Raw genomic sequence first — 42954 nt, 5'->3', positions numbered from 1 at the left:
GATAGAACTGACGAAGTCAGTAACATATATACGGCAAGGCGAAGCTGACGTGGTTTGAAGAGATTTTCGAAGAGTATTAACTCTCACCTATTTATGCAAAGGAATCTTATGGAAGTTTATTTTTCAGGAACCATTGAACGGATTATTTTTGAAAATCCCAGCAATTTTTATCGTATCCTCCTCCTAGAAATCGACGATACAGACGCAGAGGATTTTGATGATTTTGAAATTATTGTCACCGGCACCATGGCTGATGTGATTGAGGGCGAAGACTACACTTTTTGGGGGCAAATTGTCCAGCACTCCAAGTATGGGGAACAACTGCAAATCAACCGTTATGAACGTGCAAAACCAACTAGCAAGGGCTTGGTCAAGTACTTTTCAAGTAGCCATTTCAAGGGAATTGGTCTCAAGACAGCTCAGAAAATAGTGGACACCTATGGCGACAATACCATTGACGAAATTTTGCAACACCCAGAAAAGTTAGAAGGCATCGCAGGACTATCTGCCAAAAATCGCGAGGCTTTCGTCTCCACTCTCCGTCTCAACTACGGAACGGAGATGGTTTTGGCCAAACTAGCCAACTACGGCATTCCCAACAAACTAGCCTTTCAGATTCAAGACTTTTACAAGGAAGAAACCCTTGATGTGGTTGAAAATTATCCCTATCAACTGGTTGAGGATATCAAGGGGTTGGGATTTACTATTGCTGACCAACTAGCTGAGGAACTAGGCATCGAAAGTCAGGCTCCTGAACGCTTCCGTGCAGGACTAGTTCATAGTCTTTTTCAGGCCTGTATGGAAACAGGGGACACCTATGTTGAAGCTCGGGATTTGCTAGAACAAACCCTTACTCTCCTTGAATCTTCTCGCCCCGTAGAACTGGATCCCAGTCAAGTTGCCCAAGAACTCTCCTACCTGATTGAAGAAGACAAGGTTCAGCAGATTGATACAAAAATTTTTGACAACAGCCTCTTTTTCGCTGAGGAAGGCATCCGCAGTCACTTGGTTCGTATCCTTGAAAAAGGAAAACAGAAGAGTCATGATTTAGAAACCATTCAAAAACATATCGCTACTGTCGAAGAAGATCTGGAGATTGAATATGATAACATTCAAAAACAGGCTATCTGTGATGCTATCCAGAACAAGGTCTTTATTCTGACAGGCGGTCCAGGTACTGGTAAGACAACGGTTATCAATGGGATCATCGCTGTTTATGCCCTCTTAGAAGGACTTGACCTCAGGAAAAAAAGCAATTTACCGATTCTTCTTGCTGCTCCAACTGGTCGAGCCGCTAGGCGCATGAATGAATTAACAGGCTTGCCTAGCGCTACTATACACCGCCACTTAGGAATGACAGGTGACGATGATACCAGTCATCTGGAAGATTATCTGGATGCTGACTTTATCATCGTGGATGAATTTTCTATGGTGGATACTTGGCTGGCCAATCAACTCTTCTCCAACATCTCTTCTAACAGTAAAATCCTCATCGTGGGCGACAGCGACCAGTTGCCTTCTGTCAGTCCTGGACAAGTTCTAGCTGATCTGCTTCATATTCCCTTGATTCCTCAGACTCGCTTGGAAAAAATTTACCGGCAAAGCGAAGAATCAACCATCGTCACCCTAGCTAGTCAAATTCGACAGGGCATCTTGCCAGCTGATTTCACTCAGAAAAAAGCTGACCGTTCCTACTTTGAAATCGCTAGTGGCCATATTCCTGCCACCATTGAAAAGATCTTAGGCGCTGCCCTCAGAAGTGGTATTCCTGCCCGTGATATCCAAGTTCTGGCTCCCATGTACCGAGGGACGGCAGGGATTGATGCTATCAATCAGCTCATGCAAGACCTGCTCAATCCACCACAAAAAGACCAACTCAGTTTTGAAGCTCCCCAGTGTCACTATCGTAAAGGAGATAAGGTCATTCACTTGGTCAACGATGCTGAAATCAATGTTTTTAATGGAGATTTAGGAGCCATCACAGACCTGATTCCGGGTAAATACACCGAGTCGAAACAAGACGAGATTGTCATTGATTTTGACGGCAACGAGGTCTCTTACCCACGTAACGAATGGTACAAGATTCGCTTGGCCTATGCCATGAGTATCCATAAGTCTCAGGGAAGTGAGTTCCCTGTTGTTATCCTACCTATCACCAGTGCTAGCAGGCGTATGCTGGAGCGTAATCTCATCTATACAGCCATTACACGCGCCAAAAGCAAGCTTATCTTACTAGGCGAATTACAGGCCTTTGACTATGCTACCCAACATATCGGAACTGCCCGAAAAACCTATCTGATTGAACGCTTCAGTGATTTATTGGAGAATGTTGAAGAAAAGCAACCAGCTATCTCCGAAACAGCCACATCAAACGCCTCTGAACAATCCTACATCCTGACAGAAGAAAACTGGGACAGTATCCCAGCCATGATTGGGATTACAGACGCAGACCTCAAAGAGATTTTTGGAAAATAGTGCACAAGAAAACCCACCAATTCAGGTGGGATTTTTGTTTATTAAGATTATTTAACTGTTGCTGTGCTTGTGATCAATTCAACAGCTTTTTTAATTGTGATGTCGTGTTTTAACATATCAGCTGAAAGCAAGCTTTGTACTTGAGCAACTTCCATGTTGTAGTCTGCAGCCAATTGCTCGATTTCTTTTTGGATTTCTTCTTCTGAAGCATCAAATCCTTCAGCTTTGGCAACTGCTTCGATAACAAGGTTAGTCTTAGTACGTGACTCAGCTTCTGCTTGGTATTGATTGTGAAGGTCTTCTTGAGTAGTTCCAGTGATTTGGAAGTACATGTCAGGGTTGATACCTTGACGTTGCAAGTTTCCAAGGAATTCGTTTACTGAGCGGTGAACTTCTTCGTGAATCATTTCTTCTGGAAGTTCTACGATTTCAGCGTTTTCTACAGCTTTATCAATTGCTGCACCTTCTACTGCATCTTTGTAAGCTTCTTCTTTAGCAGCAGCCAATTCATTACGGTATTTTTCTTTCAATTCAGCAAGTGTTTCAACTTCTTCGTCGATGTCTTTTGCAAGCTCATCGTCAAGAGCTGGAACTTCTTTAGCTTTTACTTCGTGGATAGTTGTCACGAATTTAGCTTCTTTACCTGCAAGGTCTTCTGCTTGGTAGTCTTCTGGGAATGTTACAACGACATCAACAGTTTCACCAGCTGAGTGACCTACCAATTGATCTTCGAAACCAGGGATGAATTGACCTGAACCAAGTCCAAGTGAGAAGTTTTCACCTTTTCCGCCATCAAATTCAACACCGTCGATAGAACCAACGAAGTCGATGACAACAGTGTCGCCGTTTTCAGCAGCAGCTTCTTTGATAACCAATTCAGCCAAGTTATTGCGTTCGCGTTCGATACGCTCTTCAACGTCAGCGTCAGTTACTTCTTTTTCAACATCTACTGATACTTCAAGGTTTTTGTAGTCACCCAATTTTACTTCAGGTTTTGTAACGACTTCAGCAGTGATAACCCAGTCTTGACCTTTTTCCATTGAAGTTACGTCAATTTTTGGTTGAGCAACGACTTCAAGACCAGCTTCTTTTACAGCTGCTTCATAAGCATTTGGCAAAAGAGCGTTCATAACATCTTGGTAAAGTGACTCTTCACCAAATTTTTTATCGAAGATAGGACGTGGAAGGTGACCTTTACGGAAACCTGGAACATTAAGAGATTTCTTCACTGAGTTGAAGACACGATCCAATTCTGGTTTGATTTGGTCTTGAGAGATAGTGAAAGTCAAGACACCACGGTTTGTTTCTTTGTTTTCAAATGATACAGACATTCTGTCATTTCTCCTTAAAATTTTTTAAATACAGTCTATTATAACATAAACGAGCGACTTTTTTCAAGTAACGAATGCGCTTTTCAATGATGGGGGAGGTACTTGCTCACTTCTTTGATACTAAATTAAGTCATTTCTCCAACACTATTTTTACATAACTATTAAAACTCCTCATGCCCTACCAAATGATGCTGAAAGGCATAGACCGCTGCCTGGGTACGATCGCTGACTTCAAGTTTGGCTAGGATATTGGACACATGGGTCTTGACCGTCTTGAGAGAGATAAAAAGTTCATCAGCGATGCGCTGATTTTCGTAGCCCTTGGCGATGAGTTGGAGAACATCTCGCTCACGCGCAGTCAGGTCCTCATGTAGTTCTATATGATTGCGATGGTATTCGACCTTCTTGCTGACCTCTTGTTCAATAGCCAGCTCGCCAGCAGCCACCTTACGGACGGCATGGAGCAGTTCGTCTGCACTAGAAGTCTTGAGCATATAGCCTTTGGCACCAGCATTCAAAACCGGCATGATTTTTTCATTGTCCAAGTAAGAAGTCACAATCAAAATCTTGGCTTCAGGCCATTCTTTGAGGATGGCCAAAGTCGCGTCAATTCCATTCATTTCAGGCATGACGATATCCATGACAATAACATCTGGACGCAATTTCAAGGCTAAGTCAATACCCTGAAACCCGTTGGACGCTTCCCCTATAACTTCTACATCATCTTGGAGGTCAAAGTAGCTTTTCAAGCCCAATCGGACCATTTCATGGTCATCTACCAGTAAAATTTTCATCTTTACTCCTTTATCATTCCTTATCTAACAAGGGAATACGGATATCAACTGCCAGCCCTTGCTTTGGAGCTGTCAAGAGTTGAACCGTTCCCGCCATATCTTCAACCCGCTCCTTGATATTGCGTAGTCCATAACTCAAGTCATCTAAACTCCCTAACTGAAAACCAATTCCATTGTCCACCACCTTCAGCTGCAATTCAAGATCCGTCTGATAGAGGTAGACATCCAGACAAGAGGCCTGGGCATGACGGAGGGTATTGCTGATCAACTCTTGCAGGATGCGGAAGATATGCTCCTCGATTTTCTTAGGCAATTTCGTCACATTTTGCTTGAAACTAACCTTGAGATCACTCTTGTCCTCAAGCTCTTTTAAGAGGATTTGAATCCCTTCAACCAGACTCTTCTGCTCTAGTTCAACAGGCCGCAAATGCAAGAGCAAGACCCGCAAATCCTTCTGGGCAGTTTCTAAAATAGCTGTGACACTCTGCAACTGGGTCTGCATCTTTTCTCTATCCAATTTCAAAGCCTGCTGACTGATACCTGACAAAATCATGTGGGCCGCAAACAACTCCTGACTGACTGTATCGTGCAAATCCCTAGCAATCCGCTTTCTTTCCTTCTCAATGATTTCCTCTTCCTGAGCAAGACTGTGATTTTCAGCTTTTTGAAGAGCTTCTGTCAAAAGATTAAGTTTGCCAGACAAGGACTTGAAACTGGCATCCAAATCTGGATCTGCAACCTGAACCACTTCTTGTCCTGCTAATAAACGCTTGAGATTAGTCTGCATTTTTCTTAGAGAAAGCTCTTCGACACCTCGCCAAAACAGGGCTAAGAGACAGGTCATGGACATGCTGAACACCAACAACAAAAAGACAAATTTTTCTGTTTTTTCGACATCGTGCAAGAAAATAGACCAGTCAAAGTCAAGGATTTCCATCAAGCTGTGGGAGAAAAATAAGACAAACAGGAAGGAGGTAATGACAATGATTATATAAGCTTGTTTTTTCATCCTCTGACCACCTCCACATCCCCAATCATAGTGGTCAAGAAAATCTTTACACTCTTGTTACTCTTGAGATAGTCTTTCGTTTCCTGATGATAGTGTTCATTGCGAAGGGCTCGCTTGGGCTGATTGAAAAAATTCAAATCCCCATATAGACAATTAACACTGAGACTGACTTCTACATCTACAGGCACAATGATTTTGGTCGTTCCTACCATCTTTCTGAGGATAATGACATTGTCATGATTGGTTAGGATGACCCTCTCAAGATGAATGGTGTCCTTGCCCATGAGACGAAAGAGATTGATATCATCAAACTGGCAAGTTTGATAACTTGAAAAATGATGGAGATTCCCAAACCAACGATTTTTCTCCTTCTTAACCGTTACCACCTCTTCAAAAACCAAATTTGTCTGCTCTTTTTCCTGGTTCATCATCGGATAAAGAAGAAAGAGGCTATAGATGACCGCAACAAAAATAGCTAGAATCACAAAAGGATTGAGCATGACGATGAAAAAGAAGAGAATGGTTGCCACCACTAAAAGAAGGTTATTGCCCTCTTTACCAGTGTAATAGCGAATCAAAAGCAAAAAGAGGAATAAAAGTAGCAAAAAACGCGAAAAATGCTCTGACACCATCAAAATCAGAGCTCCTGTCAAAAGACAGGCTTCGATAAATAAAAAGATTTTAAATTTTCTCATACATGTATCCTCTCCCTTCTATTTTATCACAATTCAAAAAAGTCACCTCGGTCTGAAGATGGAAAAAAGGCGGTGGTTACGCCTTTTTCATCTGATCATTTGCTTCTTTTAATTTTCCATAAAGAAGATAGTCTACGTTTTGCAGATCGGCTATGGTGGCACAATTAAGGGCACACATGATCAAGCGTAGATCTGCTTTCCAGCCTTGGATAATGCCGATCACTTCTTCAACTGAATAGGTTTCAACCAATTCCAGAACTGTTCGAGACAGGCCTACAGCCTTGGTACCAAAGACCAAGCACTTAATCATATCCAGCGGATTGCGAACGCCTCCACTGACCAAGAGTTCGACCTTGTCTTTCCAGTCTTGGGCATTGAGAAGGGCTTGCATGGTAGACTGGCCCCATTGATTGAGGTAGTCACGTTGGCCACTGCGACGGTTTTCAATATAGGCAAAGCTGGTACCACCACGACCTGATAGATCAACAGTTCGAACACCCAGTTCATAGGCTCTTTCGATGGTCTTGGCATCCATCCCAAAGCCAACTTCCTTTAAAATGATTGGAACGGGGATGCGCTCACTGTAATCTGCTAGATGCGATTGCCAGCTTCTGAACTTCCTTTCTCCCTCCGGCATGAGTAATTCCTGCATAACATTGACATGCACCTGCAGGATAAGAGGATTCATTTCTTCTACAGTCTGAAGGCCTAACTCGACAGGCTTGTCCAATCCAATATTGGTTCCAAGAAGGAGATTTGGATGGCTATACTTAACAGAAAAAGAGTCATCTGCTGAATCTTTGAGGGCTGCGCTATAAGAACCTGTCACAAACAAAATCCCACAGACATCTGCCACCTGAGCTAGCTTTTGATTGATTTCTTTACCTTTTTCACTCCCACCCGTCATGGCATTGATATAGAAAGGAAAATCCCACTTTCGTCCAGCAAACTCTGTCGACAGATCGATTTCATCCAGGTCGTAAAGAGGCAAGGAAGAATGAATCAACTCCACCTCATCAAAGCTGTTGTAGGAACTTTTCTGCTCAAGGGCATAGCGGATGTGCTCATCCTTACGATTTGTCGTCATGTCCCATCCTTTCTTGGTATAAGAGCTCAATCCCCAGATCGGCCCAACGGTTTTTTAGGGTTTCAGTTGATTGCTCATCAAAACTCAAGGCAATACCACAATCACCACCACCAGCGCCGCTACTCTTGGCAACAGCCTGCAAATCTTGACTGGCCTCTTTCAACTGTCTAAGCGAAGGCGTGTAAATATCTGCGCTCAAGCCTTCTAAAAGCTTGCTTGCCACTTCTACTTGCTCGATAATTTTTTCAACTTTCCCCTGCTTCAAGGCTTCTACCAAAGAAACCACCGTTTCTTTTGAGGAACTTAAAAATTTCTGATTGATATTTTGCTTGATTTGCTGAACCATGTGACTCGATACAGCCACTTCCTTGGTCCATCCCACTAGGAAATCACATTCTAATGCAGGTTGTACGTGTGAGATTGAAAAGCTCCAATCACGCTCTAAAACTGTCGCTAAGTTTTCTTCTTCCAACCAAGCAGCCACCTTCTGGCGATCAAATGACTGGTAAAGAACCAATTCCTCTGCCACAATACAGGCAATGTCCCCCATAGAACCATTGTCTCCGCGCTTGAGCAAGACAGCACTGGCCAGCTTGAACAAGAGATCCTGATCAACCGAAAGCTTATACAGAGCTAGCAGAGCCTTGATGACCAAAACAACGACGCTACCGCTAGAACCCAGACCAAACTTTTTCCCTTCTCGTTCCATTTTTCCACGGATTTCTAGAGAAAAAGGTCGCAAGGTCTGCCCACGATAAACGAGGAAATCTTGCACTAAAGCAATCGTTTCTTGAATCAAGCTATAGTCAGGATTTGGCGTCAAGTCCACTGCAAAATCAAACATATCCGAGTAGATACGGTAACTATCAGAAAAAGCAATCTCGCCCTTCATATAGATAGGAATGGCCTTTATCAAGGCCAACTGCCCTGGCTCTAAAATAGCATATTCACCTGCCCAATAGAGTTTTCCGCAAGTTTTAACAGCAATCATCTTGACTCAAATCCTTTGTTTTTGACACAATCAAGCGATAACGTTGACCGAAGATTTCTGATAAATGCTCCAAGTCTTTCTCCTGACAAAGGACCTTGACATTGGGACCAGCATCCATAGTAAAGTAGCAGGCTTCCCCTTGCTCGCGAAGCTGACGGACAAAGTCCATAGCCTCATAAGAAGCATCCGTCAGATAAGAAAAGGCTGGTGATGCTGTTTTGGTCGTAGCGTGCATAGCTAGGGCATTTTCCTCCGTTAACTCCCCAACCTTGGGAAAGTCATTTTCCTTGAGATAAACCAGCATATCCTGATAATCCTTCTCAGACTGACGCACCCAGTCATCAAAGGTCGTCGATGTTTCCACACAAAGTTTCATCCCGTCACGGCTAGAAATTGGTTTTTTCTTGTCTTCTAGCACCAACATCATCATAGCTAGCTTCAAGTCTGTCTCTACCGGGTAAATCTCTCCGCTATCCTTGTCCCAGGCTCCTAGCGGTCCATAAAAACTCCGAGAAGAAGAGCCTGAGGCAAACTTCGCTTCCTGCGCCAACTGACTTCTATCCAATCCAAGCTTGAAATAAGCATTACAAGCCTTGACCAGGGCGGACAAACCACTAGAACTTGAGGACAGACCCGCCGCGGTAGGCATATTGTTCTGAGTATCTATACGGACAAAGCCCCCACCTTCTGGACGGTAACGGTCAATAATCTTGCTCATCTTGGCATGCTCCGCCTCATTTTGTAGCTGACCATTGATATAAAAGGCATCAGCCTTTACATTGGCTGGTAAAGGCGACAAGGTCGTCTCCGTATACATATTTTCCAAAGTCAAAGAAATACTGCTAGTAGCAGGCACCATCTCTTTTTCTTTTTTCTTTCCCCAATATTTGATAATAGCAATATTTGCGTAGGAACATACTGTTACAGGCTCTCTATCCATGTCTGAACAGCTCCTTTCTCTTCTAATCTTTCTGCTAGTTCTTGTGCGTGTGTCAAATTGTCTGCCAAGGCTATGATACAACCTCCTAGCCCACCACCGCTCATCTTAGCCCCCAGAGCACCATGACTAAGAGCTGTTTCAACCAAAGAGTCTGCCTCAGGGCTACTAACACCAATTTCTTTCAAATGTAAATGCGCTTGACTGAGGATTTGTCCCAGTCTTTCAGCATCTTTTCGTGAAATCGCATCCTCTGCCTGCTGGGTCAATTCTCCCAAGGCATACAAAAACGGTAGAGCATCCTTGCCCTTACTTTGAACCACTTGGATGGCTTCACGAGTGTGACCATAAACACCGGTATCGGCAATCACCAAATAGGCGGATAGAGCCATCTCAAGCTCTGTAAATCCTACATTCTTGATAAAGCGAATAGGTTGGTCACTGAGACAGGTCTTGGCATCCAAACCACTTGGATTCATATGGGCAATCATCTCAGCCCGATTGACCAAGATTTCCAATACATCATGAGGCAGGTCGGCTTGATAGTAGTCAAAAACCGCACGAATGGCCGCTATGCTGATAGCTGCTGACGAACCCATTCCCCGTTTTTCAGGAATAGCCGAGTCAATCTCACAGCAAACGCAGGCTTCTTTGATATCCAAATACTCCAGAGAAGCATAAACTGCCATGGACAAGGTATCCTCCTCATAGAGGCGCCAAGGACTTTCAGCAGGGACCACCTTACAAGTCACCTCCACCTCCAAAAGAGGCAGGGAAATGGCAGGATAACCGTAAACGACCGCATGCTCCCCTATTAAAATAATCTTACTATGTGCCTGACCGACACCATTTTTTTTTGTCATTTTTTCCTTTTACTAGACGAAAAAGTCGTCTCATTTTTTTCATACAAGTATTGCTTCTCTCCTATCTATTTTATTATATTTTCACAAAAAAAGCGATTGTTTCCATTCACAATCGCTTTTCCCATTATAAGGATATATTTACATCGTTTTATTATTTAAACGATTTTTAGCATATCCTATTCTTCTCGTTTTTTAGAAAATACCGTCAAAGCACCTAGGAGAGATAAGCCACCTAGAGCTACCAACCATTCATCTTGTTGACTACCTGTCTGAGGTAGTTCATCCCACTTGTGCACTTCAGTACTTCCTTGATTCCAATCTTCTGAAGAAATTGAGGTAGGAGTTGGTGTTGGTTGCGGTTCTGGTTTTGGTTCCGGCTTAGGCTCCGGTTTTGGTTCCGGTTTTGGCTCTGGTTTTGGCTCCGGCTTAGGCTCCGGCTTAGGCTCTGGCTTAGGCTCTGGTTTCGGTTCTGGCTTAGGCTCTGGCTTTGGTTCAGGCTTAGGCTCTGGTTTTGGCTCCGGCTTAGGCTCTGGCTTAGGCTCTGGTTTCGGTTCTGGCTTAGGAGTCGGTGCGTTAGCCACGAATACCCATGTTCCTACAAACTCTACATCTGCTTTATTTACTGCTTTACTTTCTGCATCGTAACTCTTGAATACCCATTTCCCATCATTTTCTGTATCAACATACTCTGTTTTTGTTGGTTGAATTGTTGTTACATTTGATTTATCTACATAACGGTTTTGGTCTGTTGGTTTATAGTCTTCGATTGCTTCTGGCAATGTCTTACCTGGTGTCCCACTTTCAAATTTATAGGTTACACCATATTTATTAGCTTCGAATACCCATGTTCCTACAAACTCTACATCTGCTTTATTTACTGCTTTACTTTCTGCATCGTAACTTTTGAATACCCATTTCCCATCGTTTTCTGCATCTATATACTCTGTAGTTGTCGGTTGTGTTGGTGTTACATTCACTTCATTTTCGTAAGTAGCTGTATCTTTTGGCTTATAGTTTTCGATTACTGCTGGTAATACTTTTCCCTCTGTTCCACTTTGGAATCGGTAGAATACATTATAAAATGTAACATAACCTAGTTCTAAAACGTTAGCTTCTACTTTGTTAATAGGTAAATTTGTAGCTGAATCCAGGCTTAACCAGCCACTACCGATTCTACCTGCACTTGGATGAACATTACCCTCAACAGAACCTGTTACTTTTAGTACTGTATTTCCATTTGTATCTGCTAACTCTTTGGCTTTATCTTGATTAATACGAACAACCATCTGATTGATTTCTTCATCACTCTTATTAGGGAATAAAGCTTTAAGTTCTGTTGATGTAAGAGATCGAAGTGTCATATTGCGCAGAATTGTTTCAGCAATAGACTTACCTTCATCCGGTTTTACTACACTCTCAGCTATACGCTCATTTCGTTCATTTTCCGATCTATTACTATCATATCCGTTTAAAGATCTAAGAATCATTCTAAATGTTATATTATGGTTACCTTTAGTTTCAACACCAAATGTGACTCTAGGGTCCGTATTACTAACGATTGAATTAAAGCTATCTTTTGTATTTCCTAAGGATGCCCCTTCTTTTGAATACACATTTAGGATTTCCTTCGTTCCATCTTCCTTAATTCCAAGAGCATACAATGGTCTCCATGAGTAACCATTAAACTCTGCATATAATTTTTCCGGAACTACTAAATCTTTGTCTAAATTCACATTTAAGTCTACATAGGTGTAAGTTTTTTTCTTTTCATCTAATTTAAAGTTATTATCCTTGTATGTGTTTGATAAAACAGGGCCTACATATCCTACATGAGGATTTCTATACACAGTCATCGCTGTAGTGTTATCCATTTCAAACTCAGCTTTTAAAACCACTTCATTAACCTTAGTAGTATCATTATTTTCCGGATTCACTTTGTCAATGATTTTTCGAACGTTCCCATCTATTTCTTCCCTATGTAGTTTAGTATTTGGCAATACATCTTCTGATTTAACATTCGTATCAATATGAACCTTATTATCGTTAATTTTAAATTTATTCATTCCACCTATAATAGCAAATCCCATAGAAAATTTATCAGCAGGGAAAGGCTCATCTTGATCATTTAAACTGGCATATACACCGTATAGCCTGGAATCAGCTTTCAATCCATCTGGAAAGGCTGTGGCTAAAGTGTCTTCTGGGGAGAACAGTCTTGCTCCGTCCGCAATTTTCCCATTTACTGGCGGCATATCAGACCAACCAAGAAAAGTTTTTGCAGCGCCACGGAAAAGACCTGGATTAGATAAGGGACTCCCTAATTTATCTGTAGCATTCTTATATGTATTTTCAGTATCTTTTTTTTCGTGTGATTCACTTGTCCATTGACCAATAAGACTTACTTTACCATCATAATTTGCTGGTTCTGTTGCTCTTTCAAGCCCTCTAGGTTTTTCCTCATTATTTCTTGCTCCATCGCTACCCTCTGGCTTAATATCTGTTGGTACAGCTCTATCACTACCTAGCGTTGTAGCAGACACATCATTTCCATTTCTTACTTCCGCTGCACGAGGTACTCCTTGAAGAGAGTTTCCATTACTCTCAGTTGATGCAGCTGTATTTGTATTTGTATCTATATTTGTATTTGTATTTTCTATTTCTGTGTCACCAGTATTAGCACCAGAAGTGCCTAGTGTGCTTGTTGTACTTGCTGAACCTGGTGTACTTGGTGGGGCTGGTGTGCCTGATACTGGTTCGCCTGCTCCTGGTCCATCCGCTTGAACAGTCGCCACACCAGTTGCAAAAAACAACACCGAAGCCACTGCCACACTGGCTACTCCCAAATGATGTTTTCTAATAGAATAGCGTAAAACTTTTTTCCCGTTTTCTTCACATTTTCTTGACTTAAAGTTCATTTTCAACCTCATTTCTTTTTACAAATGGGTACTTATACCCCCCCCCCCTTAAATATTTAAGTATTTAAAGAAGGTTCGATTTTTAAGCCTAAAATTGTAATTGTTATGGTGCTTTCAAAAAAACACTTGATATTACACTAACATTATATACCTTTTTCTAAAACATGTCATGTAAAACTGGGCAAAAACTCAATTTTGTTAAAAATAAGTAAATAAGTAAATCTTTCCACAATAAACCGCATATTATCAAGGTTTTGCCAATTTTTTGACGCCTGATAATATGCGGTTTTCTGATTTTAAAAACTTTTTATCCAGTATCACTTCGTGAAGCTGCACTCTTACTTAAAATTTATCTCAAATTACAAAATACTATCATTATTTATCGAATCCATTCGCCATTATAATTGACAGAATAGCCATCTACAGTGGTATTCACTGCTAAAGCACCTGAGCTATAAGCATAGTACCATTTACTACCGACCTGGAACCAACCAGTGACCATAGCTCCTGATGAACGGAGATAGTACCACTTGTTACCGAGGTATTGCCAGCCAATTTTCATATCGCCATTCTCAGCATCTAAATAGTACCAAGTTGAGCCTTCCTGATACCAACCAGTTGCCATAGCTCCTGATGAGCGAAGATAGTACCACTTATTACCAAGATATTGCCAACCAGTTTGCATTGCAGCACTTGTTGAATCCAGATAGTACCAAGTTGAATTATCATTGATCCAGCCACGCACTAGCTCCCCAACCGTCAAACTGTCGATACGAGCATCGAAGCTACCATCCTCCTGTAAATAATACCAATGCCCTTCGTCAGAAATCCAACCAGTTTTTAAAGTGTGATAGCTACGCTGATCTTCAAAATAATAGACTCGTTTCTCTGCTGGACTATCATATTGTTCCCCATGATGTTTGTTGGTATTTGTAGCAGTTTTTGCTTCTAAAACTTGCTTACCAACAAATTCTTGTAGTACACCATCTTGACCAAAGTAAAACCAATCTGGTCTAAAAGCAATATCTTGCCTTAGAGAAGAACCAATCGTAACCCCTTCGTGTGGAGCAGGTATATATTGCCAGCCGACAACCATCTCTCCAGATAAAGGATCAAAATAATAGTACTTACCATTAATCACTCGCCAATCCGTTTCTTTGATGTCCCCCTTCTTGTAGTAGGTTCTACCATTTTCTTTGACAAATTGCCAACCTTCTGAATCAGCATCATCCGCCAATACTGCACTTGTCGCTAGCAAACCAAAGAAAAAGACTGCTAATGCGATTGACATCAATTTTTTTATTATTTTCATTAGACCTATCCTCCATAACTGATTGTAGCAAAGACCCGACTGCATGTCAATATATAGAAATCTTTCAAAAAAAGCAGTTACATAACTGCAACTGCTTTTCTATTCTTGCATGGTGTAACCGACACCACGAACGGTTTTAATATAGCTTTTCTGACCTTTTACATCAAGCTTGCTACGTAGATAACGGATATAGACATCCACGATATTGGTTTCGGTCGCACTTTCATACTTCCAAACACTTTCCAACAATTGCTCACGAGTCAAGACCTTCTTGCTTCCCATGAGAGTAGCCAGAAGGTCATACTCACGACGGGTCAGAGCAATCATCTCCTCGCCACGATAAACGGTATGATGCTCTACATCCATACGCAGATTGCGGTAAGAGGTTGGAACCTTCATCTGACTACAGTGTTGGTCGATGAAGTCCCGACCTCGGAAAATCGCTGAAATACGAGCTACCAGATTCTCAATAATAACTGGCTTATAGATGTAAGAAACGGCAAAGCGTTGGATTGTCTCAATCTGATCTTGCAAATCTTCACGATGGTCCAAGACCATGATGACTGAAGCTGGCTTAGTCCGACTCAGCTTATCTGCAAAATCCTGGGCTGTCATATCCCCCAGATGAGCATTCAATAAAATCAAGTCATAGTCTGTCTGAAGAGCCATGGAGAGGGCTTTTTGCCCCTCCTCAACCTGATCAACTCGGTATTGCTCTTTTTGGAGTTCCAAACTTAAAAAATGAGCTAGATTTCGTTCTTTCTCAAGTAATAAAATCCGTTTCCCCATGGCAGACCTACTTATTTTTCGTCATACCAAGAGTAGTGGAAGGTTCCTTCTTTGTCTTTACGTTGGTAAGTGTGGGCACCAAAGTAATCACGTTGTGCTTGGATCAAGTTAGCTGGAAGGTCAGCTGAACGGTAGCTATCAAAGTAAGTAATCGCTGCTGAGAAAGTTGGCACTGGCACACCAGCTTGAACAGCAAGAGCTACGATATCACGCACTGCTTGTTGGTACTTAGCAGTAACATCCAAGAAGTACTCATCCAAAAGAAGGTTAGCAAGGTCTGCATCACGGTTGTAGGCATCTGTAATCTTTTGCAAGAAACGAGAACGGATAATACAACCATCACGCCAGATAGAGGCGATGTCTGCAAATGGCAAGTTCCAGTTGTTTTCTTTAGAAGCTACACGCAATTGAGCAAAACCTTGTGCATATGAAATGATTTTTGAGAAGTAAAGGGCTTGACGGATCTTTTCAATCAACTCAGCCTTGTCTCCTTCAAATTTGAAGGCAGCTGGTTTTGGAAGAACCTTGCTTGCATGTACACGTTCTTCTTTGTAAGTAGAGATGTAACGTGCAAATACTGACTCAGTGATGAGTGACAATGGCACACCAAGGTCAAGTGACGATTGGCTAGTCCATTTACCAGTTCCCTTGTTACCTGCAGCATCAAGGATGTAGTCTACGATTGGTCCATCTTGACCTTCATCGTCTTTACGGCTCAAGATATCAGCTGTGATTTCGATCAAGTAGCTGTCCAATTCACCCTTGTTCCACTCAGTAAAGATTTCAGCCATATCTTCTGCAGAAAGTCCTAGCAAGTGTTGCATCAAGTCATAGCTTTCTGCGATCAATTGCATATCACCATACTCGATACCATTGTGAACCATTTTCACATAGTGACCAGCTCCGTCAGGACCGATGTAAGTCACACATGGTTTGCCATCTTCTGGTGCTTTAGCTGAGATTTCTTCAAGAACATCCGCAACCAATTCATAGGCTTCTTTTTGTCCACCAGGCATGATAGAAGGACCTTCAAGGGCACCTTTTTCACCACCAGAAACCCCAGTACCGATAAAGTTGATACCTGAGTTTGCCAATTCTTCACTACGACGGATTGTATCTTTGTAGAAAGTGTTTCCGCCATCAATCAAGATATCACCCTTGTCAAGGTGTGGAAGAAGGGCTTGGATAGTAGCATCTGTACCAGGTCCAGCTTGAACCATCAGCATGATACGACGAGGTTTTTCGATTGAGTTTACAAAACTTTCAACATCATAGCTTGGTACAAAGTTCTTTTCAGGATGGCAAGCAATTACATCTTCAGTTTTTTCTTTACTACGGTTGTAAATAGCAACTGTGTAACCACGAGATTCAATATTAAGGGCAAGGTTACGACCCATTACGGCCATACCTACGACACCAAAGTTAGCTTTTGTCATTTGACACTCCTCTTGTTTGATTTGTTTTATTTTATCATTTTTACTTTTGAAAAGAAAGAATTTTGTAACGACTGCTTAGTAGTCCAAGTCATCCGCATGACCAGCGCCATTTCCGACAAAGTAGCCTGTCTTACAGTTAAGGGTAAAGAGATAGGTTCCATCTGGCTTGTAGAGGTTGTAATAACCATTGCCATTAACGATATTGACACGTTCAAGGATATATTGGTCTCCAGTGATATAGCCACGTGAACGTGAAGTCGCTAGAATTTGTTCCAAGACACCATCCGCGAAATCCCAGGCAGAGTTGTTACTATCATCAATAGCAGACTGGTTATAGGCAACACGACTGGCACTTCTTTGAACAGCAACCCCCGCACTTGATAGACCCATATTGACTTCACTGCGAGTACTTCTAGTTTCATTTGATCCCGTATTTGAACTACTTGGGCTTGTCTCACTAGTCGTATTTGAGCTTGCTTGACTGGAGCTTGAGCTACTAGTTTGACTTGAACTTGAACTCGAAGCACTTGTTTGCTGGCTCTTACCAAGGCTGATAGCCTTATCTAGCACTTTATCAAGCTCCGTATTTCCAGTTTTAATATCTGTAAATTTAGCATCCGATTTGGCTTTGGCATTGGTATCCAAGACACCATCCACAATAGCTGGTTTTTCAAATTGTGCATTGACATCTTGAATGGCCTTAATTTGCGTTGCTAGACTATCATATTTAGATTTGGCAAGCGTATGTTCACGACTACCTTCCAGCTTATCAAGTAAGGTCTTGAGTTGACTTAGTTTATCAAACTGGCTATTTTTCAAAGCCGTTTTATTGCTGTCTGTGTAGAAGGCGTCATAAAGTGTATTAAAATCATCCACATCCGATTGATTGGCTGTAGTTGATTGAGAAGTTTCAATTTCCTTGGTCGAGCGATTCACTTGACGATAGACATAATAAGCACTGACACAGATAACTACTGATACAAGCGCCAAAACGGTCAAAACAAAGCCTTTTTTGCTTTTCTTTTCTGAGTCTTCTTGTTCCAGACGAGAAAGACTCTGCTCCTCTTCCACTTCTTCAGTCATTTCTGTTGGATTTTCATCCTCTAGCAATAGAGGATCCAAGTCTTGCTCCTCATCGTCCAGAGGCAAGGGTGGTAAGATGTCTTCAGAAGATGGAACTTCCTCCGAAGAAGCTTCTGACTCTTCTACAGCCTCACGCACTTCTTGGATTAAATCATCCAGACTCTGAGTTTCAACTAGCTCCTCTTTTTTGTATTGACGAGTCGCAAACTTATCCGCCTCAATTTCATCTCTGTGTTGCTTAACATACTTGTCCAAAATGGAATCCTCAGGCAAGACTCCTGCTTCCACTTCTTCATTTTTACGAATAGCTTGACCAACTGTTAGCTCTTTTGCTTCATCAAAATCAAATTGCGGTTCTTGACCTTCTTTTTTATGACGATTTCGTCTTTTTTTACTCATGAGTATCCCTTTCTATTTTACCTCTTGCCGTTTGACACGCTGACCAAAATATTGATACAGATCCACTTTCAAGGTTCCGTTGTATAACTTACGCTTCTTATCTGCTTGGCTACCATACTTGCTTTCAAAGGCTTCATCACTAGTCAGGATAAATTTGCTCCAAGTTTTCAGTGGTGCAAATACTTGCCCCATCTCAGCATAGAGCTTGGTCACCCCTGCATCATCTGACAAGCGTTCACCATAAGGCGGATTGGAAATAATCACACCATTGATTTTATCGGAACGCAAATCCTGCACGCGCATCTGCTTAAAAGTAATGTCTCCTGCAACACCAGCTGCCTGGGCATTAGCCTTAGCAATTTCTACCATGCGAGCATCAATATCACAGCCCATGATATCCAGTTCCAGCTCACGATCCACTTTTTGAGCCGCCTCTGTGCGAACATCTTGAATCAAGCGATCGCTAACCCAGTTCCATTCCTCAAATGCAAAAGAGCGACGCAGACCTGGAGCCATCTTTCTAGCAATCATGACCGCCTCGATACAGAAAGTCCCCGAACCACAGGTCGGATCAATCAAAGGCTTGTCTGGATACCAGTTAGAGAGTTGCAAAATAGCTGCCCCCATGTTTTCCTTGATAGGAGCGCCTCCTTTTTCGGTACGATAGCCACGTTTAAAGAGACTGGAGCCTGTCGTATCAATCATGACAGTTGCCACATCTTTGAGAATAGAGACCTCAATCTTAAACTCTGGGCCATTCTCCATCAGAGGAACACCTTCTGGGCGGGCGTAGTGTTTCTGCAATTTCTTGACAACAGCTTTCTTAGAAATAGCCTGTACACTGGGCTCATTGTGAAGTTTGGACTTAACACATTTGGCTTTTGAAATCGGGAACCGAGCTCCAAGTGGTAAATAATTTTCCCAATCTAAAGCAAAAACTCCCTGAAACAACTCTTCAAAAGTCTTAGCTGGGAAAGTTCCTACAATGATCTTGATACGATCTGCTGCCCGAAGCCAGACGTTGGTTTCGATAATAGCTCTCACGTCTCCTTGAAAACGAACACGTCCATTTTCAACCTGACAATCGTAGCCCAACTCTCGTACTTCTCGTCCCACAACAGCTTCAAGACCTGCTGCCACAGTTGCAATTAAATTAAATTCTTTTTTCATGTTACAGTCTTGCAAGACCTTTCTATATGTCCACTTTAAAAAATGAGGTTGAGAAAATTTCTCAGCCCCAACCTATATGCAATTTTCTATAAGCCATGTTTTGTTCCAGAAGTGACTAGGACCACTTCCTTCGATAATCATCTGTCTACCACTAACAGCTCTAGCTGATAGCAGTCAGAATACTACGTTCGTTTCCGCGTACTCCATGCCCCGACCAAAATTTGGGTTGCTAGCTTGAGGGGTTTACCGCGTTCCACTCTCTCTGTTTCCAGAAAGACTCCGTCACTGTGGCACTTTCAAGCCTACTCTGACCTATCCAAGGACTTAGCCATTTCAACTGCCGTAACGATTTCTCGTCCCTAGGCTTATGGTTTCGCCTAGCACAAACACTACAGGCATCACAGCCTGTGCTAGCATGGACTTTCCTCATGAGAAGCAATTCTCCTCACGCGATTATCCAAAAATTGCATGTAACAAGACCTGAATTACAAATCAGTATTGTCTAAAATTTGTTTACCGAATACTTCTTTTTCAAGACGATTCAAGCGTTTCAAAATATCAAAATTCGTCATAGAAGATGAAGCAGCCACATCAATTGGATCTGGGTGACTAGGACTTGGAGCCGAACTCACTTGCGGTTTACGAGCTAGTTCTTCCTTCAAATCCGCAATTTCCTGACGAAGTGACTTGACCAAGGTAGCATAGGTTTCATAGTCCTTAATGACATCGTCTAAAAACTCATCAACTTCTACTTTACTATACCCTCGGACTTCACGCCCAAACTCTTGTTCAAAAATATCTTTCGCTGAAAAAATAATACTTGCCATGTCTCTCTCCATTCTCGCTTGCTAGTATTATTATATAAAAAAAGGCAAACAAAAATCAAGGTCAAAGCTTCAATTTTCGGAAAAATTTTCAGCAAGTTCATTTAATTGATCAAATGTTAATCTCTTTATAAAATAGTCCTCTTGATTTTTCATCTTTTGGTAAAAATAAGCTAGTTTCGTTTCATTTTCTTCATCATAAAAAAGATAGGAACTAGTCGTGTTTTCCAGCAAAAACTGCTGGTAATCTCTTAACTGCCCCTTGTGCTCATAGCGAGGATAAGCATATTTGACAAAGTCTACCTGCTTAAAACGACTCAGTTTCATCTGATTGCCTTCATTCCAATTTTCCCCATGGGTTTCAAAAGCAAAAATGGTGGCCAACTGGAAACCGTACTCGGTTTTCATCTCCTGAGCAACCTCTAAAACCCAATATTCAAAACCCAAACTTCCTGTAAACACAAGCCAAGACACCCCATCTGCTGCCATAGCCTCTAAATCTTTACGTATTGCTTTTTTTATCAATTTAAGACGAGGATCCTTATCAGAAAACAAACCCAAATCAAAAGCAGAATAGCCCAAAACCAAAGCTGTAGCCATTTTTAACCCTTTCTGTGCAAATTTATGGTATAATAGAGTGATGTTATTGTACCAATAAGGAGAATTATGGTCAACTATCCACATAAACTTTCATCACAAAAAAGACAACCATCTCTTTCTCAACCCAAAAATTTCGCAAATCGAGGAATGTCTTTTGAAAAGATGATCAATGCTACCAACGACTACTATTTGTCTCAGGGCTTGGCTGTTATACACAAGAAACCAACCCCTATTCAAATCGTACGAGTGGACTATCCACAACGAAGTCGTGCCAAGATTGTTGAAGCCTATTTTCGACAAGCTTCAACGACGGACTATTCTGGCGTTTATAATGGATATTACATCGACTTTGAAGCCAAGGAAACAAAACAAAAACGTGCGATTCCGATGAAAAATTTTCATCCACATCAGATTCAGCATATGGAACAAGTCCTTGCCCAACAAGGAATCTGCTTTGTCCTTCTTCACTTTTCTTCTCAGCAAGAAACCTACTTATTGCCGGCATTCGATTTGATTCGCTTCTATCATCAAGATAAGGGACAAAAATCAATGCCACTTGGATATATTCGAGAATATGGATATGAAATCAAGGCTGGTGCCTTCCCTCAAATTCCTTATCTCAATGTTATCAAAGAACATTTATTAGGTGGTAAAACAAGATGAACAAACCAACGATTCTGCGCCTAATCAAGTATCTGAGCATTAGCTTCTTAAGCTTGGTTATCGCAGCCATTGTCTTAGGCGGAGGAGTTTTTTTCTACTACGTTAGCAAGGCTCCTAGCCTATCCGAGAGTAAACTAGTTGCAACAACCTCTAGTAAAATCTACGACAATAAAAATCAACTCATTGCTGACTTGGGTTCTGAACGCCGCGTCAATGCCCAAGCTAATGATATTCCCACAGATTTGGTTAAGGCAATCGTTTCTATCGAAGACCATCGCTTCTTCGACCACAGGGGGATTGATTCCATCCGTATCCTGGGAGCTTTCTTGCGCAATCTGCAAAGTAATTCCCTCCAAGGTGGATCAACTCTCACCCAACAGTTGATTAAGTTGACTTACTTTTCAACCTCGACTTCCGACCAGACTATTTCTCGTAAGGCTCAGGAAGCTTGGTTAGCGATTCAGTTAGAACAAAAAGCAACCAAACAGGAAATCTTGACCTACTATATAAATAAGGTCTACATGTCTAATGGCAACTATGGAATGCAGACAGCAGCTCAAAACTACTATGGTAAAGACCTCAATAATTTAAGTTTACCTCAGTTAGCCTTGCTGGCTGGAATGCCTCAGGCACCAAACCAATATGACCCCTATTCACATCCAGAAGCAGCCCAAGACCGCCGAAACTTGGTCTTATCTGAAATGAAAAATCAAGGTTACATCTCTGCTGAACAGTATGAGAAAGCAGTCAATACACCAATTACTGATGGACTACAAAGTCTCAAATCAGCAAGTAATTACCCTGCTTACATGGATAATTACCTCAAGGAGGTCATCAATCAAGTAGAACAAGAAACTGGCTATAACCTTCTAACTACTGGGATGGATGTTTACACAAATGTAGACCAAGAAGCTCAAAAACATCTGTGGGATATCTACAACTCCGATCAATACGTCTCTTACCCTGACGATGATTTGCAAGTCGCATCTACGGTCGTAGATGTTTCAAATGGTAAAGTCATCGCCCAACTTGGAGCTCGTCACCAAGCAAGTAACGTTTCATTTGGTACCAACCAAGCTGTGGAAACCAATCGTGACTGGGGTTCTGCTATGAAACCAATCACCGATTATGCACCTGCCATAGAATACGGTGTTTATGATTCCACTGCAACTATGGTTAATGATATTCCTTATAACTATCCGGGAACAAGCACACCTGTCTACAACTGGGATAGAGCATATTTCGGTAATATTACTCTGCAATATGCTCTTCAACAATCACGAAATGTCACAGCCGTTGAGACTTTGAATAAGGTCGGTCTAGATAGAGCTAAAACCTTCCTTAATGGTCTTGGTATCGACTATCCAAGCATGCATTATGCAAACGCCATTTCAAGTAATACAACAGAATCTAATAAACAATACGGAGCAAGTAGTGAAAAAATGGCTGCTGCTTATGCTGCCTTTGCCAACGGTGGAATTTACCACAAACCCATGTATATCAATAAGGTCGTCTTCAGTGACGGTAGTGAAAAAGAATTTTCAGATGTAGGTACACGAGCTATGAAAGAAACAACTGCTTACATGATGACCGAAATGATGAAAACTGTCTTGGCATACGGAACTGGTCGTGGAGCCTATCTCCCATGGTTAGCGCAAGCTGGTAAGACAGGTACTTCTAACTACACAGATGATGAAATTGAAAAACACATCAAGAACACTGGCTATGTAGCTCCAGATGAAATGTTTGTTGGTTATACTCGTAAGTATTCTATGGCTGTATGGACAGGTTATTCGAATCGTTTAACTCCTATCGTTGGAGATGGTTTCCTAGTTGCAGCTAAAGTTTATCGCTCAATGATAACGTATCTATCAGAAGATACTCATCCAGAAGACTGGACGATGCCAGATGGCTTGTATAGAAATGGAGAATTCGTCTTCCAGAACAACGCAAAGAACACATGGAATAATTCAGTAACACAACAAACACAAACAGTAGAAACTCCAAGCACAACAGCTGAAAGTTCAACTACACAGGCAAGTACGACGGTTGGTCAACAACCCAATAATGCTCCAGCAACTGATCCTAGCCAAGGACAAGCTGGTCAAGCTGTTCAACCGACACAACCAGTACAACCAACGCCACAAAATCCACAAGTTCAACAACCACAACAGTGAGATGAAAGAAAATCCTGAGAATAAAAACTCAGGATTTTTTCTACAAAAAAATTAGCTTCCTAATCTTTGAAAGTGAAGAGAGGTTTCAACTCATTTTCGATAAACCAAAAGAAGTTAGCGAACAACTAACTTCTTTTTATCTTATTTGACATGTTTGGCAAGTCCTTCTTGCGCTTTTTTATTGGATTCTGCTTTTTCTTTCATCCATTTTTCTTGAGCTTTTTGGTATTCATCTGCAGTAACTGCCTTGTCTTGAATTTCAAGGTATTTATACAAGACTGGGTCACTTGTACCTTTATTTCCTGACAATGCAAATGGTATTGTAAATGGTACCATCTTAGACAAGATTGGACGACCAGTTTTAGAAGTTGTTGGGATGATCAAGGCACTATCTGTCAACCAAGCTTGGGCTGCTGCGTATTTATCATATCGTTTAGCAACATCTGTAGTCTCATCACCAGCTTCAGTAACCAATTTTTCGTAGTCATATAGACCTACTTTTTTAGCAGCTACATTATCTTCCCCTGAGTCAAATCCTAAATATGTTTTAGTACTTTCTCCTACAGAAGGTTTGATAATATCAAGGTAGGTTGATGGATCGGCAAAGTCTGGACCCCAACCGACATTATCTGATAAATCCCAGTCTTCGCCAGCAGCATTTTCGGCAAATAGAGTTACATTAAGCAATTCATCTTTTTGCAATTGTTGGATATCAATAACGACATTATCAGTTCCTAAAGTTGCTTCCAAGGATTGTTTCATAGATTGGACACGTTGAACTTTTGTAGTTGCTGTCTGGTCAACAGGCATATCTAGGTGAATTGGGAAGGTTACACCTTCTGCCTGCAAAGCTGATTTAGCTTTAGCAAATTCAGCCTTGGCTTTTTCTGGATTGTAGAGACCATCTTGTGAATCTGCAAGATTGACATCCTTCCATTCATCCCCATAAGTCACTAATTTCTCTTTGACCATATCGCCAAAGTTTTTCCCATCTGCTTGAACAAATGTTGGTGGAACAAAGAGATTACGTAAGATTTTGCTTGCTCCAGTTTCTCCATTCAACTGAGAGGCATAGGCTGTACGGTCAAATCCGAAAGCAATAGCCTGACGGAAATCCTTGTTTAAGAGAGCCTTTTTAGTTGAAGTCTTTTGTTCTTCGCTAGTCTTAGATGTGTGTTTATAAGATTGACGGTCAATATTTGTCCCTACTAGATAAGTCGTAGAGTCTTGTTGCGTATAGACGATATTGTCTTTCATACTCTTCTCAAGCTCTGCGAAACTTGCACTTGTTGGATAAAGACGAGCTGCTGTAAGGCTACCATCTTTAAAGTTTTCTGCTGGTTTGCTGGTATCTTGCCCATCCCAGAATGACAATTTGACCTTGTCAATATGCACATTGTCCTTATCCCAGTAGTTCGGATTTTTCGCAAATTCAACGGAAGATTTGGTCACAATGGATTTCAACAAATAAGGGCCGTTATACAAGAGACTACTTGGATCCGTAGCTTTGGCAAAATCATCCCCTTTTGAATTCAAAAACTCTTCATTAACTGGCGCAAGCACACCCATGGTTGTTTTTGAGTTCCAAAAAGTTTCAGGTTTGTTCAAGGTGTATTGGATTGTTTGGTCGTCAAGGGCTTTAATCCCGACTTGAGCGAAGTCTGTGATTTCACCTTTGGCATAGGCATCCAGACCTTTGATTGAATCCTGTACCAAGTAAAGGGCTTCTGCTTTCTTATCTGTTGCATATTTAAGTCCTGTTACAAAGTCCTGAGCCTTAACAGGAGCGTACTCTTCTCCCTCAGATGTATACCACTTGGCATCCTGACGAATCTTATAAGTATAAGTCAAGCCATCCTTAGAGACTGACCAGTCTTCTGCCAATGAAGGAACAAGGTTCCCGTATTTATCATTTTCAAGTAGTCCATCAATCACATTACTAGTAATCTCAGAAGTTGCTGCCTTACCAGTTGTCAAATAGTTGAGATTATCTGGATGTGTCTCGTAGGTAAAGGCAAAGGTCTTTTCACCTTGAGCGCCTGAACCCCCAGAACAAGCAGCTAAAACACCAGCTGCTAATAAGGTTACTCCCGCAAGAGCTAATACTTTCTTTGTTTTCATAGTATTCTCCTTTGTTTTTTTATTCATTATAGACTCTTTTTCAAGTCCTGTCAATAGAATTTTCTGAATTTTAAGAGTTATTTGTTATATTTTATATATTCTGAAAACATAGCATTGTTCCTCTATGCCAAAAAAGCCAACATAGCTTCTCTTCTGATAAGCAGAAAAGAATCTTGTTGACCTTACTTCTAAAAATCTTAAGTAGCAAAGATTCTAAAATAACGGAATCCTTGCATTATTGTCCCAACTCTTCCTCGACCACTTCCAAAGCTCGTTCAATGACCACATGCATGTCGTAGTATTTATAATCAGCCAAACGTCCACAGAAAATCACCTTATCATTCTGTGCTGCTTCTTCTTGATATTTAGCAAACAGGACATTGTTTCTCCCATCATTGATTGGATAATAAGGCTCATCTCCACGTTTCCAATCAGCTGGGTATTCACGAGTAATAACCGTTTTGTCCTGAGTACCGTACTCAAAGTGTTTATGCTCAATAATACGAGTATAAGGAATTTCTCGCTCTGTATAGTTGACAACAGCATTTCCTTGATAGTTTTCTTCATCAAGAACTTCATGCTCAAAACGAAGACTACGGTATTCTAACTCACCATGTTTATAATCGAAGTATTGGTCAATCATCCCCGTAAAGACAACTTTTTCAGCAGAAGCTTCTAATTCCTGACGATTGGCAAAAAAGTCAAGACCAAGTTCTACTTCCACATCCTTCAGCATATTTTCGATGATGACGTTGTAACCACCAATTGGAATACCCTGGTAACGGTCATTGAAGTAGTTATTATCAAAAGTCAAACGAACTGGTAGACGTTTGATGATAAAGGGTGGAAGGTCAGTCGTAGAACGTCCCCATTGCTTTTCAGTGTATCCTTTAATCAACTTTTCATAAATATCTGGACCGATCAACTTGATAGCCTGTTCCTCTAAGTTTTTAGATTCAACGTCCTTCATGTGAGCCGTTTGCTCAGCAATCTTATCTTTGACCTCTTGAGGAGTTTTTGTCCCCCACATAGCATAGAAAGTATTCATATTGAAAGGTAGATTATAAAGGCTGCCCTTGTAATTAGCTAGAGGCGAGTTGATATAATTGTTAAACTCAGCAAATTGATTCACATAATCCCAAACTTTTTTGTTAGAAGTATGGAAGATATGGGCACCATATTTGTGAACGTTGATTCCTTCTACATTCTCACAGTAGATATTCCCACCAATGTGGTCACGTTTATCAATAACTTTTACTTTTTTTCCACGCTTAGTCGCCTCATAAGCAAAAATTGCTCCCGACAAACCAGCACCAACGATTAGATAGTCGTACATAGTCTCTCCCTTATCATTTATCTTTGCATCTCCTTAACTATAGTAAAAGAGAGGATCTTAGTTTCAATCTATTTTAGCACAAAACAAATCATTTCTCAGTTTTCAATAGCCGAGTGATTTAAAAAGACAAGCACCAAAACTGATGTTTGTCTTTATGATTCTCCTTAAAAAGCTATTTCTCATTATTTAACATGATTTTCTGCTTCTTTTTGAGCTTTTTCGATTGCTTTTTTGCTTTCTTGTTCCCATTTACTTTTAGCTTCTTCAAACTGTTTGGTCGTCACAGTGTCTTTTTGCAGTTTCATGTACTTGTAGTTATTGCCATCACCCTTGATACCAACCAATGAATAGCCTCTTGTAAATGGCGTCACTTTGGTTACAGAGGCTGTGCCACCACTTGACATAGCTGACATAATGAGAGAATTGTCAATCATCCAAGCCTGTGCTTCAGCGTATTTTTCATAACGCTTGGCTACATCTTTGTTTTCACTATCTGCATCTTTGAGCATCTTAGTGTAGGTATCAAGACCTAGGCTAGTGATTTTTTCCTTGTCTTCCTTGGCATCTAGTCCAAAAATCTTAAGGTAGAATCCATCCTCTGCATTGAAAGGATTGAGATAAGTTGATGGATCCTGATAATCACCCACCCAACCATCAAAGTTCAAATCGTAGTCTCGATCAGCTGCTGTCGGTGCTAAGAAGGCTACGTTATTAAAATCATCTGTTGAAAGTTGCTGAACATCAATGACAATGTTATCAGCACCTAAAACTGACTCAAGGGTCTGCTTAACTGAGTTCATGCCTGTCACAGCATTTTTACTTGTCTGATCAACAGCCACATCCAAGTGAATTGGGAAGGCCACACCTTGACTTGCCAATTCTTTTTTAGCTTCCACAAATTTTGCTTGGGCTTTTTCTTTGTTGAAATAGGCATCCTGAGCATCTGCCAAGTTAATACCTGACCATTCTGTGCCATAGTTGACCAATTTAGAAGCGACTACTTCTCCAAAGGTCTTGTCTCCAACTTGGACAAATGTAGGAGGCACTAGGGTGTTACGAAGAGTCTTGCTAGCTGCTTCTTCCCCATTTGACTGAGCAGAATAGGCTGTGCGATCCAAGGCGAAGTTCACTGCTTGACGGAAGTTTTTGTTCAAGACAGCTGTCTCAGTTGACTTCTTCTGCTCATCTGTCGTTTTAGACGTATGGTTGTAAGCCTTACGGTTGACGTTGAAATTGAAGTACCAAGAAGTCTTGTCCTGCAAGCTATAGACAATATTATCCTTATATTTCTCCTTGGTCTTGGCAAAGTTAGAACTATTTGGATAAACTCCCGCGATAGAATAGGCTCCACTTTCAAAGTTACGGATGGTCAATTCTTGGTCTGAACCATCAAAGTAAGCCAATTTCACGTGTTCAATCGATACTTTATCATGATCGTAGTAATGCGGATTTTTCACATACTCGATCGATGATTTTGATGTGAAATCTTTTAACAAATAAGGTCCGCTGTAGAGAATGCTATCTGGAGATAGGGTGCCAAAATCTTTCCCTTTTGAGTTTAAAAACTCTTCGTTTACTGGGAAAAGAATACTATTGGTTGTTTTTGAGTTCCAGTAAGGTTCTGGGCGTGCCAAAGTATACTCAACAGTCTGGTCGTCAATGGCCTTCACCCCAACCTTAGAAAAGTCAGAATCCGCTCCTGTAATATAATCATTCAAGCCCTTGATCGAGTTTTGAATCAAGTCAATGGCCTGTGATTTATTATCCACTGCATACTTGATACCTGTCACAAAATCTTGTGCCTTGACTGGGGCATACTCTTCACCGTCAGCCGTGAACCATTTGGCATCTTTTCTCAATTTATAGGTATAAGTCAGACCGTCGCTCGAAACAGACCAGTCTTCTGCCAAAGATGGAACTAGGTTTCCGTGGTTGTCATTTTCAAGCAAACCATCAACTAGGTTGGTAATGATGGCTGTATTATCAGCGTAGTAGTCTAACAAGTAGTTAAATGTAGTTGGATTTCCACTAAAGGTTGATGAGTAAGTTTTTGTATCTGAACCTGATTGTCCGCAAGCAGCTAAAAGCAAAGCAGCCGCAAAAGTCAGGCCTGCACTAAGGACACGCTTTTTTGTATTCATCTTCTTTCTCCTTTATGTTAGTTTTTATAACATATATTTATTTTACCAAAATAGTAGGAATTTGTAAAGTTAATTGAATTTTGAGAATGAAAGTTTATAAACTTTAGTCATAAAAAAACAAAGGATTTCTGTCTTTCATACAGTCCTCCCTTGTTTTTATGCGATTTCAATTTTAGATTTTTCTGTTCAGAAATATTTAGCTCAATTCCACACAGAAAGCATCCCATGGAGCTAAGATTTGTTTTTCAAAGACTTCTTGAGCTAGGGTGTTTTCAATCAAGACCGATTTGACGTTTCCTTCTACTGTCATGTCTTGTTCTTTATTGGACAAGTTGGCCACAACTAAGAAACGACGGTCTCCATCTTTACGAATATAGGCAAAGACCTTGTCAGCCGTATCAAGCAATTCAAAGTCAGCTCGAACCAGCCAGCTGTTTTCCTTACGGATTTGAACCAACTTCTGATAAGTATAGAAAATAGAATCTGGATTTGCCAGCGCTTCTTGAACGTTGATTGCTTGATAGTTTGGATTGACTGCCAACCAAGGTTGACCTGTTGAGAAACCAGCATTTTTGCTCTCATCCCATTGCATAGGAGTACGGGCATTATCACGTCCGATAACACGGATACTGTCCATAATTTCTTGCATCGGAACGCCTTTTTCAAGAGCTTCACGCGCATAGTTAAGGGATTCAATATCTTCTACTTGATCCAGCGTTTCAAAGGGATAGTTGGTCATCCCAATTTCCTCACCTTGGTAGATATAAGGAGTCCCTCTCATGAGATGAAGTAAAATTGCAAAGGCTTTGGCAGATTTTTCGCGGTATTCTTGGTCATTTCCCCAGATTGAGACGATACGAGGAAGGTCATGATTGTTCCAGAAGAGGGAATTCCAGCCATCCTCAACTCCTAACTCTGTCTGCCATTTGTTGAAAATTTCTTTTAACTTAGCGATATTCAGCTCTTTTTGATAGTGCCACTTAGGCTGACCTTCCTGATACTGAAGACAAATATGTTCAAACTGGAAGACCATAGACAATTCTTGCCCCTTTGGATCAGAGTAGAGCTTGGCAATTTCTGGCGTTGCCCCCCAGGTCTCCCCTACCGTCAAGAGATTCTTATCTCCAAAGGTCGCTTGATTCATCTCCTTGAGATAGGGATGGAGCATAGGACCATTATTGACTACTTTCTCGTCAGGAATTTTGCCGATCATGTCAATGACATCCATGCGGAAACCACCAATGCCTTTATCAATCCAGAAGTTCATCATCTCATAAATTTTCTGGCGAAGTTTTTCATTTTCCCAGTTGAGATCAGGCTGTTTCTTGCTGAAAAAGTGGAGATAGTATTGACCTGACTTTTCATCGTATTCCCAAGCAGATCCGCTAAAGATAGAGTCTAGGTCGTTGGGCTCATCGCGCCAGATATAGTAGTCTCGCTCAGGGCTGTCAGGATTTTCACAAGCCTCGACAAACCAAGCATGCTCATCTGAGGTATGATTGACCACTAAGTCCATGATGATACGGATATCACGCTTCTTAGCTTCTGCGATCAGCTCATCCATATCCTCCATGGTTCCGAAAATAGCTGCAATCGCTTGATAATCAGCAATATCGTAGCCATTATCATCCATAGGGCTGTCATAAACGGGAGAAAGCCAAATTGCTGTAATCCCTAACTTGGCTAGATATTCCAACTTACTGGTAACTCCTGGCAAATCGCCAATTCCATCTCCGTTGCTATCCATAAAGCTCTTAGGATAAACTTGATAGACTACGGCATTGTGCCACCATTTTTCTTGCATCTTCTTACCTCATTATTTTAATAATCTACAATCTATGATAGCGTTTTTTAAAACTTTGTGCAAGCGTTTGCCTAATCTTTTTGATTCCTTTTTTAAGTCCATAGTTTCCTAACTTCCAATTTTTTATTATAATAGAGGTCAGAGGTAAAAAAATGAAAAAACAAGCTTTTAGTTCTGAACAATATTTGAATCTACAGCGCGACCACATTTTGGAGCGCATTAACCAATTTGACGGCAAGCTCTACTTGGAGTTTGGTGGCAAAATGTTAGAAGATTTCCACGCTGCTCGTGTCCTTCCTGGTTATGAACCTGACAACAAAATCAAACTCTTGCAAGAATTGAAAGAGCAGGTTGAGGTTGTGATTGCCATTAACGCTAGCAACATCGAACATTCCAAAGCACGTGGTGACTTGGGCATTTCCTATGACCAAGAAGTTCTTCGTTTGATTGACAAATTCAATGAATTGGGAATTTTTATTGGCTCTGTTGTCATCACGCAGTACGCTGGCCAACCAGCTGCAGATGCCTTCCGCAATCAACTCGAGAAAAACGGAATTGATTCTTATCTTCATTATCCAATCAAAGGATATCCGACGGATATGGATCACATCATTTCTCCCGAAGGTATGGGGAAAAACGACTACATCAAAACCAGTCGCAACTTGATCGTCGTAACGGCTCCTGGACCTGGTTCTGGAAAATTGGCAACTTGTATGTCCAATATGTACCACGATCAAATCAATGGTATCAAGTCTGGCTATGCCAAATTTGAAACCTTCCCAGTTTGGAATCTTCCCCTTCATCACCCAGTCAATTTGGCCTACGAGGCTGCCACAGCAGACCTTGACGACGTCAACATGATTGACCCTTTCCATCTCCAAACCTACGGAGAAACCACTGTCAACTACAACCGTGACATCGAGATTTTCCCTGTGCTTAAGCGCATGTTAGAGCGTATTCTTGGTGAATCTCCATACGCTTCACCGACAGACATGGGTGTCAACATGGTTGGTTTCGCTATTACTGATGATGAGGCTGCTGTCGAAGCTTCTAAACAAGAAATCATCCGCCGTTACTATCAAACTGTTCTTGATTTTAAAGCTGAAAAAGTTGGCGAATCTGCTGTTAAGAAAATCCAGTTGCTCATGAATGACCTTGGCATCACACCTGCAGACCGTAAGGTTGCTGTTGTTGCCCGTCAAAAAGCAGAAGAAACTGGTGGACCAGCCCTAGCCCTTGAATTGCCTAGCGGGGAAATTGTCACTGGTAAGAACTCAGAACTCTTTGGTCCTACAGCCGCTGCTCTTATCAACGCCATCAAGAAATCAGCTGACATCGCTAAAGCAGTGAAACTAATCGAACCTGAACTTGTCAAGCCAATCCAAGGTCTTAAAATCGATCATCTCGGCAGCCGCAATCCACGCCTTCATTCAAATGAAATCCTGATTGCACTTGCTATCACAGCTACAGAAAATCCTGATGCTGCTCATGCTATGGAAGAACTTGGCAACCTCAAAGGAAGCGAAGCCCACTCAACCATCATCTTGACTGATGAAGACAAGAATGTCCTTCGTAAACTGGGTATCAACGTAACCTTTGACCCTTACTACCAATACGACCGCTTGTATCGTAAGTAACGATTTCAACCTCTCCAGCCTCGGAGAGGTTTTCTCTCTGTCTCAGGAGCCAGCTTTATGTTATAATGAAAGGAGAAAACTGAAAGGATTTACCATGTCAAAAGAAGTTATTGTTGAAAGTTTTGAACTTGACCACACTATTGTCAAAGCACCTTACGTTCGCTTGATTGGGGAAGAAACAGGGCCAAAAGGAGACATCATCTCCAATTATGATATTCGCTTGGTGCAACCAAACGAAGACTCTATCCCTACTGCCGGCCTACACACTATCGAGCACCTCTTAGCCAAACTCATCCGTACCCGCATCGACGGCATGATTGACTGTTCACCATTTGGTTGCCGCACAGGCTTCCACATGATTATGTGGGGGCGCCACACCAGTGCTGAAATTGCAGCAGTTATCAAGGATTCTCTCAAAGAAATCGCTGAAACTACTACTTGGGAAGATGTCCCTGGAACAACCATCGAATCTTGCGGAAACTATAAGGACCACAGCCTCTTTTCTGCTAAAGAATGGGCAAAACTCATTCTAGAACAAGGGATTTCAGATGATGCCTTTGAACGTCATGTGATTTAAACGTAAAAAAGAGGCTAGGCAAAAAAGTCTTTAAAACCAGAAAAACGCATAGTATCAAGTGTTAAAAATCTTGATATTATGCGTTTTATTGTAGGAAGATTTTCTTAATAGGAAATAAACAAATCTAAATCACTTCATCTAATTCTCTTTTATGCCATTATTTTCAATCAAAGTTAATTTTGATTTAATCTGTTTTATAGTAGACAGCTTTTTCATCAGATGGATGTGTTTGAGTAATGATAATTCTAGTTTTACTTTTATCAGTTGGGTCTTCGATTGATACCATTTGGTTATTCTCAAATCGTTTCATAGGTATACTTGTTCCAGGGGGATATATTCCCATTGCAGCTCCTATAGGTCCTGAGCTCACACTAAAATCTATATGTTCATCGCTTCTCATTTTTGCCTTAGATATTTGTACTTTCTTATAAATGATTCAATCACTTCAACGCTAGCTTGACTTGCATCTGATAATCTGTCATATACTGTACCATTTGTGAAGTAAGTGAGATTGGGTATTGTTTTAAATCCTACGGTTGTTTTGAAGTTATTCCAACTTGTCTTATCTATATGCTCACTATCCAAGTAATACACAGTTATCTTAGTTTTATTTACTGCTTTTGCTAGCTTTGGAGCAAATTCTTGGCAATAGGGGCAACTTTCTCTCCCTGTGTATAGGTAAAAGCCTTCTTGATGTTGTATTTTCTGTTCCACAGCCTCTAAACTTATCTTTTGAAGTCTATTTACAGCTATCTGGTAGTCTGTTTGTGGAAGAGTGGTTAAGTATACTGTGAATGTGACCATTATGATAAGTAGTAGTGACAGTAGAATAAGAACTTTTTTCCTATTCATCACATCCGTATCCGTCTTTATCTCTATCTAACCATGGACCGTATTGGGGGTCACTAGCAGGTATGTTTACACGTCCTGCTTTGCGTGCTTCCTTACAGTTTTTGAACGGTCTTAAATTTGATTGTGGAGCAGGTGTAGACGATTGTGTAGGAGTAGTTGTAGTGTGAGATGAAGCTTGTTCTTGCTCTTTTTCTCGTGAAGATGCTTTCCTTTCCTCCTCTTTTGATTTGGAAGCTTCAATACTTGCTTTTTCCTCTTCTTGTGCTTTTTCTGTTTTTCTCACTTCACTGATTACTAACGAGCCTTTATCGATTGAATCATATTTTTCTAAAGATACTGTATTTCCTGTATAGACCATAAGTTCATTCATTTTCACAGCTAGTGATTCAGGTGTACGGATAAGAAGCTTCTTACCTGTTATGTTGTACTCACGATATTCATCTTTTTCTTCAATCCCAATTACCTCAGCTTCAACTTCGTAGAGTTTATCAGTGTTAGAGAGTTTGTGTGCTAGCTCTCTCAGTGCTTTGGATCGCAGTATGATTTTAATTTGTGGTGTATTTAGATAAGCATCTACAGCTATATGTCCAGTTGGAGACCATTTCTCTATTTTAGAGCTAGTTTCACTGCTGGATGATGAAGTAGAGGAAGAACTAGACTGTTTAACTTGTGAAGATTGTTTGACAGAATCATTAGCCTTAGTTTGAACTTGTGAGTGTTTAGTGCTACCGCTAGTTAATAGTGTGAAGAACAAAATGAGGATAAGTAATAGTACAATACTGCCTATAATCTTTTGTTCTTTGCTTAATTCCTTAAGTTTTTTAAGCATATATATCCTCCTGATGTTTAACTTTATTTAATGAAATAAAAGAAATGTTTCCTAATAGTTATAACTATATCACACAAACTTTAACAATAGAATATATTTTTAACAAATATTAAACTATAGAGAATGTAAACCTGATTGTTTAATCTATAAGATAGATAGTAGATTTAACATAGAGGGTGAAGGAATGGATGATATATTAGAAAATATAAGTAATCAGATACGAGACTTACGAGTTTCAAAGAAGATTACACAACAAGAATTAGCAGAAAGAACAAATCTAAGCGTTCCTTATATCAGTCAGATAGAAAATAATCACAGAAATATCTCTTTGGAAACTTTTGTGAAGATTGTTGATGCTTTAGAAGTTCCGTTGAGTGATTTTTTCTTACCTTATTCTGTCCCACAAGATACAGAGATGATGGAACTGTTATTGAAGATTCAGAAACACCCACAGCATAAGATGATTGTTCATAAAGTGATGGAAATACTTGAATTAAGCCAAGATAGATAAGCGTAAATAAAAAAACGAATAAACTAGTTTTCTGAAAATCAGAATTCTGTTTTATTCGCTTTTTTTGTTTCATCTATTTATGCCCATTATTCTCAAAATTCATAACAAAGAATTTCAATACTCTTCTAAATTCAAATATCAATCTACATAGATAATATTTCACCTCAGATTTGTTACTGGATTTATCAATATTATCGAAAATTGAAATTTCTATAATGGAGTCACTCTCTAGTTCTTATTTTGTTTTTCTTGAGTATCAAATCCAAAATCTTTTTACCCAGCCTTTTCTTTTTCTCCTCAAAATTTTCTCTTAGGCTTTTTCACGAATGACCAAAACACCATTTTCCATATCTGCTTCCAGATATTTAGCATCTAGGTGATCCAAATGGAAGTCTGTCACCTTATCACGAATTTCTTGTTCAACCACGCGACGGAGCGGACGAACACCCATGACTTCGTCATAACCTTCTTCTGTGATATAGTCCTTAGCTGCTTGACTGACAACCAAATCAATGTCTTTCTTAGCCAAAGTTTGGTTGACTTCAGCCAACATTAAGTCCACAATCTTAGAAAGGTCTTCCTTAGTCAAGTGTGAGAACTCGATAACTGCATTAAAGCGGTTGAGGAATTCTGGACGGAAGAATGGTTTCAAACGGTCCATCAATTCTGGTTTATCCGCATCTTCTGTCAAGTTAGCTTCATAGCCAAATCCAGCATTTGAGGTTGCAATAATGACAGTGTTCTTGAAGTTTACTGTGTTTCCTTGACCATCTGTCAAACGACCATCATCCAAGACTTGGAGGAGAAGGGTAATGACTTGAGGATCAGCCTTTTCAATTTCGTCCAAGAGAATGATAGAGTATGGATTGCGACGGACACGTTCTGTTAAGGTATTGCTATTGTCATCATAACCCACATATCCTGCTGTTGTACCAATTAGCTTAGAAACGGCTGTGCGGTCACTGTATTCAGACATATCCAAACGGATGATTGCATCCTTGGTACCAAACATATCTAGCGCCAATTGCTTAGCAAGCTCCGTCTTACCAACCCCAGTTGGTCCTACAAAGAGGAAGCTACCGATTGGGCGATTACCTTCATCAAAACCAGCACGGTTACGACGGATAGCACGAGCTACCGCTTCTACCGCCTTATCTTGACCGATTACCTTATCTTGCAAGCGATGAGCCATATCTTTCAGACGTTCGATGTCTGAAGCTCCCATTTGTGATACTGGAATACCCGTCATTCGTTCCACAGATTCAGCCACATCATTGACACTTGCAGTCACCTTCATATCTTCTGTGTGGTTTTCGATTTTCTTTTCCAATTCTGCGATGCGTGTTTTATAGTTTAGAGCTGCTTCAAAATCTTCCGCCTCAACTGCTTTTTCTTGCTTGTCTTTTTCTACCTCAATTTCCCGTTCAACAGCATGCACATCTGTTACAGGATGCTGAGCTGCCAAGTGAGCTGCCGTTACATCGACAAGGTCAATAGCCTTATCTGGCAAGCTACGTTGAGGAATATACTGAACAGAATAATCCACCGCCGCTTTCAAAACTTCGTCTGGCAAGATGACATTGTGGTGTTGTTGATAGAGATCACGAATTCCTTGAAGGATTTTAAAAGTATCCTCTGCTGAAGGAGCATTGACCTTCACTTCGTTGAAACGACGAGCAAGAGCAGCATTCTTCAAGATGGTGTTACGATATTCGTCTTGAGTTGTTGCCCCAATCACTGTCAATTCTCCACGAGAGAGAGCTGGCTTGAGAATATCCGCAAGCCCTTTAGAACCACTGTCTCCACCAGTGCTACCAGCACCGAGAATTTGATGAATTTCATCAAAGAAGAGAATGATATTTCCCGCTTCTTTTACTTCATTGACTAAGTTTTGAACGTTTTCTTCAAAGCTACCACGGTATTGAGTCCCAGCCTCAAGACCTGAGATATCAATGGAAATAAGTTCCTTATTCTTAATAGCAGCTGGAACATCACCATTCACAATGGCTTGTGCTAGACCTTCGACAACGGCTGTCTTACCAACACCTGCGTCTCCGACTAAAACAGGATTGTTCTTGGTACGGCGTGAGAGGATTTCAGATGTCTCTTGAATTTCCTTGTTTCGTCCGATGACTGGATCCAGTTTGCCCTCACGCGCTTCTGCTGTCAAGTTTCGACCTAGTTTTGCAAGGACACCGTCTTGCTTCATACCTGACGTATGTTGTGGCATTTGGCCATCAACTTCTGCATTTCCTGGCAATTGACCAGTTGCACGATAGTGAGCAAATTCCTCAGGTGTGACTTCACGTCCATTAATCAAGTAACGACGATTTTCAGAACTGTATCCTCGCATACCACCCATCAATTGGTTAAATAAATCATCCATGTTGTTAAAATTATTAAAGTTGTTATTCATATTCTTTACCTCTTTTTGTTTACTTAGTTATGATTACTGATATTGACTATCTTTGACCTTTGTTTTAAAAAATTTAGACTAGCTAAATCGCTACTCTAGGTACTATTTCTGGTTTTTCTTTTTCAAGCAGGAGTAGACTATCTTTACTTCTGAAGATTTCTAGATTAAACATAGACCCCACCTCTTTCCATTTTACTTTAAATAAGTGTTCTAGTAAGGCTTTCATTTACCTTACGTTCATAATATACTACATTAGTCAGAAAAGGTCAAGGGATTTGACTTTAATTGACCAATATTTTTTATACTCTTCGAAAATCTCTTCAANNTTTGAGCTGACTTCGTCAGTCTTATCCACAATCTCTAAGCTGTGCTTTGAGCAACCTGCGTCTAGCTTCCTAGTTTGCTCGTTGATTTTCATTGAGTATAAGTGTTCTAGTAAGGCTTTCATTTACCTTACGTTCATAATATACTACATTAGTCAGAAAAGGTCAAGTATTTTGACTTTAATTGACCAATATTTTTTAAAAAGCAAAAACACCCTGAAATATCAGGGTGCCATTCTTACATCAAATATAAAATTGCTAGGGTCAGGAGACTTGCTAGAAGCCCTACTCCCCAAAAGAAGAAGTCAACCTTCCACTCGCTCCAAGGATTTCCTTTACCAGACAATCCTCCAAGCTCAAAATGGTGATGCACAGGCGTCATACGGAAAATACGTTTTCCACCAGTCATTTTGAAATAGCCGACTTGCATCATGACCGAAGTTGTTTCAAAGACATAAATAATTCCGATAATCAAGAGAGTCCATTCTTGGTGGAGGGCCATAGAGATAGCTGCCAGCATTCCACCGAGAGCCAAACTTCCCACATCTCCCATAAAGACTTTAGCAGGCTTATGGTTAAAGACAAAGAAACCAAGCAAACCACCAATCATGGCAAAAATCACTAGAAGGATATCCATCTGACCTTGCACATAGGCAATAACTCCATAAGCTGACAAACTAATCACAACGGAAATACTAGCCAGACCATCAATTCCGTCTGTCAAGTTGACTGCATTTGAAAAACCGACTAGCCAGAAAAGAGCAAAGACAATATAGAAAATCCCTAGATGCACTTGGTAGCCAAAGATTGAAAGCATATCGCCACCTCGCTCATAGAAAAGATAGAAAATGACGCCACCTAGAAGTTGAAGTGCCAATTTTTGCTTAGGATTCAGCCCCTCATTGATTTTACGGAAGACCTTGAGGAAGTCATCTAAAAATCCGATTAAGCCATAAAGAACCAAGATAAATAAAATCATACCGACATTATTGCTGAATTGGCTACTAAATAGGGCAAAAAAGAAAGCAACCAAAACAGAAGTAATTAAGAAAACCAAACCTCCCATTGTAGGAGTCCCAGCTTTTGCCTGATGCTGTTTGACATCCTCGTGCATCTGCTGGCCTGTAATTTGCGCCTTCCTATAAAATTGGATAAAGGCCGGAATTCCTACTAAAGTTAGTAAAAATGTCACAATTCCAGCACTAATAGAAATAAACATATTAGTCTCCTAAAGTTAATTTAATTTTTTTAATGTTTTTGATAGCTGTATTAGTCCGAACATCTTGCTTCTGAACAACGGAACCTGAACCTTCAAATTCCAGTTCAATATCCAACCATTTAGCAAAGGTCTCGGCAGTCTCTTTTTTCCAGCCATACATGTCTGGAATTTCTTCTACCTTATCCGATAAAAGGAGAACTTGTTGGTTTGGTGCAAGATTGGTCCCTTCTTCTACAGAAGTCTCTTTAATCTTTGTTCCAGTACCTACAACGATTGGTTGCACAATATTTCGGCGTAAGGCTTCCGCCAACTCACCAGGTGAAATATCCTTGATGCTAGGCATTGCATAAGAAGATTCTGTCGTAACTTTATCTAAATTTTTGGCTGGAGATTGAAGATTGAGAGATTCTTTCATAGCTGAAGCCCGCTCCAAGATTGGGGTGGCAAATTCTCCCAACTGGATACCTGAATAATGCTCAGGCTGTTGAACCGTTACATACAAGATAAAATCAGGATTTTCAGCAGGATTCATAGTCACAGCTGAGAAAATATAATTGGTAGAACCAACCAAGTATCCTCCATTTTTCTCATCAGCGATTTGAGCCGTACCGGATTTAACTGCTACATTTTGTCCAGGAACTGTTATAATTGGCTTTCCTGTGTAGTGATTATACATAGTTCCATATAGAGGGTCCGTCCCAACTAAGATCATGTGATTTCGAGTTGTGCTTGCTGCCTCTTTGGAAACAGGATTTCCTACTATTTCTTTTTGTGACTTACGTACAGACTGATTGTTAGTATCATAAATAGCACTTATAAATTTTGGCTCCAGCATAACTCCATCATTAGCAATAGCTGTAAAGGCACGAAGCATTTGTGTTTGTGTCACTGAAATTCCTTGCCCAAATGAGCTTTGAGCAATACTAACAATATTATCAGCTGGAAGTTGACCAGCGTATTCATCTGTCAAGCCAAAGCGAGTTGGAACCCCAAATTTAAAGCGTTTTAGATAATCCAACCAAGTAGCATCTCCCATTTTTTGTTCAAGTAGACTCATTCCAACATTACTGGAGTGAGCGAAACCTTGTAAGAAAGTCATCATCCCACCAGTAGTCAAACCTTCATTAACATCCCAATCTCGAGTCGTCGCATCCGCTATTTTGAATTCACTGCTATTGAAGTATTCTCCACTTGGGAAGGTATTATTATCAATAGAAGAAGCTAACGTCATAACCTTCATGGCTGATCCTGGTTCATAGTTACTTTGATAAAGAATATCACGCCAAACAAAGTCCTCAGTAATTCCTTCTTTAGTGTCTGCATTAAAGGTAGGTCGTTGTGTCGTTGCCAGTATCTCTCCCGTTTTAGCACTGACCAAAGTCGCTGTCATGTACTTTCCTTTTACCTTCTCTTGAAAAGCATCCATCTGGGTTTCCATAAAGGACTGGAGGGGGCTGGAAATGGTTGTGTAAACATCCTTACCATCCACCGTTTGTTGGGAAACTTGCTCAGTACCTGGGACAATATTTCCCAGACGATCCTTTTCATAGGTAATAATGCCGTCTGTCCCTGCAAGAATACTGTTCAAGGAACTCTCCATTCCAGAGGTTCCCAACAAACTCTTGCTGCCATCTTCATTTTCATGGAGCTGAGCTAGACCAATAAAACTAGAAGCAAATTGTCCGTTTGGGTAACTACGATTGGGACTGGTTGTAAAATCAATCCCCTTGACCTCTGCAGTTTCCAACTCTTTTTTGATAGACATCATATTGGCATAGGTAATCCCATTGCCCTTTGCTCCAAAGGAAACTTGCTTGAGATTAGGTTGCGAGAGTTGCTCTCTTACATAGGATTCTTCCATGTCCAGATACTTATGAAAGACCTCTGCAACCTTGTTAAATTGTGTTTTTTCTACGTAAAGAATCTTACCTGTTGCTGACTTATAGTTCTCATCAATGACCGCATAGACATTATAGGAGGTTGCATCCTCAGCAATCGGGACTCCATTTCGGTCATAAATAGTCCCACGTTTGGCAGGAACTGTACGGGTGATTTGATGAACCTTCTTAGCTTCCTTCGCTAAATCTGTTCCAAAGCGAGTGCCCGTCCCAATAATGACCGCAAAATTGACTAAAAAAACGGCAAAAACAAAGACAGATAATAAACTCAGACTTTTTCCAACTCTGCGTCTGTTTTCAGCCGGCGATTTCCGATTTTTCGTCGCATAACGGATTACTCTTTTTGTCCACTTCATATCTTACTCCGCTATTCGAATATTTTCATTGTTTAATTGCAAATCGTGTGAATTGGCAATTTCTTTCAAACGTTCTGCACGTAATAGTTCATTGACCTCTTGCTTGGCATCGTCCAATTCGGTCTTCTTTTCCTCTATCTGCGCATTGATTTTTGTCAAATCATTCTGCACTTGCAAGAGCTTGGTCTGCATAAAAATAATACTAATGGCCACAATAAGAGTGGTTACAGCAATGGAAAAGTAAAAAGCTTTTTCCACACGCGAAAACCGTTTAAGTTGCATCTGTAGTATTTGACCTGTTTTTTCCATTCTTTCTGCCATCCTTTTTCCTCTTACTTGTGAATTTTTCTGGCCACGCGCAACTTGGCTGAGTGCGAGCGGTTATTGGCTTCTAATTCTTCTGCACTTGGCAAGATTGGCTTACGGGCTACCAATTCCATCTTGGGCTTGAGATCATCTGGGATGAAAGGCAAGCCTTTTGGAACTTCAACTGTTGAAGCTTCCTTGAATAATTGCTTGGTCAAGCGGTCTTCTAAGGAATGAAAGGTAATCACTGAAATCCTACCATCCAGAGCCAACATATCCATAGCCTGCTGGATGGACTCATCTGCCGCTCCCAGTTCATCATTGACTTCAATTCGAATAGCCTGGAAAATCTGCTTAGCAGGATGACCCTTCTTCTTGAGCTCCTTGGCAGGCTTGGCCGACTTGATAATTTCTGCCAATTCAGTCGTAGTCTCGATAGGTTTCAGATCACGCGCTTGTTCAATCTTGCGGGCAATCTGTTTAGAAAATTTATCCTCGCCATACTTGAAGAAAATACGAACCAAGTCATGATAGTCATAATTGTTCACCACTTCATAGGCTGTCAGACTAGCATCCTGATTCATCCGCATGTCCAATGGTGCATCCTTTTTATAAGAAAAACCACGCTCACGCTGGTCCAGCTGAGGACTAGACACTCCCAAGTCATAACAAATTCCATCAATTTCCTGAACACCAGCTTCGCGCAAACGTGCCTGTAAATGACGGAAGTTATCCTTTATAAAGGTCACCATCCCTTTTTCGATATAGGGTGCCAAACGTTTTTGCGCATTGTCAATGGCATTCTGGTCCTGGTCAAAGGCATAGAGATGGCCTTTTTCACTTAATTTACTTAATAAATATTCGCTATGTCCTGCTCCACCCAAAGTCGCATCAACGTAGATACCGTCAGGTTTTACGTCAAGCATATCAATCGTTTCGTGGAGTAAGACCGTTACATGATGAAATTCTTTTGTCATATCTTATCTATTTTACCACAAATCCGACCAGCTTGCACTAGTCAGACAAATCAGACAAGAGCGCTACTATTTCTTCAAAAAATAGCTAACTTCTCAAAGTA

The 42954-nt window shown here is 40.8% G+C and carries 34 protein-coding genes and 1 other RNA gene; 6 read left to right on the top strand and 29 right to left on the bottom strand.

Going from position 1 to position 42954, the window contains the following annotated elements; genetic code table 11:
* Positions 1 to 108 precede the first annotated feature (108 nt).
* Positions 109 to 2475, top strand: a complete 2367-nt coding sequence (locus HT721_RS04910) for an ATP-dependent RecD-like DNA helicase (protein WP_173229168.1) — start codon at positions 109 to 111, stop codon at positions 2473 to 2475.
* A 47-nt stretch (positions 2476 to 2522) separates the two neighbouring features.
* On the opposite strand, the gene tig is transcribed toward HT721_RS04910, so the two are convergent.
* The 17 genes from tig to HT721_RS04825 form a co-directional block, all read right to left on the bottom strand.
* Entirely contained in the window at positions 2523 to 3806 is a 1284-nt protein-coding gene (tig, locus tag HT721_RS04905) for a trigger factor (RefSeq protein ID WP_173229165.1), read from the bottom strand.
* 161 nt (positions 3807 to 3967) lie between these two features.
* Positions 3968 to 4600 carry a response regulator transcription factor gene (locus tag HT721_RS04900; RefSeq protein WP_173229163.1) on the bottom strand — a complete coding sequence of 211 codons (633 nt, stop codon included), beginning with the start codon at positions 4598 to 4600 and terminating at the stop codon, positions 3968 to 3970.
* Positions 4601 to 4613: 13 nt separating this feature from the next.
* Positions 4614 to 5609 (bottom strand): sensor histidine kinase, encoded by a 996-nt coding sequence (locus HT721_RS04895; RefSeq protein WP_173229161.1) that lies wholly within the window; start codon positions 5607 to 5609, stop codon positions 4614 to 4616.
* The gene (gene liaF / locus HT721_RS04890; protein WP_173229159.1) at positions 5606 to 6304 is read right to left on the bottom strand and encodes a cell wall-active antibiotics response protein LiaF; all 699 of its coding nucleotides are present in this window, start codon (positions 6302 to 6304) and stop codon (positions 5606 to 5608) included. Before liaF ends, HT721_RS04895 begins: the two co-directional genes overlap by 4 nt.
* Before the next feature lie 76 nt (positions 6305 to 6380).
* Positions 6381 to 7391, bottom strand: a complete 1011-nt coding sequence (gene fni / locus HT721_RS04885) for a type 2 isopentenyl-diphosphate Delta-isomerase (protein WP_173229157.1) — start codon at positions 7389 to 7391, stop codon at positions 6381 to 6383.
* On the bottom strand, positions 7375 to 8382 hold the full coding sequence (locus HT721_RS04880) for a phosphomevalonate kinase (RefSeq protein WP_173229155.1): 1008 nt from the start codon (positions 8380 to 8382) through the stop codon (positions 7375 to 7377). The genes fni and HT721_RS04880 overlap by 17 nt, the downstream gene beginning before the upstream one ends.
* Complete coding sequence (mvaD, locus tag HT721_RS04875; RefSeq protein ID WP_173229153.1) at positions 8369 to 9322, bottom strand: diphosphomevalonate decarboxylase; 954 nt, start codon at positions 9320 to 9322, stop codon at positions 8369 to 8371. The genes HT721_RS04880 and mvaD overlap by 14 nt, the downstream gene beginning before the upstream one ends.
* Positions 9304 to 10182, bottom strand: a complete 879-nt coding sequence (mvk, locus tag HT721_RS04870; RefSeq protein WP_173229151.1) for a mevalonate kinase — start codon at positions 10180 to 10182, stop codon at positions 9304 to 9306. Before mvk ends, mvaD begins: the two co-directional genes overlap by 19 nt.
* 176 nt (positions 10183 to 10358) lie before the next feature.
* A complete protein-coding gene (locus tag HT721_RS04865) occupies positions 10359 to 13097 on the bottom strand; it encodes an SHIRT domain-containing protein (protein ID WP_173229149.1) in 2739 nt (912 codons plus the stop codon).
* A gap of 379 nt (positions 13098 to 13476) precedes the next feature.
* On the bottom strand, positions 13477 to 14409 hold the full coding sequence (locus HT721_RS04860) for an N-acetylmuramoyl-L-alanine amidase family protein (protein WP_173229147.1): 933 nt from the start codon (positions 14407 to 14409) through the stop codon (positions 13477 to 13479).
* 99 nt (positions 14410 to 14508) lie between these two features.
* On the bottom strand, positions 14509 to 15198 hold the full coding sequence (locus HT721_RS04855) for a response regulator transcription factor (RefSeq protein WP_173213440.1): 690 nt from the start codon (positions 15196 to 15198) through the stop codon (positions 14509 to 14511).
* An 11-nt stretch (positions 15199 to 15209) separates the two neighbouring features.
* The gene (gene gndA / locus HT721_RS04850; protein ID WP_050275793.1) at positions 15210 to 16634 is read right to left on the bottom strand and encodes an NADP-dependent phosphogluconate dehydrogenase; all 1425 of its coding nucleotides are present in this window, start codon (positions 16632 to 16634) and stop codon (positions 15210 to 15212) included.
* A 75-nt stretch (positions 16635 to 16709) separates the two neighbouring features.
* Positions 16710 to 18116, bottom strand: coding sequence for a mid-cell-anchored protein MapZ (mapZ, locus tag HT721_RS04845; RefSeq protein ID WP_166731147.1), 1407 nt, complete (start codon positions 18114 to 18116; stop codon positions 16710 to 16712).
* A 12-nt stretch (positions 18117 to 18128) separates the two neighbouring features.
* A complete protein-coding gene (locus HT721_RS04840) occupies positions 18129 to 19286 on the bottom strand; it encodes a class I SAM-dependent RNA methyltransferase (protein WP_173229145.1) in 1158 nt (385 codons plus the stop codon).
* Between the two features lie 84 nt (positions 19287 to 19370).
* Positions 19371 to 19751, bottom strand: an RNA gene (gene rnpB, locus HT721_RS04835) — RNase P RNA component class B.
* Positions 19752 to 19771: 20 nt separating this feature from the next.
* On the bottom strand, positions 19772 to 20113 hold the full coding sequence (gene gpsB / locus HT721_RS04830) for a cell division regulator GpsB (protein WP_173229143.1): 342 nt from the start codon (positions 20111 to 20113) through the stop codon (positions 19772 to 19774).
* Positions 20114 to 20182: 69 nt separating this feature from the next.
* Positions 20183 to 20710: a DUF1273 domain-containing protein gene (locus HT721_RS04825; RefSeq protein WP_000179549.1), complete on the bottom strand. Its 528-nt coding sequence runs from the start codon at positions 20708 to 20710 to the stop codon at positions 20183 to 20185.
* Positions 20711 to 20776: 66 nt separating this feature from the next.
* Between HT721_RS04825 and recU the strand changes: the two genes are divergently transcribed.
* Positions 20777 to 21373, top strand: a complete 597-nt coding sequence (gene recU / locus HT721_RS04820; protein ID WP_000248774.1) for a Holliday junction resolvase RecU — start codon at positions 20777 to 20779, stop codon at positions 21371 to 21373.
* The gene (pbp1a, locus tag HT721_RS04815) at positions 21370 to 23550 is read left to right on the top strand and encodes a penicillin-binding protein PBP1A (protein WP_173229141.1); all 2181 of its coding nucleotides are present in this window, start codon (positions 21370 to 21372) and stop codon (positions 23548 to 23550) included. The genes recU and pbp1a overlap by 4 nt, the downstream gene beginning before the upstream one ends.
* Before the next feature lie 141 nt (positions 23551 to 23691).
* On the opposite strand, the gene HT721_RS04810 is transcribed toward pbp1a, so the two are convergent.
* The 4 genes from HT721_RS04810 to HT721_RS04795 form a co-directional block, all read right to left on the bottom strand.
* The gene (locus tag HT721_RS04810; RefSeq protein ID WP_173229139.1) at positions 23692 to 25671 is read right to left on the bottom strand and encodes a peptide ABC transporter substrate-binding protein; all 1980 of its coding nucleotides are present in this window, start codon (positions 25669 to 25671) and stop codon (positions 23692 to 23694) included.
* Between the two features lie 235 nt (positions 25672 to 25906).
* Positions 25907 to 27007, bottom strand: coding sequence for a UDP-galactopyranose mutase (glf, locus tag HT721_RS04805; protein WP_173229136.1), 1101 nt, complete (start codon positions 27005 to 27007; stop codon positions 25907 to 25909).
* A gap of 182 nt (positions 27008 to 27189) precedes the next feature.
* Complete coding sequence (locus HT721_RS04800) at positions 27190 to 29148, bottom strand: ABC transporter substrate-binding protein (protein ID WP_173229135.1); 1959 nt, start codon at positions 29146 to 29148, stop codon at positions 27190 to 27192.
* A gap of 196 nt (positions 29149 to 29344) precedes the next feature.
* Entirely contained in the window at positions 29345 to 30952 is a 1608-nt protein-coding gene (locus HT721_RS04795) for an alpha-glucosidase (protein WP_173229132.1), read from the bottom strand.
* Positions 30953 to 31104: 152 nt separating this feature from the next.
* Between HT721_RS04795 and HT721_RS04790 the strand changes: the two genes are divergently transcribed.
* Positions 31105 to 32589 carry a DUF1846 domain-containing protein gene (locus HT721_RS04790; RefSeq protein WP_173229130.1) on the top strand — a complete coding sequence of 495 codons (1485 nt, stop codon included), beginning with the start codon at positions 31105 to 31107 and terminating at the stop codon, positions 32587 to 32589.
* A gap of 94 nt (positions 32590 to 32683) precedes the next feature.
* On the top strand, positions 32684 to 33166 hold the full coding sequence (locus HT721_RS04785; protein ID WP_000032547.1) for an S-ribosylhomocysteine lyase: 483 nt from the start codon (positions 32684 to 32686) through the stop codon (positions 33164 to 33166).
* A 184-nt stretch (positions 33167 to 33350) separates the two neighbouring features.
* Here HT721_RS04785 and HT721_RS11265 read toward each other — a convergent pair whose 3' ends face one another.
* The 3 genes from HT721_RS11265 to HT721_RS04775 form a co-directional block, all read right to left on the bottom strand.
* Positions 33351 to 33476, bottom strand: a complete 126-nt coding sequence (locus tag HT721_RS11265; RefSeq protein WP_275043163.1) for a hypothetical protein — start codon at positions 33474 to 33476, stop codon at positions 33351 to 33353.
* Positions 33477 to 33562: 86 nt separating this feature from the next.
* Positions 33563 to 34018 (bottom strand): DUF6568 family protein, encoded by a 456-nt coding sequence (locus tag HT721_RS04780; protein WP_173229128.1) that lies wholly within the window; start codon positions 34016 to 34018, stop codon positions 33563 to 33565.
* Entirely contained in the window at positions 34011 to 34847 is an 837-nt protein-coding gene (locus HT721_RS04775) for an excalibur calcium-binding domain-containing protein (protein ID WP_173229126.1), read from the bottom strand. The genes HT721_RS04780 and HT721_RS04775 overlap by 8 nt, the downstream gene beginning before the upstream one ends.
* 184 nt (positions 34848 to 35031) lie before the next feature.
* Here HT721_RS04775 and HT721_RS04770 point away from each other — a divergent pair, with 184 nt between their 5' ends.
* The gene (locus HT721_RS04770; RefSeq protein ID WP_173229124.1) at positions 35032 to 35358 is read left to right on the top strand and encodes a helix-turn-helix transcriptional regulator; all 327 of its coding nucleotides are present in this window, start codon (positions 35032 to 35034) and stop codon (positions 35356 to 35358) included.
* 310 nt (positions 35359 to 35668) lie between these two features.
* Here HT721_RS04770 and HT721_RS04765 read toward each other — a convergent pair whose 3' ends face one another.
* The 5 genes from HT721_RS04765 to rsmH form a co-directional block, all read right to left on the bottom strand.
* Complete coding sequence (locus HT721_RS04765; RefSeq protein WP_173229122.1) at positions 35669 to 37774, bottom strand: ATP-dependent Clp protease ATP-binding subunit; 2106 nt, start codon at positions 37772 to 37774, stop codon at positions 35669 to 35671.
* Between the two features lie 561 nt (positions 37775 to 38335).
* Positions 38336 to 39316, bottom strand: coding sequence for a phospho-N-acetylmuramoyl-pentapeptide-transferase (gene mraY / locus HT721_RS04760; protein ID WP_173229119.1), 981 nt, complete (start codon positions 39314 to 39316; stop codon positions 38336 to 38338).
* Between the two features lies 1 nt (position 39317).
* A complete protein-coding gene (gene pbp2X / locus HT721_RS04755; RefSeq protein WP_173229118.1) occupies positions 39318 to 41570 on the bottom strand; it encodes a penicillin-binding protein PBP2X in 2253 nt (750 codons plus the stop codon).
* A gap of 3 nt (positions 41571 to 41573) precedes the next feature.
* A complete protein-coding gene (gene ftsL, locus HT721_RS04750) occupies positions 41574 to 41891 on the bottom strand; it encodes a cell division protein FtsL (RefSeq protein ID WP_000840840.1) in 318 nt (105 codons plus the stop codon).
* A gap of 11 nt (positions 41892 to 41902) precedes the next feature.
* Positions 41903 to 42853, bottom strand: a complete 951-nt coding sequence (rsmH, locus tag HT721_RS04745; RefSeq protein ID WP_173229116.1) for a 16S rRNA (cytosine(1402)-N(4))-methyltransferase RsmH — start codon at positions 42851 to 42853, stop codon at positions 41903 to 41905.
* Positions 42854 to 42954: the final 101 nt, after the last annotated feature.

Origin of the sequence: Streptococcus sp. 4094 (assembly GCF_013277125.1) — a bacterium.
GTDB lineage: Bacteria > Bacillota > Bacilli > Lactobacillales > Streptococcaceae > Streptococcus.
This window is presented reverse-complemented; position numbering and strand designations above follow the sequence as displayed.

Excerpts from the sequence above, each read along its gene's own strand:
- HT721_RS04910 (WP_173229168.1), top strand. The coding sequence starts at position 109 with ATGGAAGTTTATTTTTCAGGAACCATTGAACGGATTATTTTTGAAAAT.
- tig (WP_173229165.1), bottom strand. The coding sequence starts at position 3,806 with ATGTCTGTATCATTTGAAAACAAAGAAACAAACCGTGGTGTCTTGACT.
- HT721_RS04900 (WP_173229163.1), bottom strand. The coding sequence starts at position 4,600 with ATGAAAATTTTACTGGTAGATGACCATGAAATGGTCCGATTGGGCTTG.
- HT721_RS04895 (WP_173229161.1), bottom strand. The coding sequence starts at position 5,609 with ATGAAAAAACAAGCTTATATAATCATTGTCATTACCTCCTTCCTGTTT.
- liaF (WP_173229159.1), bottom strand. The coding sequence starts at position 6,304 with ATGAGAAAATTTAAAATCTTTTTATTTATCGAAGCCTGTCTTTTGACA.
- fni (WP_173229157.1), bottom strand. The coding sequence starts at position 7,391 with ATGACGACAAATCGTAAGGATGAGCACATCCGCTATGCCCTTGAGCAG.
- HT721_RS04880 (WP_173229155.1), bottom strand. The coding sequence starts at position 8,382 with ATGATTGCTGTTAAAACTTGCGGAAAACTCTATTGGGCAGGTGAATAT.
- mvaD (WP_173229153.1), bottom strand. The coding sequence starts at position 9,322 with ATGGATAGAGAGCCTGTAACAGTATGTTCCTACGCAAATATTGCTATT.
- mvk (WP_173229151.1), bottom strand. The coding sequence starts at position 10,182 with ATGACAAAAAAAAATGGTGTCGGTCAGGCACATAGTAAGATTATTTTA.
- HT721_RS04865 (WP_173229149.1), bottom strand. The coding sequence starts at position 13,097 with ATGAACTTTAAGTCAAGAAAATGTGAAGAAAACGGGAAAAAAGTTTTA.
- HT721_RS04860 (WP_173229147.1), bottom strand. The coding sequence starts at position 14,409 with ATGAAAATAATAAAAAAATTGATGTCAATCGCATTAGCAGTCTTTTTC.
- HT721_RS04855 (WP_173213440.1), bottom strand. The coding sequence starts at position 15,198 with ATGGGGAAACGGATTTTATTACTTGAGAAAGAACGAAATCTAGCTCAT.
- gndA (WP_050275793.1), bottom strand. The coding sequence starts at position 16,634 with ATGACAAAAGCTAACTTTGGTGTCGTAGGTATGGCCGTAATGGGTCGT.
- mapZ (WP_166731147.1), bottom strand. The coding sequence starts at position 18,116 with ATGAGTAAAAAAAGACGAAATCGTCATAAAAAAGAAGGTCAAGAACCG.
- HT721_RS04840 (WP_173229145.1), bottom strand. The coding sequence starts at position 19,286 with ATGAAAAAAGAATTTAATTTAATTGCAACTGTGGCAGCAGGTCTTGAA.
- gpsB (WP_173229143.1), bottom strand. The coding sequence starts at position 20,113 with ATGGCAAGTATTATTTTTTCAGCGAAAGATATTTTTGAACAAGAGTTT.
- HT721_RS04825 (WP_000179549.1), bottom strand. The coding sequence starts at position 20,710 with ATGGCTACAGCTTTGGTTTTGGGCTATTCTGCTTTTGATTTGGGTTTG.
- recU (WP_000248774.1), top strand. The coding sequence starts at position 20,777 with ATGGTCAACTATCCACATAAACTTTCATCACAAAAAAGACAACCATCT.
- pbp1a (WP_173229141.1), top strand. The coding sequence starts at position 21,370 with ATGAACAAACCAACGATTCTGCGCCTAATCAAGTATCTGAGCATTAGC.
- HT721_RS04810 (WP_173229139.1), bottom strand. The coding sequence starts at position 25,671 with ATGAAAACAAAGAAAGTATTAGCTCTTGCGGGAGTAACCTTATTAGCA.
- glf (WP_173229136.1), bottom strand. The coding sequence starts at position 27,007 with ATGTACGACTATCTAATCGTTGGTGCTGGTTTGTCGGGAGCAATTTTT.
- HT721_RS04800 (WP_173229135.1), bottom strand. The coding sequence starts at position 29,148 with ATGAATACAAAAAAGCGTGTCCTTAGTGCAGGCCTGACTTTTGCGGCT.
- HT721_RS04795 (WP_173229132.1), bottom strand. The coding sequence starts at position 30,952 with ATGCAAGAAAAATGGTGGCACAATGCCGTAGTCTATCAAGTTTATCCT.
- HT721_RS04790 (WP_173229130.1), top strand. The coding sequence starts at position 31,105 with ATGAAAAAACAAGCTTTTAGTTCTGAACAATATTTGAATCTACAGCGC.
- HT721_RS04785 (WP_000032547.1), top strand. The coding sequence starts at position 32,684 with ATGTCAAAAGAAGTTATTGTTGAAAGTTTTGAACTTGACCACACTATT.
- HT721_RS11265 (WP_275043163.1), bottom strand. The coding sequence starts at position 33,476 with ATGAAACGATTTGAGAATAACCAAATGGTATCAATCGAAGACCCAACT.
- HT721_RS04780 (WP_173229128.1), bottom strand. The coding sequence starts at position 34,018 with ATGAATAGGAAAAAAGTTCTTATTCTACTGTCACTACTACTTATCATA.
- HT721_RS04775 (WP_173229126.1), bottom strand. The coding sequence starts at position 34,847 with ATGCTTAAAAAACTTAAGGAATTAAGCAAAGAACAAAAGATTATAGGC.
- HT721_RS04770 (WP_173229124.1), top strand. The coding sequence starts at position 35,032 with ATGGATGATATATTAGAAAATATAAGTAATCAGATACGAGACTTACGA.
- HT721_RS04765 (WP_173229122.1), bottom strand. The coding sequence starts at position 37,774 with ATGAATAACAACTTTAATAATTTTAACAACATGGATGATTTATTTAAC.
- mraY (WP_173229119.1), bottom strand. The coding sequence starts at position 39,316 with ATGTTTATTTCTATTAGTGCTGGAATTGTGACATTTTTACTAACTTTA.
- pbp2X (WP_173229118.1), bottom strand. The coding sequence starts at position 41,570 with ATGAAGTGGACAAAAAGAGTAATCCGTTATGCGACGAAAAATCGGAAA.
- ftsL (WP_000840840.1), bottom strand. The coding sequence starts at position 41,891 with ATGGCAGAAAGAATGGAAAAAACAGGTCAAATACTACAGATGCAACTT.
- rsmH (WP_173229116.1), bottom strand. The coding sequence starts at position 42,853 with ATGACAAAAGAATTTCATCATGTAACGGTCTTACTCCACGAAACGATT.